The organism is Halomonas sp. YLGW01 (assembly GCF_014840935.1).
GTDB lineage: Bacteria > Pseudomonadota > Gammaproteobacteria > Pseudomonadales > Halomonadaceae > Onishia.
In genome coordinates, this window is the sequence record NZ_CP062005.1 from 1350844 (window position 1) to 1407060 (window position 56217).

Annotated in this window: 53 protein-coding genes, 2 tRNA genes and 1 pseudogene (2 of these 56 cut by a window edge); 37 read left to right on the plus strand and 19 right to left on the minus strand. The window is 63.7% G+C overall.

Annotation, left to right across the window (positions count from 1 at the left end):
* On the plus strand, window positions 1–135 hold the final stretch of the coding sequence (locus tag IEJ03_RS06310; protein WP_192036813.1) for a YchJ family protein. It extends 336 nt beyond the left edge of the window; the window shows 135 of its 471 coding nt (coding positions 337–471); its start codon lies off the left edge, out of view; the stop codon is at window positions 133–135.
* Between the two features lie 109 nt (window positions 136–244).
* Here IEJ03_RS06310 and IEJ03_RS06315 read toward each other — a convergent pair whose 3' ends face one another.
* Window positions 245–601, minus strand: a complete 357-nt coding sequence (locus IEJ03_RS06315) for a phasin family protein (RefSeq protein WP_192036814.1) — start codon at window positions 599–601, stop codon at window positions 245–247.
* Window positions 602–804: 203 nt separating this feature from the next.
* Here IEJ03_RS06315 and IEJ03_RS06320 point away from each other — a divergent pair.
* Window positions 805–1065, plus strand: a pseudogene (locus IEJ03_RS06320) (diguanylate cyclase); the annotation flags it as partial.
* 10 nt (window positions 1066–1075) lie between these two features.
* Window positions 1076–2458: a class II fumarate hydratase gene (locus IEJ03_RS06325; protein WP_192036815.1), complete on the plus strand. Its 1383-nt coding sequence runs from the start codon at window positions 1076–1078 to the stop codon at window positions 2456–2458.
* 163 nt (window positions 2459–2621) lie between these two features.
* Here IEJ03_RS06325 and glpD read toward each other — a convergent pair whose 3' ends face one another.
* Entirely contained in the window at window positions 2622–4127 is a 1506-nt protein-coding gene (gene glpD, locus IEJ03_RS06330; RefSeq protein ID WP_192036816.1) for a glycerol-3-phosphate dehydrogenase, read from the minus strand.
* Window positions 4128–4433: 306 nt separating this feature from the next.
* Window positions 4434–5210 (minus strand): DeoR/GlpR family transcriptional regulator, encoded by a 777-nt coding sequence (locus tag IEJ03_RS06335; RefSeq protein WP_192036817.1) that lies wholly within the window; start codon window positions 5208–5210, stop codon window positions 4434–4436.
* Window positions 5211–5767: 557 nt separating this feature from the next.
* Here IEJ03_RS06335 and IEJ03_RS06340 point away from each other — a divergent pair.
* Both IEJ03_RS06340 and IEJ03_RS06345 read left to right on the plus strand, forming a co-directional pair.
* A tRNA-Val gene (locus IEJ03_RS06340) sits at window positions 5768–5844 on the plus strand.
* A 24-nt stretch (window positions 5845–5868) separates the two neighbouring features.
* Window positions 5869–5945 (plus strand) — tRNA-Val (locus IEJ03_RS06345).
* A 249-nt stretch (window positions 5946–6194) separates the two neighbouring features.
* Here IEJ03_RS06345 and IEJ03_RS06350 read toward each other — a convergent pair.
* The 4 genes from IEJ03_RS06350 to IEJ03_RS06365 all read right to left on the minus strand — a co-directional run bounded on the left by IEJ03_RS06350 (window position 6195) and on the right by IEJ03_RS06365 (window position 9387).
* Window positions 6195–6683 carry a GAF domain-containing protein gene (locus tag IEJ03_RS06350; protein WP_192036818.1) on the minus strand — a complete coding sequence of 163 codons (489 nt, stop codon included), beginning with the start codon at window positions 6681–6683 and terminating at the stop codon, window positions 6195–6197.
* Window positions 6684–6782: 99 nt separating this feature from the next.
* Window positions 6783–7604: a MetQ/NlpA family ABC transporter substrate-binding protein gene (locus IEJ03_RS06355; RefSeq protein ID WP_192036819.1), complete on the minus strand. Its 822-nt coding sequence runs from the start codon at window positions 7602–7604 to the stop codon at window positions 6783–6785.
* Between the two features lie 105 nt (window positions 7605–7709).
* Entirely contained in the window at window positions 7710–8363 is a 654-nt protein-coding gene (locus IEJ03_RS06360; protein ID WP_192036820.1) for a methionine ABC transporter permease, read from the minus strand.
* Complete coding sequence (locus IEJ03_RS06365) at window positions 8344–9387, minus strand: methionine ABC transporter ATP-binding protein (protein WP_192036821.1); 1044 nt, start codon at window positions 9385–9387, stop codon at window positions 8344–8346. Before IEJ03_RS06365 ends, IEJ03_RS06360 begins: the two co-directional genes overlap by 20 nt.
* A 434-nt stretch (window positions 9388–9821) precedes the next feature.
* On the opposite strand from IEJ03_RS06365, the gene IEJ03_RS06370 reads away from it, so the two are divergent.
* The 7 genes from IEJ03_RS06370 (at window position 9822) to IEJ03_RS06400 (ending at window position 16010) form a co-directional block, all read left to right on the plus strand.
* Window positions 9822–10448 carry a riboflavin synthase subunit alpha gene (locus IEJ03_RS06370; RefSeq protein WP_192036822.1) on the plus strand — a complete coding sequence of 209 codons (627 nt, stop codon included), beginning with the start codon at window positions 9822–9824 and terminating at the stop codon, window positions 10446–10448.
* A 319-nt stretch (window positions 10449–10767) separates the two neighbouring features.
* Window positions 10768–12072, plus strand: a complete 1305-nt coding sequence (locus tag IEJ03_RS06375; protein WP_192036823.1) for an NCS2 family permease — start codon at window positions 10768–10770, stop codon at window positions 12070–12072.
* A 19-nt stretch (window positions 12073–12091) separates the two neighbouring features.
* Window positions 12092–12637, plus strand: coding sequence for an adenine phosphoribosyltransferase (locus IEJ03_RS06380; RefSeq protein WP_192036824.1), 546 nt, complete (start codon window positions 12092–12094; stop codon window positions 12635–12637).
* 36 nt (window positions 12638–12673) lie between these two features.
* Entirely contained in the window at window positions 12674–13177 is a 504-nt protein-coding gene (gene gpt / locus IEJ03_RS06385; protein ID WP_192036825.1) for a xanthine phosphoribosyltransferase, read from the plus strand.
* An 85-nt stretch (window positions 13178–13262) separates the two neighbouring features.
* The gene (gene ung / locus IEJ03_RS06390; RefSeq protein WP_192037214.1) at window positions 13263–13946 is read left to right on the plus strand and encodes a uracil-DNA glycosylase; all 684 of its coding nucleotides are present in this window, start codon (window positions 13263–13265) and stop codon (window positions 13944–13946) included.
* Window positions 13947–14048: 102 nt separating this feature from the next.
* Entirely contained in the window at window positions 14049–14678 is a 630-nt protein-coding gene (gene upp, locus IEJ03_RS06395; protein ID WP_192036826.1) for a uracil phosphoribosyltransferase, read from the plus strand.
* A gap of 90 nt (window positions 14679–14768) precedes the next feature.
* On the plus strand, window positions 14769–16010 hold the full coding sequence (locus IEJ03_RS06400) for a uracil-xanthine permease family protein (RefSeq protein WP_192036827.1): 1242 nt from the start codon (window positions 14769–14771) through the stop codon (window positions 16008–16010).
* Window positions 16011–16031: 21 nt separating this feature from the next.
* Here the strand turns inward: IEJ03_RS06400 and IEJ03_RS06405 are convergent, their stop codons facing one another.
* On the minus strand, window positions 16032–16613 hold the full coding sequence (locus tag IEJ03_RS06405) for a cupin domain-containing protein (protein WP_192036828.1): 582 nt from the start codon (window positions 16611–16613) through the stop codon (window positions 16032–16034).
* 209 nt (window positions 16614–16822) lie between these two features.
* Here IEJ03_RS06405 and mobA point away from each other — a divergent pair, with 209 nt between their 5' ends.
* From mobA to IEJ03_RS06440, 7 genes are all read left to right on the plus strand, one after another.
* Window positions 16823–17425, plus strand: a complete 603-nt coding sequence (mobA, locus tag IEJ03_RS06410) for a molybdenum cofactor guanylyltransferase MobA (RefSeq protein WP_192036829.1) — start codon at window positions 16823–16825, stop codon at window positions 17423–17425.
* Between the two features lie 55 nt (window positions 17426–17480).
* Window positions 17481–18083: a molybdopterin-guanine dinucleotide biosynthesis protein B gene (gene mobB / locus IEJ03_RS06415; RefSeq protein WP_242458068.1), complete on the plus strand. Its 603-nt coding sequence runs from the start codon at window positions 17481–17483 to the stop codon at window positions 18081–18083.
* Window positions 18080–19384 (plus strand): gephyrin-like molybdotransferase Glp, encoded by a 1305-nt coding sequence (glp, locus tag IEJ03_RS06420; protein WP_192036830.1) that lies wholly within the window; start codon window positions 18080–18082, stop codon window positions 19382–19384. The genes mobB and glp overlap by 4 nt, the downstream gene beginning before the upstream one ends.
* Before the next feature lie 71 nt (window positions 19385–19455).
* Complete coding sequence (moaC, locus tag IEJ03_RS06425) at window positions 19456–20253, plus strand: cyclic pyranopterin monophosphate synthase MoaC (RefSeq protein ID WP_192036831.1); 798 nt, start codon at window positions 19456–19458, stop codon at window positions 20251–20253.
* Between the two features lie 2 nt (window positions 20254–20255).
* Window positions 20256–20717: a molybdopterin synthase catalytic subunit MoaE gene (moaE, locus tag IEJ03_RS06430; RefSeq protein ID WP_192036832.1), complete on the plus strand. Its 462-nt coding sequence runs from the start codon at window positions 20256–20258 to the stop codon at window positions 20715–20717.
* Window positions 20705–21694 carry a GTP 3',8-cyclase MoaA gene (gene moaA, locus IEJ03_RS06435; RefSeq protein ID WP_192036833.1) on the plus strand — a complete coding sequence of 330 codons (990 nt, stop codon included), beginning with the start codon at window positions 20705–20707 and terminating at the stop codon, window positions 21692–21694. The genes moaE and moaA overlap by 13 nt, the downstream gene beginning before the upstream one ends.
* A gap of 166 nt (window positions 21695–21860) precedes the next feature.
* Window positions 21861–22151, plus strand: a complete 291-nt coding sequence (locus IEJ03_RS06440; protein WP_192036834.1) for an H-NS family nucleoid-associated regulatory protein — start codon at window positions 21861–21863, stop codon at window positions 22149–22151.
* A gap of 189 nt (window positions 22152–22340) precedes the next feature.
* Here the strand turns inward: IEJ03_RS06440 and IEJ03_RS06445 are convergent, their stop codons facing one another.
* Window positions 22341–23933, minus strand: coding sequence for a ribonuclease J (locus tag IEJ03_RS06445; protein ID WP_192036835.1), 1593 nt, complete (start codon window positions 23931–23933; stop codon window positions 22341–22343).
* A gap of 277 nt (window positions 23934–24210) precedes the next feature.
* Between IEJ03_RS06445 and purU the strand changes: the two genes are divergently transcribed.
* The 3 genes from purU (at window position 24211) to IEJ03_RS06460 (ending at window position 26728) form a co-directional block, all read left to right on the plus strand.
* Window positions 24211–25065 carry a formyltetrahydrofolate deformylase gene (gene purU, locus IEJ03_RS06450; RefSeq protein WP_192036836.1) on the plus strand — a complete coding sequence of 285 codons (855 nt, stop codon included), beginning with the start codon at window positions 24211–24213 and terminating at the stop codon, window positions 25063–25065.
* Window positions 25066–25138: 73 nt separating this feature from the next.
* Entirely contained in the window at window positions 25139–25810 is a 672-nt protein-coding gene (locus tag IEJ03_RS06455; RefSeq protein WP_192036837.1) for an energy-coupling factor ABC transporter permease, read from the plus strand.
* A 333-nt stretch (window positions 25811–26143) separates the two neighbouring features.
* The gene (locus IEJ03_RS06460) at window positions 26144–26728 is read left to right on the plus strand and encodes a TMEM165/GDT1 family protein (RefSeq protein ID WP_192036838.1); all 585 of its coding nucleotides are present in this window, start codon (window positions 26144–26146) and stop codon (window positions 26726–26728) included.
* 86 nt (window positions 26729–26814) lie between these two features.
* On the opposite strand, the gene dinB is transcribed toward IEJ03_RS06460, so the two are convergent.
* The gene (gene dinB, locus IEJ03_RS06465; RefSeq protein ID WP_192036839.1) at window positions 26815–28011 is read right to left on the minus strand and encodes a DNA polymerase IV; all 1197 of its coding nucleotides are present in this window, start codon (window positions 28009–28011) and stop codon (window positions 26815–26817) included.
* Between the two features lie 36 nt (window positions 28012–28047).
* Complete coding sequence (lexA, locus tag IEJ03_RS06470; RefSeq protein ID WP_192036840.1) at window positions 28048–28719, minus strand: transcriptional repressor LexA; 672 nt, start codon at window positions 28717–28719, stop codon at window positions 28048–28050.
* Between the two features lie 333 nt (window positions 28720–29052).
* Here lexA and IEJ03_RS06475 point away from each other — a divergent pair, with 333 nt between their 5' ends.
* The 5 genes from IEJ03_RS06475 (at window position 29053) to IEJ03_RS06495 (ending at window position 32757) form a co-directional block, all read left to right on the plus strand.
* Window positions 29053–29721, plus strand: a complete 669-nt coding sequence (locus IEJ03_RS06475) for a TetR/AcrR family transcriptional regulator (protein WP_192036841.1) — start codon at window positions 29053–29055, stop codon at window positions 29719–29721.
* 5 nt (window positions 29722–29726) lie between these two features.
* Entirely contained in the window at window positions 29727–30245 is a 519-nt protein-coding gene (locus IEJ03_RS06480) for a L,D-transpeptidase (RefSeq protein WP_192036842.1), read from the plus strand.
* A 67-nt stretch (window positions 30246–30312) separates the two neighbouring features.
* Window positions 30313–31356, plus strand: a complete 1044-nt coding sequence (nagZ, locus tag IEJ03_RS06485; protein WP_192036843.1) for a beta-N-acetylhexosaminidase — start codon at window positions 30313–30315, stop codon at window positions 31354–31356.
* 4 nt (window positions 31357–31360) lie between these two features.
* Complete coding sequence (locus tag IEJ03_RS06490) at window positions 31361–31939, plus strand: hypoxanthine-guanine phosphoribosyltransferase (protein WP_192036844.1); 579 nt, start codon at window positions 31361–31363, stop codon at window positions 31937–31939.
* Between the two features lie 83 nt (window positions 31940–32022).
* Window positions 32023–32757 carry an S-methyl-5'-thioinosine phosphorylase gene (locus tag IEJ03_RS06495; protein WP_192036845.1) on the plus strand — a complete coding sequence of 245 codons (735 nt, stop codon included), beginning with the start codon at window positions 32023–32025 and terminating at the stop codon, window positions 32755–32757.
* A 78-nt stretch (window positions 32758–32835) separates the two neighbouring features.
* Here the strand turns inward: IEJ03_RS06495 and IEJ03_RS06500 are convergent, their stop codons facing one another.
* The 6 genes from IEJ03_RS06500 to IEJ03_RS06525 form a co-directional block, all read right to left on the minus strand.
* Window positions 32836–34824, minus strand: coding sequence for a hypothetical protein (locus IEJ03_RS06500; protein ID WP_192036846.1), 1989 nt, complete (start codon window positions 34822–34824; stop codon window positions 32836–32838).
* Window positions 34824–35333, minus strand: a complete 510-nt coding sequence (locus IEJ03_RS06505) for an ABC-three component system middle component 4 (RefSeq protein ID WP_192036847.1) — start codon at window positions 35331–35333, stop codon at window positions 34824–34826. The genes IEJ03_RS06500 and IEJ03_RS06505 overlap by 1 nt, the downstream gene beginning before the upstream one ends.
* Window positions 35326–36558: an ABC-three component system protein gene (locus tag IEJ03_RS06510; protein WP_192036848.1), complete on the minus strand. Its 1233-nt coding sequence runs from the start codon at window positions 36556–36558 to the stop codon at window positions 35326–35328. The genes IEJ03_RS06505 and IEJ03_RS06510 overlap by 8 nt, the downstream gene beginning before the upstream one ends.
* Window positions 36559–36711: 153 nt before the next feature.
* A complete protein-coding gene (locus IEJ03_RS06515; protein ID WP_192036849.1) occupies window positions 36712–37149 on the minus strand; it encodes a hypothetical protein in 438 nt (145 codons plus the stop codon).
* A gap of 527 nt (window positions 37150–37676) precedes the next feature.
* The gene (locus IEJ03_RS06520; RefSeq protein ID WP_192036850.1) at window positions 37677–39392 is read right to left on the minus strand and encodes an AMP-binding protein; all 1716 of its coding nucleotides are present in this window, start codon (window positions 39390–39392) and stop codon (window positions 37677–37679) included.
* A gap of 237 nt (window positions 39393–39629) precedes the next feature.
* Window positions 39630–40079: a MerR family DNA-binding transcriptional regulator gene (locus tag IEJ03_RS06525; RefSeq protein ID WP_192036851.1), complete on the minus strand. Its 450-nt coding sequence runs from the start codon at window positions 40077–40079 to the stop codon at window positions 39630–39632.
* Between the two features lie 317 nt (window positions 40080–40396).
* Between IEJ03_RS06525 and IEJ03_RS06530 the strand changes: the two genes are divergently transcribed.
* The 6 genes from IEJ03_RS06530 (at window position 40397) to IEJ03_RS06555 (ending at window position 47860) form a co-directional block, all read left to right on the plus strand.
* Complete coding sequence (locus tag IEJ03_RS06530; protein WP_192036852.1) at window positions 40397–41563, plus strand: acyl-CoA dehydrogenase family protein; 1167 nt, start codon at window positions 40397–40399, stop codon at window positions 41561–41563.
* A 137-nt stretch (window positions 41564–41700) separates the two neighbouring features.
* Window positions 41701–42816 (plus strand): enoyl-CoA hydratase/isomerase family protein, encoded by a 1116-nt coding sequence (locus tag IEJ03_RS06535; protein WP_192036853.1) that lies wholly within the window; start codon window positions 41701–41703, stop codon window positions 42814–42816.
* Window positions 42817–42894: 78 nt separating this feature from the next.
* On the plus strand, window positions 42895–43809 hold the full coding sequence (mmsB, locus tag IEJ03_RS06540; RefSeq protein ID WP_347401008.1) for a 3-hydroxyisobutyrate dehydrogenase: 915 nt from the start codon (window positions 42895–42897) through the stop codon (window positions 43807–43809).
* A 123-nt stretch (window positions 43810–43932) separates the two neighbouring features.
* The gene (locus tag IEJ03_RS06545; protein ID WP_192036855.1) at window positions 43933–45321 is read left to right on the plus strand and encodes an MATE family efflux transporter; all 1389 of its coding nucleotides are present in this window, start codon (window positions 43933–43935) and stop codon (window positions 45319–45321) included.
* A gap of 126 nt (window positions 45322–45447) precedes the next feature.
* Window positions 45448–46632: an acyl-CoA dehydrogenase gene (locus IEJ03_RS06550; protein WP_192036856.1), complete on the plus strand. Its 1185-nt coding sequence runs from the start codon at window positions 45448–45450 to the stop codon at window positions 46630–46632.
* Between the two features lie 22 nt (window positions 46633–46654).
* Window positions 46655–47860: a CaiB/BaiF CoA-transferase family protein gene (locus tag IEJ03_RS06555; RefSeq protein ID WP_192036857.1), complete on the plus strand. Its 1206-nt coding sequence runs from the start codon at window positions 46655–46657 to the stop codon at window positions 47858–47860.
* A 46-nt stretch (window positions 47861–47906) separates the two neighbouring features.
* On the opposite strand, the gene IEJ03_RS06560 is transcribed toward IEJ03_RS06555, so the two are convergent.
* On the minus strand, window positions 47907–48740 hold the full coding sequence (locus IEJ03_RS06560) for a pyruvate, water dikinase regulatory protein (RefSeq protein WP_192036858.1): 834 nt from the start codon (window positions 48738–48740) through the stop codon (window positions 47907–47909).
* 318 nt (window positions 48741–49058) lie between these two features.
* On the opposite strand from IEJ03_RS06560, the gene ppsA reads away from it, so the two are divergent.
* From ppsA to IEJ03_RS06580, 4 genes are all read left to right on the plus strand, one after another.
* The gene (ppsA, locus tag IEJ03_RS06565) at window positions 49059–51431 is read left to right on the plus strand and encodes a phosphoenolpyruvate synthase (protein ID WP_192037216.1); all 2373 of its coding nucleotides are present in this window, start codon (window positions 49059–49061) and stop codon (window positions 51429–51431) included.
* Window positions 51432–51687: 256 nt separating this feature from the next.
* Window positions 51688–52215, plus strand: a complete 528-nt coding sequence (locus tag IEJ03_RS06570; RefSeq protein WP_192036859.1) for a (2Fe-2S)-binding protein — start codon at window positions 51688–51690, stop codon at window positions 52213–52215.
* The gene (locus IEJ03_RS06575) at window positions 52202–54526 is read left to right on the plus strand and encodes a molybdopterin cofactor-binding domain-containing protein (RefSeq protein WP_192036860.1); all 2325 of its coding nucleotides are present in this window, start codon (window positions 52202–52204) and stop codon (window positions 54524–54526) included. The genes IEJ03_RS06570 and IEJ03_RS06575 overlap by 14 nt, the downstream gene beginning before the upstream one ends.
* Window positions 54527–54599: 73 nt before the next feature.
* Complete coding sequence (locus IEJ03_RS06580; protein WP_192036861.1) at window positions 54600–55622, plus strand: XdhC family protein; 1023 nt, start codon at window positions 54600–54602, stop codon at window positions 55620–55622.
* 101 nt (window positions 55623–55723) lie between these two features.
* Here the strand turns inward: IEJ03_RS06580 and IEJ03_RS06585 are convergent, their stop codons facing one another.
* A protein-coding gene (locus IEJ03_RS06585) for a glycine betaine ABC transporter substrate-binding protein (protein WP_192036862.1) crosses the window boundary here: on the minus strand, window positions 55724–56217 show its 3' portion. 388 nt of this gene lie beyond the right edge of the window; 494 of the gene's 882 nt are visible here — the last part of the coding sequence; its start codon lies beyond the right edge, outside the window; its stop codon occupies window positions 55724–55726.

The window sequence follows — 56217 nt, forward strand, 5'->3', positions numbered from 1 at the left end:
TCCCGCTTCATTCGTCTGGACGGCAGGTGGGTGTATGTGGACGGCGATGCGCGGGTGACGGCGTTGAAACCCGGCCGCAACGATCCCTGTCCCTGCGACAGCGGACGCAAGCTCAAGAAATGCTGCGCCGTCTGAGGGGCTACCGCTCAAGGATCAGGGACAAAAAAAGGCCGCCGATCAGTGATCGGCGGCCTTCTCTTGAGGCGTTGGGGTGGCGGTCAGTGAACCGGCGCCCCTTGCCCTCTTACTTGGCGGCTTGAGAAGCGGTCTTGACGCTGCTCTCGACCAGCTGCTGGCTCTGCTGGGCGAAGTCCTGGTTCAGGGCCACGACCTTCTCGGCGTCGCCCTTGACGCGCTCGCCCAGATCTTTGGCGATCTTCTGCTGATCTTCGATGTAGCTGCGCAGGCCCTCGGCATCCTTGATGTCCATGGCGGCACGCGCCTGGCTCAGGCTGGTGTCGCTGTAGGCCTTGATGGCGTCGAACTGGGCGCTGACCAGCTTCTCGCTGTAGTCCAGGGTCAGTGCCGCATAGGCACGTGCCGGACCGAAGAAGAGGCTCTCGAGCTGCTCGGTGGTCTTGCCAAAGTTAATGCTGTTCATGAAGTCGTTCATTGCACACCTCCGTAGGATATCTGGATACGAAGGGTTTCGGCCTTCGTTGCAGTGCACAATAGCAGGCGTGTTGTTGCAGTGCAACATGAATCGCAACGACGGCGCATTGGCCACCGGCATGATCGGGTCGCTATCCCCCGGCGAGCTTGGCATGATGAGGACAGGAATGGTCCGGGGCCGGCGACGAGTTCGGTCTCTTCCTGCCCCATACCGACGAGAAGGGTGCGATGAAGATGCTCGAGCGGCTGCTCGAACGTGCGGAGATCGAGTTACCCCGCATCAGCGTGGGTGTGGCCTCGTACCCTCAGCATGGTGAGGTGCTTGAGACGCTGATGGAGCACGCCGATCAGGCCATGTACAGGAGCAAGGCGGCCGGGGGCACCGTGTCTCCCTGCCTGACGCATCGCCCGGCGAGCCTCCCCTGGCGAGACACTGATTTTCCCTTTGCATAAGGACAGCCCGATGAACGATACCCGCATTGAGCGCGACAGCATGGGCGAGCTCGAGGTGCCCGCCGATGCCCTCTACGGGGCCCAGACTCAGCGTGCCGTCAATAACTTCCCGGTCAGCGGCCAGCCCATGCCGACGGCCTTCATTCGTGCCATCGCGCGGATCAAGGGCGCGGCGGCCAAGGTCAACGCCGAGCTGGAGCTAATGGATGTGCCCCGCGCCGAGGCGATCCAGCGGGCGGCGGAGGCGATTATCGCGGGCGATCACGATGATCAGTTCCCCGTCGATGTCTATCAGACGGGCTCGGGTACCTCGAGCAACATGAACGTCAATGAGGTGATCGCGCACCTGGCCTCCCGGGAAGATCTCCCGGTCGGGCCCAATGATCACGTCAACATGGGGCAGTCGAGCAACGACGTGATTCCCACGGCGATTCACGTCTCGGCAGCCCTGGCGGTCAAGGATTCGCTGCTGCCGGCGCTTGCGCACCTGCAGGCGGCCATCGATGCCAAGGCCGATGAGCTCGACGGCGTGGTCAAGACGGGGCGCACCCACCTGATGGATGCCATGCCGGTGCGCATGAGTCAGGAGCTGGGGGGCTGGTCGAGCCAGATCTCTCAGGCCATCGAGCGCTTCGAGGACGGTCAGGCTCGGCTGGGGCGTCTGGCGCAGGGAGGGACGGCGGTCGGCACCGGCGTCAACGCCCATCCCGAGTTTGCCGAGCGCATGGCCACGGCCCTGAGCGACCAGACCGGCCTTGCGCTGATGCCCAACGACAGCGCCTTCGCCAGCCTCGCTGGGCAGGATGCCGCGGTCGAGCTATCGGGACACCTCAAGACCTATGCCTGTGCGGTGATGAAGATCGCCAACGACCTGCGCTGGATGAACTCCGGGCCGCTGGCCGGGCTCGGCGAGATCGAGCTGGAGGCCCTGCAGCCCGGTAGCTCGATCATGCCGGGCAAGGTCAACCCGGTGATTCCCGAATCGGCGGCCCAGGCGGCGGCCCAGGTAATCGGGCTGGACGCGGCGGTGACGGTGGCCGGGCAGAGCGGCAACTTCCAGCTCAACGTGATGCTGCCCCTGATCGCCCACAATCTGCACACCGCCATTACCCTGATGACCAATGTCAGCCGTCTGCTCGCCGATCGCGCCATTGCGACCTTCAGCGTGCGCGAGGACAACATCCGGGCTCCGCTGTCGCGCAATCCGATTCTGGTCACTGCCCTCAACTCGGTGATCGGCTACGATGCCGCGGCGGCCATCGCCAAGAAGGCCTACCAGGCCGGGCGGCCGATCCTCGAGGTGGCCGAAGAAGACACGGACCTGGGGCGCGATGAGCTGGAAAGGCTGCTGGATCCCGCGGCGCTGACTCGCGGCGGAATTCCCGGCAATTAAGCCAAAGCCCATCTCGAAAAGGCGAAGCCTCGGCCTGTCATGGCCAAGGGCACGTCGGCAGCAAAAACGCCGCGCTCAAGAGAGCGCGGCGTTTCTTGTCAGGGCCTGCGGTTGACGGCATCTATCGGTGGGAGAGGGCGCAGGGTGTGAACTGACCGGTCGGTCAGGCCGCCCTGGGTTCCCTGCGGGCATCGATATAGTGAGTCAGCTTTTTTACCTCATCCACCGAGAGACGCAGCCCCAGCTTGCTGCGCCGCCAGAGAATGTCCTCGGCGTCATGGGCCCATTCGCGCTCCAGCAGGTAGTCGACCTCGGCGGCCGTGAGCCCAGCGCCGAATGCCTCGCCAAGATCCTCCTCGCGTCGGGCTTGACCCAGGAAGTCCAGGCACAGGCTGCCATAGCTCGAGGCCAGGCGGCGGGCGCGGGATTCGCCCAGGAAGGGATAGTCACGCACCAGGCGCGCCATGAAGGCTTCCTGGCTGTCGATATCGCCCCCCGGTAGCGGTCGGTCGGCCGTCCAGCTTGGCCCCATACTCGGCAGCAGCGGCGCCAGCTTGTCCATGGCGGCCTCGGCCAGCCGGCGATAGGTGGTGATCTTGCCGCCGAAAATCGACAGCAGCGGCGCGCCCGCGTCATCCAGGTCCAGGGTGTAGTCGCGAGTCATGGCGGACGGGTCGGCGGACTCGTCGTCGCACAGGGGGCGAACGCCGGAGAAGGTGGTGACGATATCGTCCCGCGTGAGGGTGCGACGGAAATGGGCGTTGACCACCTCGAGGATGTAGTCAGTCTCTTCAATGCTGGCATTGACCTTGGCCGGGTCGCCCTCGAAGCGCCGGTCGGTGGTGCCGATCAGGCTGAAGTCCTGCTGATAGGGCAGCACGAAGACGATGCGGCCATCGTGGTTCTGCAGGATATAGGCGCGCTCATCGTTGTTGAGGCGAGGCACCACCAGGTGGCTGCCCTGGATCATGCGGATGCCATAGCGCGACCGGCGCGTCGTCTTGCCGCTGATGAAGGATTCCACCCAGGGGCCGGCGGCATTGACCAGCGCCTTGGCGCGACGGGTGATCTGCCGCCCTGAGTCACGCTCCTCGAGGGTGATGCGCCACTCACCGTCTTCCTCGCGGGCCTCGATACAGCGGGTGCGGGTCAGGATCTCGGCCCCCTGTTCCTGTGCCTGAAGGGCGTTGAGTACCACCAGGCGCGCGTCATCTACCCAGCAGTCGGAATACTCGAAGCCGCGGGTAATGGCGGGTTTCAGGGGGCTTTCGGCATCGAAGCGCAGGCCCTTGGAGCCGGGCAGGCTGGCGCGTTGACTCAGGTGATCGTAGAGGAAGAGGCCGGCACGGATCATCCAGGCCGGGCGCAGGTGTGGCTGGTGGGGCAGGATGAAGCGCAGCGGCCAGACGATATGCGGTGCCTTTCTGAGCAGTACCTCGCGCTCGTTAAGGGCCTCGCGCACCAGGCGAAACTCCCGGTGTTCCAAGTAGCGCAGCCCGCCATGAATCAGCTTGCTGCTGGCTGAGGACGTGGCGTTGGCCAGGTCTGCCTGTTCGCAGAGCCCGACCCTGAGGCCCCGACCCGCGGCGTCATTGGCGATACCTACGCCGTTGATGCCACCGCCGACGACGAAGAGGTCGAGAAGCTCCTGTTGCTCGGGTTCACGCATGACTCGCTCCGCGAAAGGGGGTCTCAGCGAGAGGCGCTGTGGGACCCATGATGTGTTCGATACAGAAAATAGAGTATAGGAAATCGAACATCAAGGCCGCAAACCGAAAACGTCGACAGTGTTGCTCGACGTATCGGCGAATGGGGCGGGCCTAGGGAGCGGGGAGAGTCGGATCACCTGGGAGTGCAAGCGGGCACGGCACGTCGACACGCCGGGTCGGACGTGCCTGATGCCCGGACTTCGAGGCCGGGATGGGAGAAATGGGGAGGCCGGGAGAGGAGGGCGGTTGCGAACGTGCCCGGAGGCTCAGGCCTCGGGTGCCATGGGGGCGATATGCAAGGCCACGTCGTGGCTATCCAGCAGGCGCCGGATCGCCTCGGGGGGCTCGCGATCCGTGAACAGGGCGTCGATCTGGGTGATGCGGCCCTGACGCACGACCGCATTGCGGTGAAACTTCGAGTGATCGGCGATCAGGAAGACCTGGCGGGAGTTCTGGATGATGGCCTGAGCGACCCGCACTTCCTGATAGTCGAACTCGAGCAGCGAGCCGTCCTCGTCGATGCCGCTGATGCCGATGATACCGACGTCGACCTTGAACTGGTTGATGAAGTCGATGGTGGCTTCGCCGATGATGCCGCCGTCGCGGGAGCGGACCTGGCCGCCGGCGACGATGACATTGAAGTCGTCCTTGTGCTGAAGGGTCGCCGCCACATTGAGGTTGTTGGTGATGACCTCCAGGCCGGCATGTTGCTGCAGGGCCTCGGCGACCAGCTCGTTGCTGGTGCCGATGTTGATGAACAGGGAAGCATGGTTGGGAATCTGCGCGGCCAGGTGCTCGGCGATGCGCCGCTTGGCCTCGACGTTCAGGGTCTTGCGGGTGTGGTAGGCGGTGTTGACGGTGCTCGATTCAAGGCCCGCGCCGCCATGCACGCGACGAATCAGCCCCTCGCCGGCCAGGGCGTTGAGATCGCGACGGATGGTCTGCGGGGTGACCCCGAAATCGCGAGTCAGTTGCTCGATGGAGGCGTACCCCTGGTGCTTGACCAGGGCGATGATGGCATCGTGGCGTTGCTGCTGAGTCATGGCGGGCCCGACCTGGCTTAGGATAATCGGATGAATTGGCTGGTCGCAATGCGTCTCATCTTAGCAAGAAACCCCGTCAGCTTGGGTGTTTCAGCACGACCTGGGTGTTAGTCCCGAAGACGTGTCGGGTGAGGGTCGGGGCGTACCGACCGGCCGGGTGGCGATGATGAAACGAAAACTACTTTACCCCTTTCTGATTCGAAAGCGAAAGCCGTGAGTATCCTGGCCCGGCTATTCCGTCCCGGGCGTCCGGACGAGCATGAGGCAGGCCGCTTCGTGTTCGCCGCTTTTCCGCTCAAGCCGCTGTCGAGCGTTCACCAAGGGCAGGCCCGCTCCGCGAGAGCAGCGCTGCCAGGGCCGACACGAGGCGGTGCGCCGGGTGAAGAGCGACATCCAGGCAGGCGACGACCGGGTGGTCGTGCCCTGAACACCGCTTACGCCAAGCGGTTGAGTTGCCGTCAGTTTTTTTTGGAAAGGGACTTGCATTCTGCGGGCCAATGCGTAGAATACGTCTCCGTTGCCAAGGCAAGCACAGCTCGCCACACAGCAAGTGATGCAGGACCGTAGCTCAGTTGGTTAGAGCGCCACGTTGACATCGTGGAGGTCAGCGGTTCAAATCCGCTCGGTCCTACCAAGCACCCTTGCCACGGCCAACAGCAGGACCGTAGCTCAGTTGGTTAGAGCGCCACGTTGACATCGTGGAGGTCAGCGGTTCAAATCCGCTCGGTCCTACCAGATTCCGAAAACCCCACAGCCCCAGGCTGCGGGGTTTTTTTGTTCTGGCGGTAACGCGCCAGGCGCGCTGCCTGAAGAAAGCCTCCCTCGCAGCAGTCTCCCGCTCTGCTTGCCCTTTCTTGCATGGTCCTTGCCGGGCTCTCTCTACCTCTCCACGGCGCGGCGCTTGTCGCTGGTGTTCTCAGGGAGGCATTCTCGGGCGGCATGCCCTCACGGCTCGAGCGAGGGGCCGAGCCGTGAGGGTCGGTCTCAGAGCGTCGAAAGATCGGTGTGCGCGGCGAAGATCGCCATCAGCGCCTCGATACCGGCCTGATCCTGGTCGTCGAAACGCCCGGGCAGGGGGCTGTCAAGATCCAGCACGCCCCACAGGCGATCACCGCTGAGGATGGGGATGACCAGTTCCGAGCGGGAATCCGCATCGCAGGCAATATGATCGGCGACGGCATGCACGTCGGCGACCCGCTGGGTCTCCCGGCTGCGGGCGGCGGCGCCACACACGCCCTTGCTGAAGGGGATGGGGTTGCAGGCGGGCTTGCCCTGGAAGGGGCCAAGCACCAGCGTTTCGGGCTGGCGGTGCAGGTAGAAGCCGGCCCAGTTGAGGCCGGGCACGCTCTGCATGATGAAGGCGCAGGTCTGGGCGCTGTTGGTCAGGGCGTCCGGCGTGTCGAGCAGGGCCTCGAGCTGGCGGGCCAGCAGGTCATAATCGGTAGTCGGCAGCTCGTTGCGGGCGTCGGTCATGAGCGGTCCTTGAGTCATGGAGAGGTGGTGTGCCGATGGCAAAACGCCAGCGCACGAGGCGCTGGCGTTTGCGGGTAGCGTAAGGGTGCGGCGTGGTGGTTACTTCCAGCCGGGAACGGCCGCGCCCTTGAACAGCTCCTCGGCCTTGGCGGCCACGGCGTCGCTCTGATAGGCCTTGACCAGCTGCTGGATCGCTTCGCGGTCCTCGTCACCCCCGCGCACCACGATCAGGTTGACGTAGGGAGACTCGGGGCCTTCCTTGATCAGGGCGTCGTCCAGGCTCAGGCCGGCCGGCTGGGCGAAGGTGTTGTTGATGAAGGCCAGGTCGACGTCCGGCAGCACGCGCGGCAGCTGCGCGGCCTCGATCTCGCGGAAGTCGAAGTCGTTCGGGTTATCGATGATGTCGATCGGCGTGGCTTCCAGGTCCTGCGGGTCCTCGAGCTCGATCAGGCCCTGGTTGTGCATCAGGATCAGCGAACGGCCTTCGTTGGACGGATCGTTGGGCAGGGCGATCACGGCCCCTTCCGGCAGGTCGTCGATGCTCGTGTGCTGCTCGGAGTAAGCGCCGATCGGGTAGACGAAGGTGCGGCCGGCGATGGCGAAGTCGTAGCCGCGGTCCTTGACCATGCTCTGCATGTACGGCTCGTGCTGGTAGGCGTTGGCATCCAGGCTGCCATCGGCCAGGGCGGCGTTGGGCGAGACGTAGTCGGTGAACTCGACGATCTCGGCGTCCAGGCCGTACTCGTCCTGGGCAATGCCCAGCGCTACCTGCATGACCTCGGTCTCGGGGCCGGCGACGGTACCGATCTTGAGGGTCTGGTCGTCGTCACTGCCGCAGCCGGCCAGCAGGCCAGCGCCGACGAGGGTGGCGGCCCCGAGCAGACGGGTGGGGCGAAGCAGGGTTGCCAGGGTGTTGGTCATCGTGATGCTCTCCCTTTTGGGCTGATACAGCCGCGGATGATGTCTCGCCGGTGGGCGAGGAATAGAAGTCTCGAGCCGGGGCCTGCCGTCTCGGCAGGCCCTGGCTTACTTGTGGTCGGCCTTGCGGACCAGGTGATCGCCGAGGCTCTGGAAGCCCTGGACCATGATCACCAGGATGGCCACGGTGATCAGCATGACCACCGGGTCGAAACGGTTGTAGCCGTAGCGGATGCCCAGGTCGCCGAGCCCGCCACCGCCCACGGCGCCGGCCATGGCCGAGTAACTGACCAGGGTCACCACGGTGATGGTCATGCCGTTGATGATGCCGCCCCTGGCCTCGGGCAGCAGCACCTTGGTGATGATCTGGTAGGGGGTGGCGCCCATCGACTGGGCGGCCTCGATCAGTCCCGGCGGCACCTCGTTGAGGGCGCCTTCCACCAGGCGGGCGACGAAGGGAATGGCGGCGATGGTCAGCGGCACGATGGCGGCATTGGTGCCGATCGAACTGCCGGCGATCAGTCGCGTGAAAGGGATGATGGCCACCATCAGGATGATGAAGGGAATCGAGCGCCCCACGTTGGTGATCACGGCCAGCACCTTCTGGGTCAGCGGGTGGGCCAGAATCTGCCCTGGCCGGGTGACGTAGAGCATCACACCCAGCGGAATGCCCGCCGCGGCCGAGATCAGACCGGCCACGCCGACCATATAGAGGGTGTCGAGGGTCGCCTCGAGAATCAGTTCAAGCATCGCGCTGGACATGGCCGAGCACCTCCACCTTCAGATCGTGGGTTTCCAGATAGTCCAGGGCCGCGCGGGTGTCGTCGGCATCGCCGATCAGCTCGGCGATCATCAGCCCCAGGGTACGGCCCTGGATCGACTCGACCTTGGCCTGCAGGATGCTGACATCCACGCCGCATTCCCGGGCCAGTCGCGATACCAAGGGGGTGGCCACGGCATCGCCGCTGAAGGCCAGGCGCACTACCGGGTGGCTGTTGGCGCCCGGCGTGTCCTCGAGTCGCTCGACCAGCGCCTGGGGCGGGTCGAGCTCCAGGAAGTCGTTGAGAAAGTCGCGGCCCAGCTGAGTCTGGGGCGCGGTGAAGAAGTCGCCGACGTCGGCCTCTTCCACCAGTTCGCCGTCGGAGATCAGGCCGACCCGGTGACAGATGGTCTTGACCACCTCCATCTCGTGGGTGATCAGCAGGATGGTCAGCCCCAGCTTGCGGTTGATGTCCTTGAGCAGCTCGAGGATCGAACCGGTGGTCTGGGGGTCCAGCGCCGAGGTGGCCTCGTCACACAGCAGCACCTTGGGGCGGCTGGCCAGCGCCCGGGCGATGGCCACCCGCTGCTTCTGACCGCCGGACAGCTCGGCCGGGTACTTGTCGGCCTTGTCGGTGAGCCCGGTCAGGTCGAGCAGCGGCCGCACTCGCTCCTGAATGGCGTCCTTGCTCATGCCCATCAGTTCAAGCGGCAGGGCGATGTTGTCGTAGACGCTGCGCGAGGCCAGCAGGTTGAAGTGCTGGAAGATCATGCCGATCTGATGGCGGGCCTGGTTGAGGCTCGGGCCGTCCAGTTGCGTGAGCTCCTCGCCACCTACCTGGACGCTGCCGGTGGTCGGGCGCTCGAGCAGGTTGACGCAGCGAATCAGCGTCGACTTGCCAGCACCGGACAGGCCGATGACGCCGTGGATGCTGCCCTTGGGGACATGCAGGTCGACGTGCTTCAAGGCCTGAATGGCATGAGCACCGCTGCCGTATGTCTTGGAGACGTTTTCGAGTCTGATCATGGGTCCGTCGAGTCGCTGGCCGATCTGGGGGCGGCGGAGCCTCGCGGCAGGGAAGGGCAGTTCAGAGGGCAAAAAAAAGGCCACCCTGACGGGTGGCCATCAACGCTGGACACACCCTTTTAGCTGCACTTCCCGCCAGGCTCGACGCATCGAGCCGGACGAGGGCGCCCGCAAGCCGGGTACAAATCGGCGCCTGAAAAAAGTGGGGTGAATCTTAGGGCGCCGGCCGGGGGGTGTCAACGATACCGGTACAAGTTTCGGCGTATGGCGTCGATAGCCAGTGGTTATCGCTATCGAGGGCATCATCCGGCGTAGGATGAAAGGCCATCGAGGGCGCCTGGCCAAGAGCCTGCGACGCGGAGGCCAGGGCTGGTAGACTTGAGCGCCTGGCGGGCGCCGTGTCGCCCGGATGATGTCGCACGCAGAGGATTGCCATGTTTACCGGTATTGTACAAGGCACCGCCATCCTGGTGTCGGTGGTCGACAAAGAGGGGTTTCGCACCTTCGAGATGGCCCTACCGCCCGAGCTTTGCGAGGGGCTCGCGACCGGGGCCTCGGTCTCGCACAACGGGGTCTGTCTGACGGTGACGGCCATCGAGGGCAGTCACATCTGGGTGGACCTGATGCGCGAGACGCTGCGCCTGACCAATCTTGGGGCAGTCGAGGTCGGAGAGCGCATCAACATCGAGCGGGCGGCGCGTTTCGGCGACGAGATCGGCGGTCATGCCATGTCGGGCCACGTGGTGTGCATGGCCGAGCTGGTCGAGATGGAAGAGGCGCCCAACAATCGCCGGCTGTGGTTCCGGGTGCCGGCCGACCAGGGGCGCTTCCTGTTCGACAAGGGCTATATCGGTGTCGACGGCATCAGCCTGACCATCGGTGAGGTGCGTCCGGCCGACACGGCCGGCGCGCCGCGCTTCTGCGTGAACCTGATTCCCGAGACCCTGGCGCGCACCACCCTTGGCGATCGTAGCCCTGGCGATCACGTCAACATCGAGATCGACCCGCAGACCCAGGCGATTGTCGAGACCGTCGAGCGGGTGATGGCCAGTCGCGGCTGATGTCACACGCGATACGTGTGTGACATCCGGCTGAGTTGACCATTCCGTCAAGTTTTCGTTGGTGGTCCGGCATGACGCTGGCCCGGCACTTGCTTATATATAGAGGGCGTCATCACGGGGCATGACCCATGTGATGAGGCAGGTAATGACGCCTGTGATGATGAACAGCAGCGGCCGGTGAGCCCAGGGGCGCTTGCCGGCCGCCGCGTATCCGGATGCCGCCTTATGTATCGCATCGGCCTTGGCCGATGGGGTAAGATGTGCGGCTTTTCTCGCACCCGGACCGTCAGGGTCCACGCGCCAGGGTAGGGTAATGCCGATGTTGAAACGACTGCTCGACAACCACTTCAAGCTCAGCGAACACGGGACCAGTGTTCGTACCGAGGTCATCGCCGGGATCACGACCTTCCTGACCATGGCCTACATCATCTTCGTCAACCCGAGCATCCTGTCGGAGGCCGGGGTCGACTACGGAGCGGTGTTCGTGGCCACCTGCCTGGCCGCCGCCATCGGCTGTCTGGTCATGGGGTTGTGGGCCAATTACCCGATCGCCCTGGCCCCGGGTATGGGCCTCAATGCCTTCTTCACCTATGGCGTGGTGCTGGGCATGGGCTACTCCTGGGAGACCGCCCTGGGTGCCGTCTTCCTGTCCGGCGTGAGCTTCTTCCTGCTCAGCATCTTCCGCATCCGCGAATGGATCATCAATTCGATCCCGATGGCCCTGCGGCTCGGCATCGCGGCGGGCATCGGGCTCTTCCTGGCCATGATCGCGCTGAAGAATGCCGGCATCGTGGTCGACAACCCGGCCACCCTGGTCTCGCTGGGTGACCTGAGCCAGCCCTCTGCGCTCTATGCCCTCGGCGGCTTCTTTGCCATCACCGCGCTCTCGCACCTGCGGGTCACCGGCGCGGTGATGATCGGCATCCTCGGCGTCACCGTGCTGGCGATTCTGCTCGGCCACAACGAGTATGGCGGCCTGATGTCCATGCCGCCTTCGGTCGCCCCGACCTTCATGGCCATGGATGTCGCCGGCGCCTTCGACGTGGCGATGTTCAGCGTGATCTTCGCCTTCCTGTTCGTCGATCTGTTCGATACCTCCGGCACCCTGGTCGGCGTCGCCCATCGCGGCGGCCTGCTCGACAAGGACGGCAAGCTGCCGCGCCTGGGACGCGCCATGATGGCCGACTCCACCGCCTCGATGGCGGGCGCGGCGCTGGGTACCTCCACCACCACCAGCTACATCGAGAGCGCCTCCGGCATCGCCGCGGGCGGCCGCACCGGTCTGACCGCCGTCGTCGTGGCCGCGCTGTTCCTGATCAGCCTGTTCTTCGCGCCGCTGGCAGGCTCGATTCCCGCCTACGCGACCGCCGGTGCGCTGCTCTATGTGGCCTCGCTGATGGCCGGCAGCCTGGCGCACGCCAACTGGGACGACGCCACCGAGGCCGCCCCGGTGCTGATCGCGGCGCTGGCCATGCCGCTGACCTTCTCGATCGCCGAGGGCATCGCGCTGGGCTTCATCAGCTACGCTGCGATCAAGGCGCTGTCGGGCCGCTTTAGCGACCTGAATCCCGCGGTGATCGTGCTGGCGATCGTCTTCGCCCTCAAATTCCTCTTCCTCGACTGACCACTGGAATCGACCATCGATGAGCATCTACGGCGACTACATCAAATCCGTGATCCGCACCGTCCCCGACTGGCCACAGCCGGGGGTCAACTTCCGTGACATCACGCCGCTGCTGCAGAACAGCGCCGCCTTTCGCAAGCTGATCGACAGCTTCGTGCACCGCTATCAGGAGATGGAGCTGGATGCGGTGGCGGCCATCGACGCCCGCGGCTTCATCATCGGCGCACCGCTGGCCTACGAGCTCGGCTGCAGCTTCGTGCCGGTCCGCAAGAAGGGCAAGCTGCCGTTCCGCACCATCAGCGAGACCTACACCCTCGAGTACGGTCAGTCCGAGGTCGAGCTGCACGCCGATGCCTTCAAGCACGGGGATCGGATCCTGATCGTCGACGACCTGATCGCCACCGGCGGCACCATGTGCGCCGCGGCCAAGCTGATCACCCGTTCCGGCGGTCATGTGGTCGAGACCGCGACCATCATCGACCTGCCGGAGCTGGGCGGTTCCGACAAGATCCGCGAGGCCGGGTTCAATGTCTTCGCCGTCTGCTCCTTCACCGAGGACGAGTGATTCTCGTCCCCCCGTTCCGTCTTTGGTAATGCATCCATGAGCGCCAACCGTTATCAGCAACACTTCATCGTTTCCTGGGACCAGCTGCATCGCGATGTGCGCGAGCTCTGCCATCAGCTGGTCGAGCGCGACTTCCAGGGCATCATCGCCATCACCCGTGGCGGCCTGATCCCGGCAGCCCTGATCGCCCGCGAGCTCAACCTGCGGCTGATCGATACCGTGTGCATCAAGAGCTACGACCACATGGAGCAGGGCGGCCTGGATGTCATGAAGGGCGTCGATCACGACGGCGACGGCTGGCTCCTGGTGGATGACCTGGTGGATACCGGCAAGACGGCCCGCAAGGTGCGCGAGATGCTGCCCAAGGCGCACTTCGCCACCGTCTACGCCAAGCCGGAAGGGCGTCCGCTGGTCGATCAGTTCCTCACCGAGGTCGGCCAGGACTGCTGGATCCAGTTCCCCTGGGACATGGGCGTGGCCTACGTGGAACCTCTGGCGGATCGGGTGCGCGGCGCCGCCTCCGGCCAGGGCGAGGGCTGAGCCGGCGATGCCGGACAGCCGCCCGAAGGAAGGCGTTGCGATGGAGGTCGTCGAGATGAAGGGTGTCGAGGAGGAGGAGTGCGCGATGGACAGCCCCCTGCCGGATAGTTGGGCGCAGCATCTGGGCGCCGAGTTCTCGGCCCCCTACATGCAGACGCTGCGTGACGCCCTGGCCAAGGACAAGGAAGAGCGGCGCATCATCTATCCGCACTCCGCGGACTGGTTTCGCGCCTTCCAGCTGACGCCGCTTGATCGCGTCAAGGTGGTGATCCTCGGCCAGGACCCCTACCACGGGCCGGGCCAGGCGCACGGGTTGTGCTTTTCCGTGCAGCCCGGCGTCAAGCTGCCGCCCTCGCTGCGCAACATCTACAAGGATCTGGCCACCGACGTGGGCTTCACGCCGGTCGAGCACGGCAACCTCGAGCACTGGGCGCGCCAGGGCGTGTTGCTGCTCAATGCGGTGCTGACCGTGGAGGCGGGGCAGGCGGCCTCGCACCGCGGCCGTGGTTGGGAAACCTTTACCGACAAGGCGATCACCACCGTCAGTGCCCACTGCCCGCCGACCGTCTTCCTGCTGTGGGGCAGCCATGCCCGTCAGAAGAAGTCGCTGATCGATACCCGGCGCCACCTGGTACTGGAGTCGCCGCATCCGTCGCCGCTCTCGGCGCACCGGGGGTTCTTCGGCAACCACCATTTCTCGCGCGCCAATGCCTTCCTCAGCGAGCACGGGCGCGACGCCATCGACTGGCAGCTGCCTCACCAGCCTTAACCTCGCCGAGCGATACGGGTAGAATGGCGCGCAATTTGCGCATGGTCTCCATGCGCAAAGTCGTCAATCGTCCCATCCCTGCGCCCGAAGAGGTCCGCCGCCATGAGCGTTCACGCCATCAATCATCCCCTGGTCAAGCACAAGCTCGGCCTGATGCGCGCCAATGACATCAGCACCAAGAGTTTTCGTGAATTGGCCGGGGAAGTGGCCAAGCTGCTGACCTACGAAGCCACCCAGGACCTGGAGCTCGAGTCCACCACCATCGAAGGCTGGAGCGACGAACCGATCCAGATCGAGCAGATCAAGGGCAAGAAGGTCACCATCGTGCCGATCCTGCGGGCGGGCCTCGGCATGCTCGACGGTGTCACCGACCTGATCCCCAGCGCCCGTATCAGCGTGGTGGGCCTTTACCGCGACGAGGAGACTCTCGAGGCGGTGCCCTATTTCGCCAAGTTCGCCAACGACCTGGAAGAGCGCCAGGCGATCGTCATCGACCCGATGCTGGCCACCGGCGGCACCATGGTCGCGACCCTGGACATGCTGCGCGAGCGGGGCTGTCAGCAGGTGAAGGTCATCGTGCTGGTCGCGGCCCCTGAGGGCATCAAGCGGGTCCAGGAATCCTACCCGGATATCGAGATCTATACCGCGGCGGTGGACGAGCGTCTCGACGAGAATGGCTACATCGTCCCCGGCCTCGGTGATGCCGGCGACAAGATCTTCGGGACTCGCTGAGTCCTGAGCTGATTGGCCTCGACGCCCCTGACGTGATCACGCAGGGGCGTTTTACTGTCATTCCCTTCCTTTCACTGCGGAGATCCTGACATGACCGATACGGTGGCCGGCGCCCAGCCGACACAATCCCTGCCCCGCACCCTGCTGACCGGGGTGCAGATGCTGTTCGTGGCCTTCGGCGCCCTGGTGCTGGTGCCGCTGCTGACCGGGCTCGACCCGAACGTGGCGTTGTTTACCGCCGGGGTGGGCACCCTGGTCTTTCACGGCGTCACCCGCCAGAGCGTGCCGGTGTTCCTGGCCTCGTCCTTTGCCTTCATCGCGCCCATCCAGGGCTCGATCCAGAGTTTCGGGATTCCCGCGACCATGGGTGGCCTCATGGCGGCCGGCCTGGTCTATGTGGTGATCTCCCAGATCGTGCGGCTCAAGGGCACCGCCTGGCTGCACCGCCTGCTGCCCGCCGTGGTGGTCGGGCCGGTGATCATGGTCATCGGTCTAGCCCTGGCCCCGGTGGCGGTTGACATGGCCACCGGCGAAACCAGTGACGCCATCGGCTACGGCCAGGCACTGGTGCTGTCGATGTCGAGCCTCTTGGTCACCCTGGTGCTGGCGGTCTTCGGGCGTGGCCTGGTCCGCCTGGTGCCGATCATGGGCGGCATCGTCACCGGCTACACCCTGGCGCTGCTGATGGGCGTGGTGGACTTCACGCCGGTGGAGAGTGCCGCCTGGCTGGCGCTGCCTTCCTTCACGGCGCCGACCTTTCACTGGGCCGCCATCCTGTTCATGATTCCAGTGGCCATTGCCCCGGCGGTCGAGCATATCGGCGACATGGTGGCCATCGGCTCGGTGACCAAGAAGAACTACCTCGAGAAGCCCGGCCTGCACCGCACCCTGCTGGGCGATGGCCTGGCCACCAGCGTGGCCTCGCTGTTCGGCGGCCCGCCCAATACCACCTATTCCGAGGTCACTGGCGCCGTGACCCTGACTCGGGCCTTCGATCCGCGCATCATGATGATCGCCGCCGTGACCGCCATCGTGCTGGCCTTCGTCGGCAAGCTCGGTTCGCTGCTGCAGACCATTCCGGGGCCGGTGATGGGTGGCATCATGACGCTGCTGTTCGGCTCGATCGCCGTGGTGGGCATGAACACCCTGGTGCGTGCCGGTCATTCCCTGACCGCGCCGCGCAACCTGGTGGTGGTGTCGCTGATCCTGGTCTTCGGCATCGGCGGCATGCAGGTCGGCGGCGGCCAGTTCACCCTTCAGGGGGTCAGCCTGGCGGCGCTGGTGGGCATCGTGCTCAATGCCGTCTTGCCGCCGGCCAAGGAAGGCGAATGAGCCAAGCGATCTAGGCCAGGCTCAGGAGTGGTGCTGATCGTCCCCGCCGTCGGAGAAGGACGGCGGGGTATTGGCACTGACGATCACGCACTCGCCGTCGCCGGCATTGCGAAAGCGGTGGGGCAGGCGTGAATCGAAATAGTAGGCATCGCCTGCCTGGAGCAGTCGCGTTTCGTCGGCGACCTGAAGCTCGATGGTGCCGGCTATCACCACCCCGCCTTCTTCCCCCTCGTGCTCCAGCATTTCCTGCCCGGTATCCGCGCCGGGAGGATAGTGTTCATGGATGATCGACATGCTGCGGTTGGGGCGCCTGGCGCCCACCAGTTTCCATGACAGGGTGCCATCCCCGATCTCGGTGAGCTCGTCCGAGCGATAGAAGACCTGTTCCTGCGACTCATTTTCGCCGGCGAAGAACTCGCTGATCGAGACCGGCATGGCATCGAGGATCTTCTTCAATGAGCTGACCGAGGGGCTGACGCTGTTCTGCTCGATCAATGAAATCGTGCTGTTGGTGACTCCGGCCCGTTTGGCCAGTTCTCGTTGAGACAGCTCGCGCGAAAGGCGCAACTGCCTGAGCCGGTTACCGACATCGAATCCACTCATTGACTGCCCTTGTTGAACATCTTTGACAGCATGATACCGACTCGGACCCGGGAACTTAAGTGCCTGGCGGTATTAGGGGTGAGCCCCTGGTGCTTCAACGCGTTCTCGGGGTTTGTCGCGGGGAGGAATGCGGTAGGCTGTGATCAAGGATACCCGTTTGTGGCAAGGGAAAGTGTGGCAAGGGAAAGTGCGCAAAGGGAGTACGCGAGGTGACGATGACGCATGACGAGGTAACGGGCCTGATCCTGGCCGGTGGGCAGGGCCGGCGCATGGGCGGGCGTGACAAGGGGCTCGAGCCCTTCGGCGCGGCCCGCCTGGTCGAGCATGCCAGGCGCTGTCTCGAGGGCCGGGTGGCCGAGGTGTTGATCAATGCCAATCGCCACCTGGAGGAGTATCGGGCGCTGGGCGATCGGGTGATATGTGATCGAGAAGGCGGTTATCAGGGGCCCCTGATGGGGATCTGGAGCGGCCTGGAGGCTTCAACGACGCCCTGGGTGCTGGTGGTGCCCTGCGACAGCCCGGCGCTGCCCGATGATCTGGTCGAGCGGTTGATGGCCGGCATCGGCGGGGCCGATATTGCCGTCGCCCATGACGGCGAGCGAGAGCATCCCGTGGTGGCCCTGATCCGCCGAGAACTCGCGCCGGATCTGGCCGTCGCCCTCCAGGAAGGCGAGCGCAAGATCGACCGCTGGTATGCGCGCCATGCCTGTAGGCGGGTCGACTTCAGCGACTGCCCCGCGGCCTTCGCCAACCTCAATACCGACGACGACAAGGCCCGGCTGGCGCAGCAATGGCCGGCCGGCAACGCCTGAGGAGCTAAACGTGCCGCAGGACAAGAGGCCGCAAGACGGACCGCAAGACCGCATTGTGTCGGACCAGCACCGACTGTCGCTTACCGATGAGTCCCTGCCGCTGCTCTGCCTCGCGGCCTGGAGCGGCACGGGCAAGACCACCCTGCTGGAGGCCTTGCTGCCCCGGCTGGCCGAGCGGGGCATCCGGGCGGCGGTCATCAAGCATGCGCACCATCGGTTCGATGTCGATCAGCCGGGCAAGGATAGCTATCGCCTGCGAGAAGCCGGCGCCGCCCCCATGCTGATCGCCTCCCGCTCGCGCACCGTGCTGATGATGAATACCCCGGAGCAGGACGAGCCGGACCTGGCTGCCCTGATCGAGCAGGTGAGGCCCCTCGAGCCGGACCTGGTGCTGGTCGAGGGCTTCAAGGCCTGGCCGCTGCCCAAGCTCGAACTGCATCGGCCTGACCTCGGCAAGCCCCTGCGCGCCTTCGAGGACCCCTGGATCATCGCCGTGGCCAGCAGTGCAGCACTGGAACTGCCGCAAGGGGTCGAGGCGCTGTCGCTGGATGATCTGGAGGCGCTCACCGACTGGGTGGCGACCTGGCCCGAGCGCTGGCTCCAGCAGCGGGAGAGAGGGGCGCGGCCGATGCCGGCGGGGCCGGAGGTGTCGACGTGAGCCTGTCCTGCTTTGATCTCGGGGAGCGCATGCTGTCGGTGGACGAGGCCCTGGCGGCGATTCTCGGCTTTGCTCCGACCCAAGCCCCGGCGCCGGCCATGCCCGAGCGGCTGCCTCTGGCGGCCGCCCTCGGGCGGGTGCTGGCCGAGGACATCGCCTCGCCGATCGATGTGCCCCAGAACACCAATGCCGCCATGGACGGCATCGCCCTGGCCTGGCCCGCGAGTGGAAAAGACGCCTTACCCGAGGCCTGGCCACTGGTCGGCGACGCCCTGGCCGGCCACGGCTATCGCGGCGAGGTGCCCGCGCGCACGGCGGTGCGCATCACCACCGGCGCGCCGCTGCCGCTAGGCACCGACACCGTGATCATGAGCGAGCAGCTCGAGGAAGGGGCGCCCGATGCCCCGGGCGCGCAAGACGCGCGAGAAAGGGTAAGGGTGACGCGCCCCGAGACGGTGAAGTTAGGCCAGCATGTGCGAAAGGCCGGGGAGGACGTGCCCCGTGGTGCGGTGGCCCTGACGTCCGGCACCCGGCTGGCCGCCGAGCACCTCGGCCTGCTGGCCTCGCTCGGTGTCGATCGCGTGTCGGTGTCGCGCCGGCTGCGGGTGGCGATCTTCTCCACCGGCGACGAGGTCACGGCGCCGGGCCGGCCGCTGCCCGCGGACGGCATCTTCGATGCCAATCGCTTCTCGCTGCATGGGTTGCTCGGGGCGCTCGGGGTCGAGGTCACCGATCTGGGGATTCTCGCCGATTCGTCTGAGGCCATGGTCGCGGCGCTGCGCGAGGCGGCCGTGAGTGCAGACATGGTCATCACCAGTGGCGGCGTCTCGGTGGGGCAGGCCGACTGGATCAAGCCGGCCCTTGCCGAGACCGGTGAGCTGGGCTTCTGGCGCATCGCCATGCGCCCCGGCCGCCCCCTGGCCTTCGGGCGTCTGGGCCACGAGCGGGTGCCCTTCTTCGGCCTGCCCGGCAATCCGGTGGCGGTCATGGTGACGTTTCTGCAGTTCGTCCAGCCGCTGATTCGCCGCCTGCAGGGCGAGGAGGGCTGGCAGCCGACGCGAATCACCGCGCGCGCCGAGGAGCCGCTCAAGAGTCGCGCCGGGCGCGTGGACTTTCTGCGTGGTGTCTATCACGCTGATGAAGAGGGCCAGCTGTGGGTGCGCAGCACCGGGCGCCAGGGGTCGGGCATCCTGTCGTCGATGGTGGCCGCCAACTGCCTGATCGAGATCGCCGCGCCCAGCGCCGGTATCGCGACCGGCGAGACGGTGACGCTGCAGCCCCTCATGCATCGATGCGGATAGTACGGTAGTGTGTTCTGTCAGCTTTAGTAGTGTGTCTTGTCCGATTTATCGTAAGGAGCGGGTAACCCAGTATGAGCCTGACCCATCTTAATGCCCGCGGCGAGGCCCACATGGTGGATGTGGCCGACAAGGACGAGAGCCGGCGGGAGGCCGTTGCCAGTGGCCGGATTCGCATGCATCCCGAGACCCTCGCGCTGCTGGCCGATGGCGACCTGCCCAAGGGCGATGTGCTCGCCACGGCCCGCATCGCCGGCATTCAGGCCGCCAAGCGTACCCATGAGCTGATTCCGCTCTGCCATGCCTTGCCGCTGTCCAAAGTGGCCATCGACTTTCGCCTGGACGAGTCCAGCTCTAGCGTTGAGGTCAGCGCCACCTGTCGCCTCAATGGCCGCACCGGCGTGGAGATGGAAGCGTTGACGGCCGTCTCGGTGGCCTGCCTGACCCTCTACGACATGTGCAAGGCCGTCGACAAGGACATGGAAATCGGCGAGATCCGCCTGGAAAGCAAGACCGGCGGCAAGTCCGGTGACTACCGGCGCCAGGCGATGTCCTCGCCCATCGTGACCGGCGCCTCACGCCACGCCGATCCGGGCCTGGCGCTGGATTCCTCGGCGCCCTGCATCCATATCAAGTGCCTCGCCGAGCTGCGCGAACGCCTCGGCGTCAGTGATGTCGATCTGCCCTTCGATGCCCTTAAGAGCGCCGACATCGCCGGGCTCAAGGCGGCGTTGGTGGCGCAGGACGCGCGCTTCGCCGGTCTCAATGAAGGGCGGGTGCTCTGTGCGGTCAATCAGGTGATGGGCGGCGAACAGACCCCGCTGACCGACGGCGACGAGGTGGCCTTCTTTCCGCCGGTCACAGGAGGGTGACGATGATTCGTGTGCAGCAGGACGCCTTCGATGCCGGTGCCGAGCAGCGGGAGTTGCTCAAGGGGCGCAGCGATATCGGTGCCGTGGTCAGCTTCACCGGTCTGGTGCGCGATTTCAATGAACGGCCCGATGTCAGCGCCCTGTCCCTCGAGCATTATCCCGGCATGACCGAGAAGGCCCTGGAAGCGATCGTCGAGGATGCCCATGGCCGCTGGCCCCTGCAGGGGGTGCGCCTGATTCACCGGGTAGGACAGCTGGCGCCGGGCGATCCCATCGTGCTGGTGGTGGTCGCCAGTGCCCATCGTCGGGCGGCCTTCGAGGCCTGCGATTTCATCATGGATTATCTCAAGACCCGCGCCCCCTTCTGGAAGAAGGAACATACGTCCAGCGGCAACTATTGGGTCGCCGAGCGCGAGAGCGACCATCAGGATGCCGCGCGCTGGGAGGAAGCATGCAAGAATTGATCGATGACTTCGGTCGCCGGGTCAGCTACGTGCGAATATCTGTCACGGATCGCTGTGATTTTCGCTGCGTCTATTGCATGAGCGAGGAAATGACCTTCCTGCCGCGGGCGCAGGTACTGACCCTCGAAGAGCTGGAAATGGTCGCCCGTGCCTTCGTCGAACTGGGCGTCGAGAAGATTCGCCTGACCGGCGGCGAACCCTTGGTGAGGCGTGGCATCGAGCAGCTGGTCGGCAACATCGGGGCGCTGCCGGGGCTGAAGGACTTTGCCATGACCACCAATGGTGCCAGTCTCGTCAAGCATGCCCAGGTGCTGCGGGAGGGCGGTCTCGAACGACTCAATATCAGCCTCGATTCACTGAACCCCGAGCGGTTTCGCCAGCTCACCCGAACCGGCGACCTCGATAAGGTGGTGGCCGGCCTTCGCGCGGCAAGGGCGGCCGGTTTTTCCCGTATCAAACTCAATGCCGTCATCCTCAAGGGGCGCAACGACGACGAGGTGCTCGATCTGGTCGAGTTCGCCCGCGACGAGGGCCTCGATATCAGCTTTATCGAGGAAATGCCGCTGGGGGACGTCTCCGATCATTCCCGGGCGGAAACCTTCTGCTCGAGTGATGAGGTGAAGGCGCTGATCGAGGCGCGCTATCCTCTCACCGCCTCGGACGAGTCCACCGCCGGGCCATCGCGCTATTTCCGCATGGCAGACAGCGAGACCCGCATTGGTTTTATCTCCCCGCATAGCCATAACTTCTGTTCCTCCTGCAATCGTGTCAGGGTCACGGTAGAAGGGCGCCTGCTGCTGTGTCTGGGCAATGAGCATTCCGTCGATCTGCGTGAGGTGCTAAGACGCTATCCCGGTGACATGGAGGCGCTGAAGGCCAGGATTATCGAGGCCATGCCGCTTAAACCCGAGCGTCATCATTTCACGACCGATGGCGATGTTCAGGTCGTTCGCTTCATGAACATGACCGGTGGCTGAACGCTTTCCGGCGACTTATCGGTGAGGTTATCTCGAGAAACCGGCCCCGTGGGCCGGTTTTTTTGTGAGTTAATGTGTGTCTATTTCTTGCCAAGTAATGGCTTGTGCATATACTTTTCACTCCAGTAGTTGGCGGTTTTTTAGCACTCAACAAGTGGAGAAGCCGATGTCATCGGAAACCCTCGAGCGTATTGCCCGTAACAAGAATGTCGCCCGCGCAGCAGCGCGTCAGCTGAGCATGGAACAGCTCCATAAGCTTGCCGAAGTCATCGGCGAGGTCATCGAGCAGAAGCAGGAAGAAGAGCGCGAACGTCAGCAGGAAGAGCGGATGAAGGAGCAGAAGCTCGCGGAGATTCGTGAGGCCATCAATGACGCCGGACTGTCCGTCGATGATCTGGTGCCGGAGCAGCCCAAGCGTCGTCGTGGCCGCCCGCCGAAGGATGCCAAGCAGTCCTGATCGTTCTCTCGGCGCCGCTTGTTAAGCCCCGGGCTCGGGGCGTCCTGGGGAAGGAGTGGCCCGGCGGCCTTCAGGCTCACGTTTCGGGTTCAAGTTTCAGATTCGGGGTACAGGCTTAAGCTCAGAAGCAGGCGGCCTCATGATCACTAAACGTTCGTGATGAATCGTTCGTGATCGAAAAGCGTCGCCTCATGCCTCCGAGTCGGGCGTCTCTGCAGCGAGAAGCTGAAGATGCACGGCCGGTAGATGGCGCAGGTGTTCGCCCAGGTAGTGCATCAGGCTCGGGTGGAGCTGGCGCCTGAGTTCGGCCAGGTTGTCGGCGCTCAGTTCGCCCAGCCGATCATCCAGCCAATCGGCGAAGGCGTCTTCATCCAGTGGCGTCGAGGTGGTGGCGTCGATCAGCAGGCGCCCGATGCGCGTCCAGCCCTCGTCTTGCGGCGTGACCGGCAGGGCGAGGAAGAGGTTGCCATGGCGATCGCGACGACCGGCCTTGGGGTCCTCGAGGTCGGGCACCGGGGTCACCGCCTCCTGGCTGATGACGCAAGGCGGCTGAGGATGCCGTGATTCCAGCGTCAGGCCGTCCTGATCCAGCCGAATCATGTCGCCGTTGACCGGCACCAGGGGGGCGGCGATGCCGCGGCCTTCGGCCAGCTCGCGGTGGGCCTGCTGATGGCGATGCTCGCCATGCACCGGCACCAGGTGGCGCGGTTTTACCCACTCATAGAGGGTATGCAGCTCCTCCTGAGCGGGATGCCCCGAGGCGTGCAGCTCGGGGTGCTCGCGCTCGTCGAAGAGGGTGACGCCGAGCTGGCGCAGGCCATGCTGCAGGCGCTCGATCAGTCGCTCGTTGCCCGGAATCGCCTTGGCCGAGAAGATCACGCTGTCGCCGGCGGTAAGCTCGAAATCCCCATGGCGCCCGCGTGCCAGGCGCGACAGAGCCGCCCGCGGTTCGCCCTGACTGCCCGTGGCGATCACCAGCACTTCCTCCGGCGGCAGATAGCCCAAGTCTCGGGCCGGCACCAGGGGGGGGAAGTCGTCGAGATAGCCAAGCCCTCGGGCGACGCCCACCATCCGCTCCATCGAGCGCCCCATCAGGCTGACGCGACGGCCACAGCGCTGGGCGGCGAGGCCGATGGCCAGCACTCGGTCCAGGTTGCTTGCGAAGCAGGACACGATCACTCGGCCGCTGCAGGCGGCGATGGTACGCTCCAGCGCCTCGGCGACCTCGCGCTCGCTGCGCGAGTGGCCGGGCAGGGGGGCATTGGTAGAGTCGCCGACCACCAGGTCGACCGGGGCAAGCGCCCGGTAGAGGGCCTCGTCGACCGGCTTGCCGATCATCGGCGCCGGGTCCAGTTTCCAGTCGCCGGTATGCAGCACCCGCTGTTCGGGGGTGCTGATCAGCAGCGAGCAGCTTTCCGGAATCGAGTGCGTCAGCGGCAGGAAGCGCAGCCCGAAGGGGCCGGTCTCCATGGCCTCGCCGGGGTCGATGACATGGATGGCATCGGTCGCCAGGCCGCGTTCGGCGAACTTGGCCCGCAACAGGCCCGCCGCCAGCGGCGTGGCGTGGATCGGGCAGCCCCATTGGGGCCAGAGCCAGGCCGCGGCGCCGATGTGATCCTCGTGGCCATGGGTGATGATCAAGGCCTTGGGCGCGATATCGAGGGTCGACAGGGTCGCCAGGTTGGGCACCTGCAGCGGGCTGTCCGGCAGGTCCTGACGGATCATCATGCCGCAATCCACGGCAATCCAGTGTCCGTCATAGCCGTAGAGGTTGAGGTTCATGCCGATCTCCCCACAGCCGCCAAGGGGCAGGAAGTGCAGAGGGGGGCGGCGGCGAGGGCGAATCTGGACACGAGGTCGGAACATGACAAGCACGATATAGCAAAGAGTCGTTTCATCATACGCATCTGGCGAGGTCAGCGACAACGCGAGGCGCGGGCCCGAGAGTGTTTCGGGGCAGTTGAATTCGTTACACTTGCCTGTCTGGCAAGCTGCCATCTCGCCATCCCTGTTTTACTCTCAGGTTATCAACTTCTGGTTATCAACTGACGGTCAACCCATGTCTCATTACTATCGCTTGGTGGTTTCCTGCCCCGATCGCGTCGGCATCGTCGCGCGCGTCTCGAATTTCATCGCCGGCCAGGGCGGCTCGATCACCGAAGCCAACCAGCACTCCGACCTGACCACGGGGCGCTTCTTCATGCGCTATGAGATCGTCGCCGATTCGCTGCCGCTGGATGCGGAGGGCTTTCGCGAGGCCTTCACGCCGATCGCCGATGACTTCGAGATGGACTGGAAGCTGACCGATACCCGCCGCCCGCAGCGGGTCGCCCTGATGGTCTCCCGGGACTCCCACTGCCTGGTCGATCTGCTGTATCGCTTCACGGCGGGCGAGCTGGACTGCGAGATTCCCTGCGTGATCTCCAATCATGACGACCTGCGCTCACTGGTGGAGTGGCATGGCATCCCGTTCCACCATGTGCCGGTGGATCCCAGCGACAAGGCCCCGGCCTTCGCCGAGGTGGAGCGCCTGGTCGAGGAAGCCCGTGCCGACACCGTGGTGCTGGCCCGTTACATGCAGATCCTGCCGCCGGCACTTTGTGAACGTTATGCCGGCCGGGTGATCAACATTCACCACAGCTTCCTGCCGTCCTTCGCCGGTGCCAGGCCCTACCATCAGGCCTTCGAGCGGGGCGTGAAGCTGATCGGCGCCACCTGCCACTACGTGACCGAGGAGCTGGATGCCGGCCCGATCATCGAGCAGGACATCCAGCGTGTCAGCCACTGCCATACCGCCACCGACCTGGTCCGCTTCGGCCGTGACGTGGAGAAGGCCGTGCTGGCCCGGGGCCTGCGCTGGCACCTGCAGGATCGCGTGCTGATTCACGGCAACAAGACCGTGGTCTTCGCCTGATCGAATCCCGCTGAGTGAGCTTGAGCCAGATGAGGCCGGCTCAAGCTCACTCTGGCGAGGGAGGCGCCGTCGCATGACCTTCGCCGAGAGCGTGCTCGCCCCCTGGATGCTGCTGCTGTGTGGCCTGCTGAGCCTTTGGGTGCTGGTCTACAGCGCCTGGCACTATCCCTGGCGCGACTTGCTCAGAGATCCCGGCCAGCAGCATCGTCTGCTGGCCGCGGCCGTGGCGGTGATGCTGCTCTGGCAGCTGCGGGCGCAGGCGGTCGACTGGCTGTCGCTGCATCTGGTGTTCACCGCACTGCTGACCCTGTTGTTTCGTGCCCCGCCGGCGCTGGCCGTCAATCTGGCGGTGAACCTCGCGATGGTCGCCATCGGCAAGGTGGCCTGGCCGCTTCTCGGCGTCAATGTGCTGATCAGCGGCGTGATTCCGGCGTTGGTCATGGGGCGGGTCTGGCGGCTGGTCGACCGCTCCCTGCCTGACAACCTGCCGGTCTTCCTGTTCGCCTGTGGCTTCTTCGGGGTGGCGCTGGCCACCCTCGCGGCGGGGCTTTCGACGGTCGGTATCGTCTGGCTCGGCAACGATGATCCTCAGTCCTGGTTCCTGGTGCGCGAGTATGCGCTCTTCCTGCCCTTGCTGATGCCCGCCGAGGCCTTCATCAGCGGCATGCTGCTGAGCCTGCTGCTGGTCTATCACCCCCACTGGGTCGCGACCTTCAACACCCACCGCTATATCGACACCAAGTAGCCAGGCTAGGAGCGCCGCCGGCGCAGACTGGCTTGGCCGTCGTGGCATAAGTCGTTATCATGACGACCGTTTTGGGGGAGTAGTTACTTTCCAACCGCCTTCCTTCGCGGTGGCGCAGCTGGCCTTGGCCACATGCGACACCCGCTCGAGAAGCGACCGAGAATGGTCGATGTCAACACAGTTGGTCGCAATGACCATGGCATCGACGGCCCGGAGGCTGTGTCCGAGGACACGGCGCTCGAGGCCAAACGAGACTCAGAACATGGTGTGCTTCCGGGGCCGGCGGCGCAGCATGTTCTGCATCGTCTTGTTGCCGGCCCGGGAGATCATTCATTGGACGCACTCATCACCTCCGGTCTGGCCATCGGATTGGCCGAAATCGGCGACAAGACTCAGTTGCTCGCCTTGCTGCTGATCGCACGCTTCGCCCGCCCCTGGCCGATCTTCTGGGCTATCGTGGCCGCCACCCTGATCAATCACGGCGTCTCTGCCTGGTTCGGTGCCACCTTGGTCGACCTGATCGATCCTCGCCTGATGACCGCTCTGGTGGGCCTGGCCTTCATCGGCATGGGCCTGTGGTTGCTCAAGCCCGACGATGACGACGGCCTTGAGGCCGGCTCGCCCGGGCATGGGGTCTTCATCACCAGTTTCGTGTTGTTCTTTCTTGCCGAGATCGGCGACAAGACCCAGATCGCGACCGTGCTGCTGGCCGCGCGTTTCGAGGACGTGTTGCTGGTGACGCTCGGCACCACCCTTGGCATGCTCGCCGCCAATGCACCGGTGCTGTGGCTGGGCGCACGATTCTGCGAACGCCTGCCGATGCGTGCCATCCATTTGCTGGCGTGCCTGGTGTTTATCCTGCTCGGGCTCTGGGTGGTGATGGTCGAGGCCAAGGCCTGGCAATGGCTGTTGGGCTAGGCACCGCGTGATGGCCAGGAGCTGGTCAGGAGGTGGCCAGGAGTTGGAGCTGGTCAGGAGGTGGTGAGGAATCGCCACGGAGCGGTTCACTGCCGTTCAGGCTTGTCCTCGCAGGCAGGGGCGGCAAGCGCCTCTGCGGCATCGTCAGAAGCGTCGTCAGGTTCCTCGTAAGACGCCTCATCAGGCTCCTCGTCAGAATGTTTATCAGGCGCTTCGTAAGAGAAGGCCTCGAACAGCGAGAGCTGGCGCCGGGCATCGGCCGATACTAGTCGCATTCCCACGCCCAACAGGCGCACCGGTTGTGCCGCCCGCGACCAGGCCTGTTGGAGCAGGCGGTTGAAGAGCTCGGCACTGGGTGTCGCCCCCTGGCACTCGAGGCTGGTGAGGGTGAAGTCGCTGAAGCGCACCTTCAGGAACAGCTTGTCCAGCGGTGGCTGGCCGTGGCGTTCAATGCGGCCGGCTAGGCGTTCGATCAGCGGGAGAAGGGCGGCCTTGCAGGACGCCAGGTCGGGCAGGTCGTGGTGGAAAGTGGTCTCGACGCTGATCGACTTGCGCTCGCGGTGGGTGCGGACTTCCCGTTCGTCGATGCCCCGGGCGAGCTCGAATAGGCGTTTGCCGAACTTGCCGAAGCGCTCCAGCAGGGTCTCCAGGGGCCAGGCGCGCAGGTCCTCGCAGGTCGCGATGCCCATCGCCTCAAGCTTGGCCGCCGTGGCGGGGCCGACGCCATGCAGGCAGGTCACCGGCAGGGCGGTGATGAAGGCATCGACGTGATCGGGCGTGATGACGGTCAGGCCGTCCGGCTTTTCCCAGTCGCTTGCGATCTTGGCCAGAAACTTCGAGGGCGCCACGCCCACCGAGATGGTGATGCCGGTGCGCTTCAGGGCCTCGGCCTTCAGCCACTGGGCCATCCAGGTGGCGCTGCCCTGGAAGTGATCCACCTCGCTGACGTCGAGGAAGGCCTCATCGAGGGAGAGGGGTTCTACCAGCGGGGTGAGTTCGTGGAAGATCGCCTGAATCTGGCGGGAGACCTCGCGATAGCGCTCGTAGTCGCCGCGTACCAGCACGAGATCGGGGCACAGGCGCAGGGCGCGCGCGGTGGGCATGGCCGAGCGGACGCCGAAGGCGCGGGCGGGGTAATTGCAGGTGGCAATCACCCCGCGCTGGTCGACTCCGCCCCCGACGGCGATCGGCACGTCGCGCAGGGCAGGGTTGTCGCGCATCTCGACCGCGGCAAAGAAACAGTCGCAGTCGGCATGCAGGATCTTTCTTGGCGTGCCGGCCATGTCTGTCGTTCCGTCAGTGGCATAAAAGCGTGCGTATCAGTGCAGCGCCTGACCGTTGCCGCCGCGGATCACGCCCACCCCGACGCCCTCGATTTCCAGGTCCTGGTGGCGCAGGTCGATCTCGATAGGCGCAAACTCTTCGTTCTCGGCCAGCAGCCAGACCGTATGCCCTTGGCGCTTGAAGCGCTTCACCGTGACCTCTTCCTCGATGCGTGCCACCACGATCTGTCCGTCGCGGATGCGCTCGGTGCGATGCACGGCCAGCAGGTCGCCCTCGAGAATGCCGATGTCCTTCATCGACAGCCCGCGAACCCGAAGCAGGTAATCCGCACGCGGCGTGAAGTAGTCGGCCGGCAGCGGGCAGTAGCGATCGATGTGGGCGGTGGCGAGGATCGGGCTGCCCGCCGCCACCTCTCCGATGATCGGCAGGCCCTGAGAGCTGGTCTCTGCACCGTTGGCGGCCTTGCTCTCGGCATCCGCCGTCTCGGCTTCCATCGCCGGCAGACGAATGCCGCGCGAGGTGCCCGGAACCATGCGGATGGCGCCCTTCTTGTCCAGGGCGCGCAGGTGTTCCTCGGCGGCATTGGGGGAGCGGAAGCCCAGGGCGCGGGCAATTTCGGCGCGGGTCGGGGGGTAGCCCATCTCGCTCATGGTCTTGACGATGAAGTCATAGACGTTCTGCTGGCGCGGTGTCAGGGGGCGTGTCATGCGGCCTCCGCCGGTGGTCACTGGGGGGGTGTTTGGTCAAGTATACAGTATGTGATTGCATCCAGTAATGCGTTGAAGGCTTTCGATACCTTCGGCATTTTCAACAACGACGACGCCGGGATTGAGCAAGAGGGGACTGATGCGCCTCGTCACTTTTCCACCTTGTCTCCTTTCCTCCTTCCCGCCTTGGCGCGTTTGCATCACGGTACGTTTTGACACCTCGTCAGCCTGAAGAGTGGATTTTCCGCGGCATTGTGACATCCTGACCCCCGGCATAGAATCAGACCTTGTTTAAAACATTCGTTTATTGGCGACAGCTGGAGAGGCATGAGCATGGCCCAGACCGATACTGTGACGCGGATTCTCGATACCGCAGAGGTGCTGTTCGCCGAGCGCGGCTTTGCCGAGACCTCGCTGCGGACGATCACCGGCAAGGCCAAGGTCAACCTGGCGGCGGTGAACTACCACTTCGGCTCCAAGAAATCGCTGATCCAGGCGGTCTTCGCGCGCTATCTCGATCCCTTCACCGAGCGCTTCCACACGGCCCTCGATGCCCTGGAGCATGACTATCAGGGCCACACCATTCCCCTCGAGGTGCTGCTCGAGACCATGGCGCGCACGGTGCTGGAGGTACCTGCCGAGCGTAACAGCCTGAAGGTCTTCATGAAGCTCTTGGGGCTCGCCTACAGTCAGGCTCAGGGCCATCTGCGCCGCTACATTCAGGAGCACTACGGCAGCGTCTTTACCCGCTTCACCGACCTGGTGCGCAAGGCCACCCCCGAACTGCCGGATGCCGAACGCTTCTGGCGCCTTCACTTCGTGCTCGGCACGGTGATCTTTACCCTGTCCGGCCTGGATGCCCTGCGCGACATCGCCGAGAAGGATTTCGACGAGCATGTCAGCGTGCGCGACCTGATTCGTCGTCTGCGCCCGGTGGTGGTGGCCGCCCTTCAGGCGCCATTGCCCGAGGATGGCGCCGAACCCGCTCAGGCAGTGGGGTAGAAGCCATGCGCACGCCACGACTCACGACACTGCCACCGGCCGATGGCCCCTGGCTCGAGATCGATGTGATGACGCAGCGCCTTGTCGTCTGGCAGGGCAGCGAGCGCCGGAGCGAGTATGCGATCTCCAGTGGCCTGGCCGGCCATGGGCAAGAAGAGGGCAGCGGCCAGACGCCGCTCGGCTGGCACTATGTGCGCGCCGCCATCGGCGAGGGGCAGCCCTTGGGCTGCGTCTTCCGTGGCCGCCGGCCCACCGGCGAGGTCTATTCGGCCGAGCTTGCCGCCGCGCATCCCAAGCGTGACTGGATCCTCACCCGCATCCTCTGGCTGTGCGGCCTCGAGGCCGGTCATAACCGCGGCGGTGACGTCGACTCCCAGCGCCGCTACATTTACCTGCATGGCACGCCGCCCACCGAGCCCATGGGCGTGGCCGCCTCCCATGGCTGCATTCGCCTGCGCGACGAGGCCCTGCTTGAGGTCTTCGCCGCTTCCGTACCCGGAACGCCGGTCTGGCTGCATGACTGAGCCGCGTCTGTCGTCCGGAAAGACATTGCTCTAGAATCCTCCCCCTTCATCGCCAAGGAAGACCACCATGACGCAACCGCTGGGTTCAGTGATGCTGGATCTCGAGGGTCCCCGCTTGACGTCGGAAGAGGCCGAGCTGCTCCTTCGCTCCGAAGTGGGCGGGGTGATCCTGTTCGGCCGCAACATCGAGGATGCCGCCCAGGTGCAGGCCCTGTGCGCCGCGATTCGCGCCGTGCGGGCGGATCTCTTGCTGGCCATCGATCAGGAAGGCGGGCGCGTGCAGCGCCTGCGTGAAGGTGTCACACGGCTGCCGGCCATGGCACGCCTGGCCGAGGGGCTCGAGGCCGCGCCCCAGGCGGTACTGCAGCACTGCCAGGATGCCGGCTGGCTCTTGGGCATGGAGATGGCCGCCTGCGGGCTGGATATCACCTTCGCCCCGGTGCTCGATGTCGACGGCGGTGAATCCACCGTGATCGGCGATCGCAGCTTCTCGAGCGACCCGGAGACGGTCAGCCGCCTGGGTGGCGCCTTCATCGCCGGCCTCAACGAGGCCGGCATGGCCGCCGTCGGCAAGCATTTCCCCGGCCATGGCAGCGTGGCCGCCGACTCGCACCACGAGCTGCCCGTCGACCCGCGCCCGCTGTCTGCGCTGCGTGAGCATGATCTGATACCCTTCGCCGCCCAGTCGGCGAGGCTCGGCGGCGTGATGCCGGCGCATGTGGTCTACTCCGACTTCGACGCCCGGCCGGCCTGCTTCTCCCGCAGCTGGCTTGGGCTCCTGCGCGAGGAGCTCGGCTTCAAGGGCGCGATCTTCTCCGATGATCTGTCGATGGCGGGCGCCCGGGTCGCCGGTGGCCCCGGGGAGCGGGCCCTGGCGGCACTGGATGCCGGCTGCGACATGGTGCTGGTGTGCAACGACCGGGCCGCCGCGCTTGAAGCCCTCGACGCCTGCGCCGGTCGGGCCAGCAAGCGCCCGGCCAAGCTGCGCTATGGCCGGGCCCGGCCGAGCCTCGAGGCCCTGCCGGCGCTGTCGCGCTGGCGCCGCGTCCATGCCCGGCTGGAAGCCCTGGCCAATGGCGATACCCCTTCTTCACTCTCAACCGATTCGTGACCCCATGACTCAACAAGCTTCTTCCTCCGATGCGTCCCTGGCCGCCATGCGCGACATCATGGATAACGCCGACTGCCTGATTTCCCAGGAGGAAGTCGAGCGTGCGCTGGACCAGATGGCTGAGCGGATCACCGCCGATCTCGGCGACAAGCTGCCGGTCTTCTACTGCGTGATGAACGGTGGCCTGATCACCACCGGGCACCTGCTGACCCGGCTGGGCTTCCCGTTGGAGGTCGATTACCTGCATGCCACCCGCTATCGCGGCGGCACCCGGGGCGGCGAGCTGTTCTGGCGCGTATCGCCGGAGGTACCCATGGCGGGGCGCCATGTGGTGATCGTCGATGACATCCTCGATGAGGGCTCGACCCTGGCCGCCATCCTCGACTATTGCCGGGAGGCCGGCGCGGCCAGCATCTCCACCGCGGTGCTGGTCGACAAGACCCACGACCGCAAGGCGATGCCGGACCTCAAGGCCGACTACTGCAGCCTGGAGGTCGAGGATCGCTACGTGTTCGGCTTCGGCATGGACTACAAGGGCTACTGGCGCAACGCGCCGGGAATCTTCGCGCCCCAGGGGATGTGATGTGAGCCCGGCTCGTCAGGGCCGCCATCTCGTCGCATCACTGATCGTTGCGCCACGGTAACTGTTAAAGAGGAACGTCATTCATGCTGGCAATCATCGGAGGCACCGGCCTCACCCAGATGCAGGGGCTGGAAGTCACCAAGCGGCATAGCGCGGAGACGCCGCTGGGAACGGCCTCCGGTGCCGTGCTGCAAGGGCAGCTTGGCGAGCATGAAGTGCTGTTCCTGGCCCGCCACGGGCACCCGCATAAGCTGCCGCCGCATCGGGTCAACTATCGTGCCAACCTCTGGGCGCTGAAGCAGGCCGGGGCCACGCGGATCGTCGGCGTCAATGCCGTGGGCGGCATCGACCCCGCTCATGCGCCCGAGGCGCTGGTGGTGCCCGACCAGTTGATCGACTACACCAGCGGCCGGGAGTCGACCTATTTCGATGGTCGCTTCAAGGCCTTGAAGCACATCGACTTCTCCTGGCCCTACGACGACGCCCTACGCCGTGCAGTGCTGGAGGCGGGCAGGGCGGCCGGCGAGGCCCTGCATGATGGCGGCACCTATGGCTGCACCCAGGGGCCGCGGCTCGAGACCGCCGCCGAGATCGCCCGCATGGCACGCGACGGCTGCAGCCTCGTCGGCATGACCGGCATGCCCGAGGCGACCCTGGCCCGAGAGCTGGAAATCCCCTACGCCAGCCTTGCGCTGGTGGTGAACCCAGCCCCCGGCGTGGTCGAGCGCGAGATCACCATGGCCGAGATCGAGGCCGCGCTGGTCGGCGGCATCGAGCGGGTCAAGCGGGTGCTGCGGGCGCTGCTAGAGGCGGGGTAGCCATCGACTAACTATTCAAGAATGGGGTGAAATTCAACTGCTACGGGGGTACGCGGACTTGATGCAAACGTGAGATTCTCATTTTCTTTCGGTCGAATCCCAGTCATCGATTAGGCCAATTGGAAGCCCATTGATACCATTAGATCTATAATGTGCTATTTCAAGGCCCTTGTTTTCATACGCAACATCTTGGGGCATGTCATTGTCTACTAATATTATTTGGCAAAGTTTGCCTTTTTTGTCGAACTCTTCGGCAACCCCAACCAATGCATTGAATAGATTCCTGTACTTCTCTGGGTCTGCAACACCGTCAGCATCATTTTCTTTTCCAATTTGAGTGTCATCGGAGTTTTCAGGAGTTTTCCCTAAAAATTTCCCTACTGTGTCGATCATTAGCAATCCTGGAATATTTGTCTCTTTACGCAATTTTTGCAGCAAGATAGATGCCAGGTATCCGATAGAAACAATTGTTCTGAGCCCGCCTGAATTTATTTTCCTGTATTCAATGTCCCTGACTTTTGGGAAAAAAGTTTTATTATCTATCCCTACGCCATGGTGGTTGTTGATCCTTATCTGCTGAATGAACTTGTTAATGTCTGTCCCTAGGTCCTTCAATACATTGTCAAGTGATGGCGCGTCTTTCTGCAGTTCGCCCAATCTATTTTTTAGCTTCTCGATTGTCCCCTCTAGCCGGCCGATATAATCGGCGAGGGCGGCTTGCTTATTCCTTACTCTCAGAGAGTGGGTTACCTTTTCTCTACGTTCGTCAAGTTGTGCTAATTCTTTGACTATTGAGTCTCTTTCGGCTAAGTAGGGCGTTATTGAGCTCGCGAGCTCTTCATCCAGTATTTGTCTAGCTTTGTTTTTCTCTAGGTAAAGTTCTTCAAGGATGGAGTTGGCGGAATCTAAATCTGATCTGTTATCAGATATCAGTTTTTCAAGATCTTTCGATCTTCTTTTTATCGATGTTAATTCACTTTTTAAGCGTGTATCGCTTGAGATGTCAAAATTGTCCGATATTTTCCCAATGTCGATAAGAGTTTCGCAAACAGGGCAGTTTGTTTGTTCATTTATATCAATGCCTATAAGCTCTTTGGCAGATAGGCTTGATTCTATTCTGCCAACATCATTCTGGTAATCGTTGAGGAGTCGGCTAAACCTTTCAATATTCTGCAGAGATTTTGTTTGTGCTTCTTGCTTCTGCTTGATATTTAAATTGATTGTGTTTAGGGCGTCTTTAAGACCTTCGTATAGTTCGTTGTCGCTCGTCATCCTTTTATTTAAATCTGAAAGCCTATCTTCGAGTTCGGTTTTAATATTGTCTATGTTGTTTATTTCTTTATCTAGGTCCTCTGAGTTTTTAAATTCAGTCTGAGAAAGAAAGTTGCTTATGGTAGAGTATTGCTTTGAAGTTTGAGCCTTCTCTTGTGATTTGCTTGCTATATCTGATTCTATTTCAGAAATCCCAGAGTCAAGTACATTGAATATATATTTAAACACTTCCCTGTTTTTTGTTTCAAGTACATGGTTCCCGATGTTTAGTAAGTGAGTGCTTCCAACATCGTCTTGATCCAAGTAAATAAACTTAAATAAGTCTAAGAAGCTAAGCCTGGCAGTATCTGATGAATCTTTTGTCGGGGACTGCTTTAATCGAACAGCGGGGAGTTCTAAGGCCTCAAGAAGAAATTCAGAAAGGCTTTTATTCTGATCATCTCCTTTTGTGACACTGGGCTTGTACTTGTCGGGGAAGGAGTTGGATATTTTAGAGTATGCACAAGTATATACGTCAACATCTCTGGCAGGATTGAAAATATCTCTACTGATGCAGTAGGGGGTTCCATTTATCGTTATTTCAAGTACGGCATACTTTACAGATGAAGAGATTTCTTCGTCAATCTTGATTTGCTTTCCACCAAGAAGGTAGTAAACAAACCTGAGTATGCTTGACTTTCCTGTGTCAGCATCTCCATAAATTACATTTATTCCAGGGTGAAATGTGACTCGATAATTTTTTCTATGCCCGTGAAGTATTAGGTTCTTTAAGAGTAAGCCTTGTGAAGTGTCCATTATACACCCTGTTTTAATGCTGTATTTATATAGCCGTTAAGTTTGCTAGGGCTATGCGACTGCAGTAATGAAAGCTGTTCGATAAACAGTGTTATTTTACGGAAGTGCCCATCTTTTAATTTCCTTGAGATGGATTTTCCGGTGTCTGTTAGATCAAATAAAAACCCTTCCGATTTGGAGTATTCGGCCGCTAAGTATTCTTTAGATGAAAGTATTTTTATCATGGCCAGAAGCCTCTCTCGATCAAATAGTTCGTCGACGTTCACGGAAAGTGTATCCACGGTGTAATAGTCGACGTCATCAATTGCGATTTGCCGCTTGTTTGCCAACATTAGAACCTTGTTTAAGAAGGCTGGCCTAGTAACTAGGAAATGGAAAGTTTGTATCTTGTCGATTGTTAACACTTTCTTTTTCCGAGAAGTCTGTGCAAGTTTTTCGAGTATCAGAAGAAGTGTGCCTAAGTTATAATGTATCTCACGCTCGGGCTGAATGTATGGAAGTTTATTCACTTTTATCCTCCGTTAAGAGGTGTCTCAATGAGGCAATTGATCCGTCTTTCACCCACCAAATATTCTCACCTTCCGAGTTGGCGAGTTGGTGGAGCATTCCTTGTTTATGGATAGCGTTTATAAAAATAATAAACGTACCTAAAAAATTGTTATCTTCTTTAATGATCGTGTCATGGACATCTGATAGCAATAATCCAGAATTTGGGATGCCATCGTGCATATATTTCGTATAACTATTCTGATATACCTTGCGTATTTTCGTGTATAGCTCACTTAGTCGCTTTTGATCCGAAGAGCTACTGAAAAGTTTTCTTATATACTCTGCGTTTAAAAAAGCTTCTTTGGCTTCTCTTATTGCCGTGTTATGGATATCAGCAGAAATTAGTTTTAAGACAAACAGTTCGTCGTCAAAGTCTGTTTCGTCTTCAAGTTGTTTAAATTCGAGAGTTGACATGCCCGGATCGTTATTTCCAAAACATAATATTATTTGTTTAACGGCGATAATGGTCGTGCTATCCAGGTTGTTGGGCTTTGTGATGCTGGTGTGATCTTCATCTACTGATATTGCATCCGATTTTTCCTTGTCTATTGGAACGGCGCTTGTTTTTTTTACAACCGAATCGTGCACGCCATAGAAATACTTTGTTGTTGGTCTTAAGCTGGTCTTTTGCCATTCATCATTTATTTTATGAATGTACTCGTTGAGTGGTGAAAGTCCCTCTATTTGAAGGTTGTCACTCATCAATTTCCCAAAAGTTGCTGCCTCTGCTCCCTGATGCGGTACAGCCAAAGATATAAATAGCTTGATCTTTGATGGTGTCCTCTCTTCAATATCTTTAATAATAGAACTTTTGGTTACCAATCCACCCATACTATGAGCAATGACGATAATGTTATCGTATTTCTGTAGTTTGAAACGGATTTCAGTTCTAAGTAAGTTTCCGATTTCCTCAATGCTTATATTGTTGGCCAGTTTTCCATGTGATGTCCCAAACATACGCTTAACCAAACTTGAAATGTTACTGGCTTTAGCGAAAAGATTTAGTAGCTTGGTGAAGTAAGAAAAGTGAGCTATGTCATAATTTTCTGATATTTCAAAGTCGTCGGATAATAACTCAGGGAACGAGCGAGATTTTCCATTTTGCCAGGTCGCTTCGCCACCACAAAATCCGTGAACAAATAGTATTAGATTTTTTTTACCTTCCTGAGAGACGAACTCAATCATTTGGCTGGCCTATAGGTGCATTTTTAAAGTTTTTCACTCGTTTCTCCACTAAATAAATTAGCTTGGAACTGCCATAAAGAGTAACGTTCGCCATAATCGGCACGTAAAGAACAGGGCGAAAAGGCGCTTTTGCGTGTTCGAGTTGATGACGTTTTAGGCATTTTCTAGGTGTTCAAGAATTTTGTTGATGGGCAGGTTGCGTTCAAAGTATCGCTTGAAGGGTGCATTCAGGCAGCGAGCCCACTCCCCGTTATCCAGCTCAAGAAATCCCAGCAGCTTGGCGGAGAATGGGTTTTCCTGGTAGTGGAACATTGCATTGCGAAATCGCCGTAGTGCCTGCGTATATTCCTCATCAGCCAAGTACGAATCCATTGCTGGGTCAGAAATCCCGAGTTCATTGTAGCCCTCCACGACCACCTGTAGTAGTGCATACCATACCGAGAGCCGCATGAAACTGGAGTGTGCTTGTACAAGCGCCAGCTCGTCCGGAGGAAGTGCTGATTCACCCGAACCCGGAACTGTCGCCCCGGCGAATTGCTTGACGCTGTCGGCAATGCACCAGTGCTTATAGAGGGCTGCGAGATCACTCATAATTGATGCCTAGCAGTGATTAGATTAAACGTTCGTTTATTGACATGAACACGCGGGTGCGTTCAAGAATATTATTTGGCGCGCCATCTTTGATGTAAGTAGTTGATGTACTTGGTTTTGGCAAAAGTCCTGCAGCCTAAGCAGAATTCGCGTGCCTGCGCGTTTTGCCGGCATCAATATCGGCACGCTACCGCCCCTACCTGGGCATGGCGTGATGGCGTCCTGCCATCCATGCAGTAGTCCGTTCCTTGGCGCGATGCTGTCGGTCATTCTGGCTTTGTACAGACCGTGACTGGTCAGCCTATTCATTAGAGGCTCTGGATGCAAAAGGCGGCAGGCCACAAGCATGGCTCGACTCCGCTGCGCGAAGGGGCATGGCACTTTCTGGACTCATGAAGAAAAACACCCCGCAGGCTGGAGGGGCTCCAGCCTGCGGGGTGTCGTTTGAATGCTGAATGGCGGGCGTTGTTGCCGAGGTCAGGTCTTGCCGGCGATCAGCGCGCTAGGTTCCAGCAAGAGGATGGGCGTTAGAGCCCCAGCTCGTGGGTGGCTTCCTCACGCATCTTGAACTTCTGCACCTTGCCGGTAACGGTCATCGGGAAGGCGTCGACGAACTTCACGTAGCGGGGAATCTTGAAGTGGGCGATCTTGCCCTGGCAGAAGCCTCTCAGGCCTTCTTCATCCAACTCTTCACCCTCGACCAGCTTGACCCAGGCCATCACTTCTTCGCCGTACTTGGCATCGGGTACGCCGATCACCTGCACGTCCGAGATGGCGGGGTGGGTGTAGAGGAAGTCCTCGATCTCGCGGGGATAGATGTTCTCGCCGCCGCGGATGATCATGTCCTTGATCCGCCCGACAATCGCCACGTAGCCGTCTTCGTCCATGGTGGCGAGGTCGCCGGTGTGCATCCAGCGGCTGGCGTCGATGGATTTGGCGGTGGCATCCGGGTTGTCCCAGTAGCCGAGCATCACGCTATAGCCGCGGGTACACAGTTCGCCGCGCTCGCCGCGTGGCACCACGGCGCCGGTGGACGGGTCGACCAGCTTGACCTCCAGGTGCGGGTGAATGGTGCCCACGGTGGTGACGCGTTTCTCGAGCGGGGCATCGGTGAGGGTCTGGAAGCTGACCGGGCTGGTCTCGGTCATGCCGTAGCAGATGGTCACGCCTTCCATGTGCATCTTGTCGATCACCTGGCGCATCACCTCGATGGGGCAGATAGAGCCGGCCATGATGCCGGTGCGCAGTGTCGAAAGGTCGAACTCGGCAAAGCGCGGATGTTCCAGTTCGGCGATGAACATGGTCGGCACCCCGAAGAGGGCGGTGGCGCGTTCGTTTTCCACGGCCGTAAGCGTCGCCTCTGCATCGAAGCCGTCGCTTGGGTAGATCATGGCCGCGCCGTGGGTCATGCAGCCCAGGTTGCCCATCACCATGCCGAAGCAGTGATAGAGCGGCACCGGGATTACCAGCCGGTCGCGCTCCGAGAAGCCCATGGTGCGGGCCACGAAGAAGCCGTTGTTGAGGATGTTGTGGTGCGAAAGGGTCGCGCCCTTGGGCGAGCCGGTGGTGCCGGAGGTGTACTGGATGTTGATCGGCTCGTCGAACTGAAGCGCCCCCTGAACCTCGGCGAGACGCGCCGCGCTGACTGCCTCGGCACCTTCCAGCAGCCCCTTCCAGGTCAGCATGCCGGGCAGGGCATCGGCGGCATCCAGGCAGACCACGCGCTTGAGGGCCGGCAGGCGAGGGCAGTCCAGGCCGCCTTCCTGCGGCGATGCCAGTTCCGGGGCCAGTTCACTGATCATCTCGACGTAGTTCGAGGCCTTGAAGCGACCCTGCAGGATCAGGGTCGCGGTGCCGGACTGGGTGAGGGCGTACTCCAGTTCGTGGGTGCGATAGCTCGGGTTGAGGTTGACCAGGATGGCGCCGATCTTGGCGGTGGCGAACTGGGTGATGGCCCACTCGGCCCGGTTGGGGGCCCAGATGCCGACCCGCTCGCCCGGCACGACGCCGGCCGCCAGCATGGCGCGGGCGGCCTCGTCGACGGCGACCTTGAGCTCTTGCCAGCTGTAGCGCAGGCCCTGGTGCAGGCTGAGCAGGGCATCGCGCTCGGGAACACGCGCGACGGTGGCATCGAAGCAGTCACCGATGGTCTGGCCCTTGAGGGGCGTGTCGCTGGTGCCGCTGACATAGCTGAGTGCAGGCGGGGAAGTGGGCGAATCCGAGGCGGGGCTTTGGCGTGTCATGCTGGCTCCTGTGTTTATTGTACTTGTAGGCCCTGTCTGAAAGCTGCCTGCGCTCGACCATACAGCGTTAAAAATCAGCTCAAAATGCTCATTTACAGTACGTAAACTCCGCTTTTTCTCTGATTTTTGCCTTGTCTGATCTTCGCTCGCCGACTTTTCGGACAGAGCCTTGAACCGGAGCGCTGCGCCCGTCGCGAGGGGCGCGACTTTTCTGGTGACCCAGGCGAGGGATCCTGCCTAGGGATCCAGGCGCTCCAGCACTGCCCGGCAACGGGTCTCGACGTCGTCGAGCTCGCGTTGCATCAGGCGAATATCCTCGAGGCGCTGCTCCATGTCGGCACGCTTCTCGGCGAGGATCTCGAGAATGCGGTGAAGCTGGCGGGCGTTGCCATCGGGCATGGCATCGTAGAGCTCGATGACCTCGCGAATCTCGGCCAGCGTGAAGCCGAGTCGCTTGCCGCGCAGGGTCAGCTTCAGCCGTACCCGGTCCTTGTCGTGATAGATGCGTCGCTGCCCCCGGCGCTCCGGCGACAGCAGCCCCTCCTGCTCGTAGAAGCGGATGGTGCGAGGCGTAACCTCGAACATCTCGGCCAGCTCACCGATCGCGAAGGTTCGCCTGTGGACCACGGCCCCCGGGGCGGAGTCGGTCGGCGAGGCCTGTGACGCGGTCTGGCTGGGCTTGGGCATGGTGGCGTTCCTTGGCTTTAGCGATGCTTGAGCGATGCATTGGTGAGTGAAGGAATGATCGCATGAACGCCGTAGCGCTTCGACTCCCCCAGACTAGATCTGCTTGACGTTAACGTAAAGGGAATATATTGCTGTTGGCCTTAGACCAAGGGGTGGCTTGCGCCCGACCGGGCGGATGCTAGCGTGGTGGCATCGCGCGGCGAGGGCGTGCCCCCCTTAATTCTTGTCATTCTTGATAAGGCCGACGCGATTGCCGACAGCCCGAGTGATGGGTACGTCGAGATGCCTGCCGGCCGGTGACGTCAGAGGAGATCACCATGGATTTTGCACTGACCGAGGACCAGCGGGCCCTCCAGCAGGCGGCGGAAGACTTCTGCCGCGCCGAGCTCGCCGCCCATGCTGCGGACTGGGATGCCCGTTCTCACTTTCCGGTGGATGTGATCAAGCGTGCCGGGGAGGCCGGCTTCCTCGGCATCTATATCGATGAGGACCGCGGGGGGCTTGGTCTGTCGCGCCTGGAGGCCTCACTGATCTTCGAGCAGCTCGCTCAGGGCTGCATCTCGACCACCGCCTACCTGACCATTCACAACATGGCCAGCTGGATGATCGCCAACTGGGGCGATGAGGCGCTGCGCGAGACCTGGCTCGACCGGCTGATCAGCGGCGAGCTGCTGGCCTCCTACTGCCTGACCGAGCCGGGGGCCGGCTCGGATGCGGCCAGCCTGCGCACCAAGGCGGTCCGCGACGGCGATGCGTACCGGATCAGTGGCTCGAAGATGTTCATCTCCGGCGCCGGCGAGACCGATGTGCTGGTGGTGATGGCCCGCACCGGGGGGCCGGATTCCGGCGCCGGCGGCATCTCCGCCTTTCTGGTGCCCGCCGATAGTGCCGGCATCGAGTACGGCAAGAACGAGGAGAAGATGGGCTGGAAGAGCCAGCCGACGCGGCTGGTCAGCTTCGACGACGTGCGGGTGCCGGTGGGGAATCGCCTCGGTGAGGAGGGCGAGGGGTTCCGCCTCGCCATGAAGGGCCTCGACGGCGGGCGGCTGAACATCGCCAGCTGTTCGCTGGGCGCCGCCCAGCAGGCGCTGACCCTCTCCCGCGACTACCTTGGCCAGCGCAAGCAGTTCGGCCGCGAGCTCTCAAGCTTCCAAGCCCTGCAATTCAAGCTCGCCGACATGGCAAGCGAGCTGGTGGCAGCAAGGCTGATGGTGCGTCATGCGGCCTGGCGTCTCGACCAGGGGGACCCGGAAGCCACCGCTCACTGCGCCATGGCCAAGCGGGTCGCCACCGACATGGGCTTCACCGTCTGCAACGAGGCCCTGCAGCTGCATGGCGGCTATGGCTACATCAAGGAATACCCGCTGGAGCGCCTGGTGCGCGACACCCGCGTCCACCAGATCCTCGAGGGCACCAACGAGATCATGCGCGTGATCAGCGCCCGTCGTCTGCTCGCCGATGGCGTGATCGAGTCGCTGCAGTGAGCTGTTGCAGTGAGCTTTTGCAGTGAGCTTTTGCAGTGAGCTTTTGTAGTGAGCTTTTGTAGTGAGCCGCGCCCCGTCCGCCATGAATCAAAGAGACCAATGACTCTGCCCTCTCACGAAAACAAGGAGCCCGATCGATGACCGATGCACCCGTGCTGTTCGAGGAGCGCCCGACCCGCGAGGGGCGCCTGATCGGAGTGGCGACCCTCAATGCCCCCCGGGCGCTGAACGCCCTGTCGCTTGCCATGATCGAGCAGCTTTCGGCTCGGCTGACGCAGTGGGCCCAGGACGAGCGGGTGGTCGCCGTCTGGCTGGAGGGCGCCGGCGAGAAGGCGTTCTGCGCCGGCGGTGACATCGTCGCGCTCTACAAGTCGATTCAGGCCGGCGAGGGCGGCGCCTTCGCCGAGACCTACTTCACCGGCGAATACGGCCTCGATCACCAGATCCATTGCTATCAAAAGCCGCTGCTGGTGTGGGGCGACGGCATCGTGATGGGGGGCGGCATGGGGCTGATGGCCGGTGCCGGCCATCGCCTGGTCACCGAGAGCTCGCTGCTGGCGATGCCCGAGATCAGCATCGGCCTCTACCCGGATATCGGTGCCAGCTGGTTCCTCAACCGCATGCCGCCGGGCATCGGCGCCTACCTGGGCCTGACCGGCGCTCAGCTCAATGCGCGGGACGCCCTGGACCTGGGCATGGCCGACCGCCTGGTGCCTCGGGGAAGCCGCGAGGCACTGCTCGATGCGCTGGTGGCCGCCGACTTCGGCGAGGCCGAGGAGGCAAGCAAGCTGCACGCAGTGGTGGGGCAGGTGCTCGACCGCTTCGAGGATCGAGAGCAGGCGCCGGCGGCTCAGCTGTGGCCGCAGCGCGATCACCTGCAACGCCTCACCGCCTGTGCATCGGCAGAGGATGCCGTCGCGCGCATTCTCGAGGATGCCGATGAGGATACCTGGCTTGCCGCCAACCGGGCGCGACTCGCCGCGGGCTGTCCGCTCAGCGCGCAGCTGGTCTGGCAGATGATCCGGCGTCATGCCCGCTCGAGCCTCGCCGACGCCTTCCGTGAGGAGCTCAATCTTTCGGTGCAGTGCTGCCTTAGCGGCGATCTCGCCGAGGGCGTGCGAGCCCTGCTGATCGACAAGGACAAGAATCCCCGCTGGTCGCATGCCAGTGCGGGCGAGGTGCCCCGCGCGGATGTCGAGGCCCTGATGCGCCCGCTGTGGAATAGCGAGACGCATCCGCTGCGCGAGCTTTAGCGAATCTGAAAGCGGGCCGCGCGCCTTGGCGCCGCGACACATGGCGAAATTTAAGAACAACAACACCAATCAAAGAACATAAGGAGCCACACCATGCGTATTGCCTTCATTGGCCTAGGGAACATGGGGGCGCCCATGGCCACCAATCTCGTCAAGGCCGGCCATGACGTCTGCGTCTTCGACCTCTCGGATCAGGCCATGAAAACCCTCGAGGACGCCGGTGCCAGCCGCGCCGCTAGCGCCGAGGCGGCGACCCGGGAGGCGGAGGTCGTGGTCTCGATGCTGCCGGCAGGCGCCCATGTGAAGGGCCTCTACCTGGGCAACGACGACACCCCGGGGCTGCTGGCGACCCTCACCGGCGGCCCGCTGATCATCGATGCCTCGACCATCGCCCCGGATGATGCCCGCACCGTCGGCGCCGCCGCCGCCGAGCGGGGGCTGGCCTTCGTCGACGCGCCCGTGTCGGGCGGGGTGGGTGGCGCGGTTGCCGGCACCCTGTCCTTCATCGTCGGGGGCAGCGACGAAGGGTTCGAGCGCGCCAAGCCGATTCTCGAGGCCATGGGCAAGAACATCTTCCATGCCGGCGAGACCGGGGCGGGGCAGGTGGCCAAGATCTGCAACAACATGCTGCTCGGTATCCTCATGAGCGGCACCGCGGAGGCCCTGGCGCTGGGCGTCGAGAATGGCCTCGACCCGGCGGTACTCTCGGAGATCATGAAGCAGAGCAGCGGCGGCAACTGGGCACTCAATGGCTACAACCCTTGGCCGGGCGTAATGGAAAAGGCGCCGGCCTCGAACGACTATAAAGGCGGCTTCCTCACCGATCTGATGGCCAAGGATCTGGGGCTCGCCTGGGAGCTGGCGCTGGGCTCAAAGTCGACGGTGCCGATGGGCTCCCAGGCGCGCAACCTCTTCGCCCTGCATTCGGCCCAGGGTAACGGCGGGCTCGATTTCTCGAGCATCCAGCGCCTCTATCGCCGAGACGAGGAGTGAGCCGCCGAGACGAGGACTGAGAGGCGGCGGGGCCCGGCGCGTTAAACGGTGCCGTCCCGTCGCTCGCATTGGGGCCTCGGCCGGAGTGGGGCACAATGACGCCCCCTTCCGACCGAGGTTGCCATGACGTCGACACCTTCTTCCGAGTCGTCCGCCCGGCGCGGCTCAATGCTCGATGCCCCCATCGCCCGCACTCTGGTGCAAAAGACCCTGCCGGTCATCGGCGGGATGTTGGCGATGATGACCTTCAATCTGGTCGATGCCTGGTACATCGCGAGGCTCGGCACCGTGCCGCTGGCGGCGGTGTCCTTTACCTTCCCGGTGGTCTTCGCGGTGATCAGCCTGGCGATCGGGCTCGGCATCGGCACCTCGGCGGTGGTGGGGCGTTTGCTCGGCCGGGGCGATCACGACCTGGTGTCGCGACGAGCCACGGATGCGGTGCTGCTGTCGCTGCTGGTCGGCGCTCTGGTCACCCTTGCCGGCTTGCCGAGCATCGAGGCGCTGTTCTCGCTGCTCGGTGCCGACGCCACCCTGATGCCCTATCTCCAGGCGTACATGGGCGTGTGGTACTGGGGAGCCGCCCTGGTGATCGCGCCACGCATCATCACCAGCGTGCTGCGGGCTCACGGCAACACCCTGGCGGCGGGGCTGTCGATGGCCGTGGCGGCGCTTTTGAACCTGGTGCTCGACCCGCTGCTGATCTTCGGTGCCGGGCCGGTGCCGGCGATGGGCGTGGCCGGTGCGGCCCTGGCCACGGTGCTCAGCTGGGGACTCATGACCCTTGGATTGATCGTCCAGCCACGGCTGCGCGGCCTGATTGCCCTGCGGGGCCTCACCCTGGGGGCGCTGGCGGACTCCTGGCGGGTGCTTGGTCGCATCGCGCTGCCGGCGGCGGTGACCAGCCTGTTCACCCCGGTGGCCATGGCACTGGTGACGCGCATCGTCGCCGACCATGGCCACGCCGCGGTGGCGGCGTTCGGGGTCGGCTCGCGGCTGGACGCCATCGCCCAGATCGTGGTGCTGGCGCTGTCGATGACGCTGTCGCCGCTGGTCAGCCAGAACCTGGGCGCCGGTCAGCTCGATCGGGTGCGCCGGGCCATCGGCGGCTGCCTGGCCTTCGTGCTGGTCTGGCAGCTTTTGATTTGGGCGGGCCTGCAGGGCCTGGCCCCCTGGCTGACCGCCCGCTATGCCGAAGGCCCCGAGGTGGGCGAGGTGCTGCGCGCCTTCATCTGGCTGGTGCCGTTGGGGCTTGGCGCCCAGGGGGTGGTGATCCTCTCGGTGTCCTCGCTCAATGCCCTGCATCGGCCTCGGGATGCCATGGCGCTATCCGTGGTGCGTCTCTTCGTGCTGTTCGTGCCGCTGGCCTGGCTTGGCAGTCAGCTGGCCGGGCCGAGCGGCATCTTCGCCGGCATGCTGACTGCTAACCTGATCATGGCAGGCATTGCCTGGTGGCGGCTGCGGGCGGTGCTGGTGCGCCAGCGCCCGTCACCGCAACAGTCGCCGCGCTCCTAAGCGTCCCCGCCCTGTGTCTATTGGCCCTGTGTCTATTGGCATACGGGCGAGACCAAGGTCGGCTTGGCAGGGCAGGGCGCCTGATCTAGGTTGCATCGAAATGTCGACATTATCGAGGACCTCTGCATGAGCCAGATTACCCCCGTCACCTGGGACGATCCCTTCCGCCTCATCGACCAGCTCGATGAGGACGAGCGCATGGTGCAGCGCACCGCCCATGACTACTGTCAGGACAAGCTGCTGCCCCGGGTGCTCGAGGCCAACCGTCACGAGCACTTCGATCGCGAGATCCTGAACGAGATGGGTGAGCTCGGCCTGCTCGGTGCGACCCTCGAGGGCTACGGCGGGGCCGGGCTCAACTACGTCAGCTATGGCCTGATCGCCCGGGAAGTGGAGCGGGTGGATTCCGGCTATCGCAGCGCGATGAGCGTGCAGTCGAGCCTGGTCATGTACCCGATCCATGCCTTCGGCAGCGAGGCGCAGCGCCAGAAATATCTGCCCAAGCTCGCCAGCGGCGAGTGGGTCGGCTGCTTCGGCCTCACCGAGCCGGATCACGGCTCCGACCCCGGCGGCATGAGCACCCGGGCGGTACGCACCGACGGCGGCTGGCGCCTCAACGGCAGCAAGACCTGGATCACCAATTCGCCGATTGCCGATGTCTTCGTGGTGTGGGCCATGGACGAGGAGGGCATCCTGCGCGGCTTCATCCTCGAGAAGGGCATGCCCGGCCTCACCGCGCCCAAGATCGAGGGCAAGTTCAGCCTGCGCGCCTCGATCACCGGCCAGATCATGCTGAGCGACGTCGAGGTCGGCGACGAGCAGCGCCTGCCCAACGTCACCGGCCTTAAGGGGCCCTTCTCGTGTCTCAACCGGGCCCGCTACGGGATCGCCTGGGGCACCATGGGCGCCGCCGAGGCCTGCTGGCATGCGGCGCGCCAGTACACCCTGGACCGCAAGCAGTTCGGCCGCCCGCTGGCCGCCAACCAGCTGATCCAGAAGAAGCTCGCCGACATGCAGACCGAGATCGCTCTCGGCTTACAGGCGGCCCTGAGGGTCGGGCGGATGATCGATGACGGTCAGCTGGTGCCGGAGGCGATCTCGCTGATCAAGCGCAATAACGCCGGCAAGGCGCTGGATATCGCCCGCGTGGCCCGGGACATGCACGGCGGCAACGGCATCAGCGACGAGTATCACGTCATTCGCCACGTGATGAACCTCGAGGCGGTCAACACCTACGAGGGCACCCACGACATTCACGCCCTGATCCTCGGCCGCGCCCAGACCGGCCTGCAGGCCTTCGCCGCCGAGTGACCCCAGCCGGGAGGTGATGCGTATGGCGGGACCGCTCGAGGGGCGCGTGGTGCTGGACATGTCGCGGGTGCTGGCCGGCCCCTGGGCCGGGCAGCTTCTCGCCGACCTGGGGGCGAGGGTGATCAAGATAGAGCACCCGACGCGCGGCGACGACACCCGCGCCTGGGGGCCACCCTGGCTCGAGGACGCGGCCGGCGGCCCCCTCGATGCGGCCTATTATCTGTGCGCCAACCGCGGCAAGCAGTCGCTGGCCGTGGACATCGCACGGCCCGAGGGCCAGGCGCTGATCCGCGCTTTGGCAGCCCGGGCCGATATCCTGATCGAGAACTTCAAGGTCGGCGGGCTTGCCCGCTACGGCCTCGATCACGCGAGCCTCAAGGCCGAGAATCCGGGGCTGATCGGCTGTTCGATCACCGGCTTCGGCCAGGATGGCCCCTACGCCGGTCGCCCAGGCTACGACTTCATGATCCAGGCCATGGGCGGCCTGATGAGCCTCACCGGTGAGCCCGACGGCATGCCGATGAAGACCGGGGTGGCGATCACCGACGTGATGACCGGGCTCTATGCGGCGGTGGGTATCCTGGCGGCGCTGGACGAACGTGCCCGCACCGGGCGGGGCCGCTCCATCGACGTGGCTCTGCTCGACGTCCAGCTCGCTACTCTGGCCAATCAGGCCCTGAATACCCTGGTCGGCGGCCAGGCACCCGAGCGTCACGGCAACGCCCATCCCAACATCGTGCCCTATCAGGCCTTCGCCTGTACCGATGGCCACCTGGTGCTGACGGTGGGCAACGATAGCCAGTTCGCGCGACTAGCCTCGCTACTGGGGCACCCGGAATGGGCGACGGACCCGGCCTTCGCCACCAATGCCGCCCGGGTCGCCCATCGCGAGCCTTTGGTTGAGAAGATCGCGGCCTGCCTCGCCGCCCATTCCCGTGATGACTGGCTGGCCGCCTTCGACACTCATGGCATTCCGGCGGGGCCGATCCACAGCGTCGCCGAGGCCTTGGAGAATGTGCAGGTGCGCCATCGCGACCTGGTCAGAACCCTAGAGCGCGATGGCCAGCCGGTGCCCCAGGTAGCGAATCCGCTGCGCTTCGACGGGACCACCTGCACCAGCGAGGTGGCGCCGCCGGCGCTGGGGGCGGACAGCGATGCGGTGCTTGCCGAGATGGGCCTGTCCGCTGACGACATCGCCCGGCTGCGCGCGCTCGGCGTGGTGCGCTGATTTCCCGATCCGGGGAATCAAGACCTCGACGCAAAGCACCTGGACCTCAGCGCGGGCTGAAGCGGCGGTGCAGCCCGGCCTCGGCGATCATGCGTGTCGAGATCTCCTCGATCGAGAAGCGGGTGGTGTCGATGTAGGGGATGTGCATCTGGCGGTAGAGCCCCTCGGCCTGGGCGACTTCCTGCATGCACTGATCCATCGAGCAGTAGCGGCTATTGGGCCGGCGCTCGCTACGGATTGCCGCCAGGCGGGGCGGGGCGATGGTCAGGCCGAACAGCTTGTGGCGATAGGGCGCCAGGGCGCGGGGCAGCTTGAGGCTGCCGTCCTCGTCGTAGTCGTCCTCGGTCAGCGGGTAGTTGGCGGCACGGATGCCGAACTGCAGCGCCAGGTACAGCGAGGTGGGCGTCTTGCCGCAACGCGAGACACCGATCAGGATGACATCGGCCTTGTCGTACTGGTTGAGCCGCGCGCCGTCGTCGTTGTCCAGGGCGAAGTGCACCGAGTCGATGCGGTTCATGTAGACATCGTCGCGGCCGATCGAGTGGGTGCGCCCCACGGTGTAGGTGGAGTGGGTGGAGAGCTCTTCCTCCAGCGGCTTCAAGAAGGTCGAGAAGATGTCGACCTTGAAGCCCGAGGCCTGGGAGACGATGCGCCGCACGTCTTCGTCGACGATGGTGTCGATGATGATCGGCTGTTCGCCGTCCCTGGCCGCGGTGGCGTTGATGCTATCCACCAGCGCCTGTGCCTTGTCGGTGTCATCGATGTAGGGCTTGGTGATCATGCGGATCTCGACGCTCTCGAACTGAGCCAGCAGGCTGCGGCCCAGAGTCTCGGCGGTGATGCCGGTGCCGTCGGAGATGAAAAAGGCGGTGCGGGACATGAGGAACCCTTGGCAATGGTCGCGGCGCCGGGAATGGCGGTGAGGGCTCGATTGTCTCGGCTGATGGCCGGCACGGCAAGCGCTAGGGCGGCCCGGCTCGCCTCGGCAGGGTGGTCCGCGCGGGCCTCACTACAAGAATGCCGCTTTTGGCCGCAGTGTTGTAAAAATCCTCCAATGACTTCGCGGTTAGACCAATGGCGAATGCCTCGGGCACTTGGTAATGTTCCTGGCATCTAGCCCGGGTGGTCGTCGATCGCGACGCGGCGCCCGTTGGCAGCGAACGTCACCAGTCGACAAGGGGGTCGCGTGAAAGAGTCCGTGAACGAGTACATCGAGTGGTTCGACCAGCTCGGCATGAATGACGTCGAGCGCGTGGGCGGCAAGAACGCCTCCCTCGGCGAGATGATCTCCAACCTGGCCAACGCAGGGGTCAGCGTGCCCGGCGGCTTCGCCACCACCGCTCATGCCTATCGCGAATTCCTCGCTCACGACGGCCTCAATGAGCGCATCAACGACGCCCTCACGCGTCTCGACGTGGATGATGTCGAGGCCCTGGCCAAGACCGGCGCCGAGATTCGCCAGTGGGTGATCGACACTCCGCTGCCGCCGGCCTTCGAGGCCGCCCTGGCCGAGGCCTACGAGGTCATGGTGGCCCGTCATCCCAGCCTCAAGGTGGCGGTGAGAAGCTCCGCCACCGCCGAGGACCTGCCGGATGCCTCCTTCGCCGGCCAGCAGGAGACCTTCCTCAACATCGAGGGCTTCGCCAACATCAAGCGTGCCGTGCACGAGGTCTTCGCCTCGCTGTTCAACGACCGGGCGATCTCCTACCGGGTACACCGCGGCTACGCCCACGAGAATGTGGCGCTGTCCGCCGGCATCCAGAAGATGGTGCGCTCCGAAACCGGCGCCTCCGGCGTGATGTTCACCCTGGACACCGAATCCGGCTTCCGCGATGCGGTCTTCGTCACCGCCTCCTGGGGCCTCGGCGAGACGGTGGTGCAGGGCGCGGTCAACCCCGACGAATTCTACGTTCACAAGCCGACCCTGGAGGCCGGTCGACCCGCGGTGCTGCGCAGAAGCCTGGGCTCCAAGCTGATCAAGATGATCTATACCGAGGACGCCAGCGCCGGCAAGTCGGTGGAGACCGTGGACGTACCGCTCAGGGATCGCGGCCGCTTCTGCATCAATGACGAGCAGGTCACCGAGCTTGCACGTCAGGCGATGATCATCGAGGGCCACTACCAGCGCCCGATGGACATCGAGTGGGCCCTGGATGGCGACGACGGCCGGGTCTACATCGTCCAGGCCCGCCCCGAGACGGTGGTCTCCCAGACCGAGGGCGGCAAGCTCGAGCGCTTCCATCTGCGCGAGAAGGGCCGCAACCTGATCGCCGGTCGTGCCATCGGCCAGCGCATCGGCAGCGGCGAGGTCAAGGTGATCATGACCCCGGACGAGATGGGCAAGATCAACGAGGGCGACGTCCTGGTCACCGACATGACCGACCCGGACTGGGAGCCGATCATGAAGCGTGCCTCGGCGGTGGTCACCAACCGCGGCGGACGCACCTGCCATGCGGCGATCATCGCTCGCGAGCTGGGCATCCCGGCGGTGGTCGGTTCCGGCGATGCCACCAGCGTGCTGCGCGACGGCCAGGAGGTCACGGTGTCCTGCGCCGAGGGCGACACCGGTCACGTCTACGAGGGGCTCCTGGACTTCGAGTGCAAGACCACCAGCGTCGACAGCATGCCCGAGCTGCCGTTCAAGATCATGATGAACGTCGGCAACCCGGATCGTGCCTTCAACTTCGCCGCCCTGCCCAACGCCGGCGTCGGCTTGGCGCGCCTCGAGTTCATCATCAATCGCATGATCGGCGTGCACCCCAAGGCGCTGCTGGACTTCGATACCCTGCCGGCGGAGCTGCAGCAGACCATCGAGCTGCGCACCGCGGGCTACGACGACCCGGTCAGCTTCTACGTCGATAAGCTGGTCGAGGGCATCTCGACCCTGGCCGCCGCCTTCTACCCGCAGCGGGTCATCGTGCGCCTGTCGGACTTCAAGTCCAACGAGTACGAGAACCTGATCGGCGGCAAGCACTACGAGCCAGGCGAAGAGAACCCGATGCTCGGCTTCCGCGGCGCGGCGCGCTACCTGTCGGAATCCTTCCGTCCCTGTTTCGATCTGGAGTGCCAGGCGCTCAAGCGGGTGCGCGACGTGATGGGCTTCGACAACGTCGAGATCATGGTGCCCTTCGTGCGTACGCCTGACGAGGCCCGTGGGGTAGTCGAGCTGCTGGCCGAGAACGGCCTCAAGCGCGGCGAGAATGGCCTCAAGGTGATCATGATGTGCGAGCTGCCGGCCAATGCGCTGCTCGCCGATGAGTTCCTCGAGTACTTCGACGGCTTCTCGATCGGTTCCAACGATCTCACCCAGCTGACCCTGGGGCTGGATCGCGACTCCGGCGTGATCGCTCATCTGTTCGACGAGCGCAACCCGGCGGTGCTCAAGCTGTTGTCGATGGCCATCCAGGCCTGCAAGGCCCAGGGCAAGTACGTGGGCATCTGCGGCCAGGGGCCCTCGGATCATCCGGATCTCGCCAAGTGGCTGATGGAGCAGGGCATAGACTCGGTGTCCCTGAACCCGGACGCGGTTCTCGAGACCTGGTTCATGCTGGCCGGGGAAACCATCGGTTAACGCCTGAATCGCCCCTGCCTGCTCGACCCCGCCCCTCGTGGCGGGGTTTTTTGTGGGCACGAGCCGGCCGTGTCGTGGTTGTTTGTGAATGTTCGGCACCAGGTCGCGAAGCGTTCTCGCTGGCAATGTTGTACAGGACTTGATCAGGTTTCTTCTGTTAGCTTGTACATCCTGCGATAATGCTGTTCACCGCTGGTTCACGTCGCATGGCGATGGCGACAGTGTGTCCGCAACCATTTCCTGAAGGAGAATCCCCTTGGCCAGTTTTACCCTGAACGGCAAGCCGGTCAGCGTCGAGGTGTCCCCGCAGACTCCACTGCTGTGGGTGCTGCGGGATCACCTTGGCATGACCGGCACCAAGTTTGGCTGTGGCATCGCCCAGTGTGGCGCCTGCACCGTCCATCTTAATGGCTCCGCCGCCCGCACCTGCGTGCTGCCGGTCTCCGCCGCCGAAGGTGCCGACGTGGTCACCATCGAGGGGCTGTCGGAGAATGACGATCACCCGCTGCAGCAGGCCTGGCGCGAGCATCAGGTGCCACAGTGCGGCTACTGCCAGTCGGGCCAGATCATGCAGGCGGCGGATTTCCTGAGCCGCAACCCTGACCCCAGCGATGAGGAGGTCACTCAGGCCATGGCCGGCAACCTGTGCCGCTGCATGGCCTATGTGCGCATTCATCGGGCGGTCAAGCGCGCCGCCGAGATCGGCCAGGCTAGCCAGGCGTCCACCGCCGGCGTCGGCCACTTCGACCCGACCCGCGAGGAGGTGACCCATGGCCAGGTTTGAGGATCAGCTGGCGGCCGTCGAGGCCAACGGCAGCGACGCTCAGGGCATCACGCGTCGCGGCTTTTTGATCGGCACCATGGCCGGCTCGGCGATGCTAGCCTTCGGCCTGTCCGGTGTTGCCAGTGCCGCAAGCGGCGGCTCCGCCAGCGAGTCGCTGGCTGCCGGGCGTTATGAGCCGACGATCTGGTATGCCATCGCCCCGGACGGCACCGTGACCGTGCATATCACCAAGGCCGAGATGGGCCAGCATGTCGCCACCAGCCTGGCACGCCTGGTCGCCGAGGAGCTCGAGGCGGACTGGTCCTCCATCGAGGTGGTCTACGTCGATAGTGATCCGAAGTGGGGTTACATGGTCACCGGCGGCAGCTGGTCGGTGCACCACAGCTACCTGCCGCTGTCCCGGGCCGGTGCGGCCGGCCGTATCGCCCTGATCGAGGCCGGCGCCAAGCTGCTGGGCGTCGATCCGGCCGACTGTCATGCCCGTCAGGGCCAGGTCATCAGCGGTGACCGGGCGATCGGCTATGGCGAGATCGTGTCTCAAGCAGGGCTCGAGCGCACCTTCACCGAGGAAGAGCTTAAGCAGATCACCCTGAAGCCGGTCGGTGAGCGCCGGGTGCTGGGCACCAAGGGCGGCGCCCTGGACGTGCCGGCCAAGGTCAACGGCGAGGCGATCTACGGCATCGATGTCACCGTCGACAAGATGCTCTATGCCCGCCCGGTCCTGCCGCCGACCCGTTTCGGCTCCCGGCCGACCTCGGTGGACGACAGCGCCGCCCGGCAGATCGAGGGCTATCGCCAGACCATTGCCCTCGATGACCCCTCCGGCGTCTGCCAGGGCTGGCTCGCCGTGATCGCCGATGATTACTCCGCGGCGATGCGCGCGACCGATGCCCTCAAGGTCGAGTGGCAGCGCGGCGATAGCTTCGAGATCACCGAGGCCGACATCCAGGCGCAGGGCCAGGCCCTGGTCGAGGCGCCGAGCCGCGACAATGGCTCGCTGTTCGTCGATATCGGTGATGCCCCCTCGGCTCTCGAGGGCGCCAGCCAGGTGGTCGAGTCCACCTACACCACCTCGAGCGTGCTGCACTTCCAGCTCGAGCCGGTCAACGCCACCGTGGTCGAGGAAGACGGCCACTGGCACATCCACTGCGGCAACCAGCAGCAGTCGCTGGCGGTGCCGATGCTGGCCAAGGCCCTCGAGGTCGATGCCAGCAAGATCACCCTGCATCAGTACTACCTGGGCGGCGGCTTCGGGCGGCGCCTCTACGGCGACTACACCATTCCGGCGGCCCTGGCGGCCAAGGCTCTGGGGCGCCCGGTGAAGATGTTGTTCACTCGCCCCGACGATACGCGGCTTGACTGCGTGCGCTCGCCCTCGGTGCAGCGAATGCGCTCGGGGCTCGACGGCAACGGCAAGGTGGTGGCCTCCGAGCATGCCGCCGCCGCCGGCTGGCCCTCAGCCGCCATGGCGCCGGCCTTCCTCGCCGAGCCGGTCGAGAACGGCGGCAAGGTCGATTCCTTCGCCATCAGCGGGGCCGATCACTGGTACGACGTGGGCGCCCAGCGCGTCTGGGCCCAGCAGAACCACAAGGCGCATGAGGTCTTCGTGCCGGGTTACCTGCGCTCGGTGGGACCGGGCTGGACCACCTGGGCCGTGGAGCAGCATATCGACGAGCTGGCGCTGGCCGCCGGCGAGGATCCGGCACGTTTCCGGCTCGACCTGCTCAAGGCCGAGGGCCGCAATTCGGGCCAGGCGCCGCACAGCGTTGGCGGTGCCGAGCGCCTCAAGGCCGTGCTCGAGCGGGCCATGGCCAAGGCCGACTGGGACAGCCGCGATAGCCTGCCCGAGGACGTGGGCATGGGCGTGGCCCTGACCTTCGGTCAGGAGCGCAACATGCCGACCTGGGTCGCCTGTATCGCCCGGGTCAAGGTCGATCGCGGCGATGGGTCGGTCAAGGTGGAGCGGCTGACCACGGTGGCCGATGCGGGCACCCTGGCGCATCCCGACGGCGCCATGGCGCAGCTCGAGGGTTCTCTGTTGTGGGGGCTCTCGATGGCCCTGCACGAGGGCACCGAGTACCAGAAGGGCAAGCCCAAGGCGCTTAACCTGGGGGCCTACACGCCGCTGCGCATGCACCAGGTGCCGGAGCTGGATCTCGAGTTCGTCGACAGCGATGCCATGCCGGTGGGGCTGGGGGAGCCGGGCACCACGGTAGTGGCGCCCGCCGTCGCCAATGCCATCCAGCATGCGGTCGGCGTTCGCCTGCGCGACATGCCGATGCGCGCCGAGGCGCTCAAGGCCGCCCTCTAGGTAAGCCATTGATCCTGTCCCAGAAGCCCCGTCCCGGCATGTCCGGGCGGGGCCTTCCTGAGTGAGACCTATCATGCAACACCTTGATCTGACGGTGATCCGCCAGGCGCTTTCGTGGGCGCGGGAGGGGGAGACGCTGTGGCTGTGCACGGTGCTCTCGACCTTCGGTTCTTCGCCAAGGGAGCCCGGCGCCTGGCTGGTGGCGCGGCGCGACGGTCGCCATGCGGGCTCGCTGTCCGGCGGCTGTGTCGAGGAGGATTTTCTCGAGCGTCTCGTCGACGGCGCCTTCGAGGCGCCGGTGCAGCGGGTGCGCTATGGCGATGGTGCGGGCGAAGGTAAGAGTGAGGAAGAGAAGGGGCTGGATGGGCCAAGCGTTAGCCTGCCCTGTGGCGGCATCCTGGAAGTGCTGGTCGAGCGCCTGCCACCCGGCGAGGCGACCCTCGCGCATCTCTCGGGTCTCGAGGCGGCGCTGACCGGCCAGCGACCGCGCCTTCGGCATGTCGACCTGGCCAGTGGCCAGACTCATCTCGAAGATGATTCCGGCCTCGGTGAGCGGGTGATCTGGCCGGAGGCGGAAGAAGACGAGTCCCCGGGCGCCGTCCGGCTGCGGGTTGGCCCGGCGGCGCGGCTGGTGCTGGCGGGGATGTCACCGGTGGCTGAGGCCTGCGCCGAGTTCGCGCAGCGGCTGGGCTTCGAGGTGATCCTCTGTGACCCTCGCCCCGAGGTGCTCGATGGCGTCACATTGCCTGGCGTCGAGCGGGTCGAGACGCTGCCTTCGGCCTTCATCGCCGGCGGTGGCTGCCACGGGGCCACCGCGGTGGTGGCCCTGACCCATGATCCGCGCATCGACGATCTGGCGATGATCGAGGCGGTCAGGACCGAGGCCTTCTATATGGGCGTGATGGGCTCACGGAAGACCTCCGCGGCTCGCGCCGAGCGGCTCCGGCGCAGCGGTGGCCTCACCGAGGCCGAGCTTGCGCGCATCCAGATGCCGATCGGGCTTCAGCTCGGCAGCAAGACGCCGGCGGAGATCGCCCTGGCGGTGATGGCCGATATCGTGCGGGTGCGACGGGGTCGCGAGCGGACCACCCTGTAAGCAGGACGGGGCATAAAAGAAAAGCGCCCGGCCACCGATGTGGCCGGGCGCTTTTCGTTCTTCGCTTTTCTTTTTCTCTAGGTCACGCGGCAAGGGGGCCGTCAGTCGACCGTATCGACGCCCTTGTCCATGCCCTCATCGGCATGCTGGCCGAGCCAGCTGGAGACCAGGTCGGGGTGCGAGTTGACCCAGGCCCGGGCATTGACCTCATACTCGCCGTTGGCCTGATTGGCGGCCATCAGGTCCTGCATGTCCTCGAGGGTCCACTGGAAGCGATCGAGAATGGCGGTGATCGCCGGCTTCTCCTCGGCGAGCCCCTGGCGGGTCACGGTGTGGATCTGCTCGTCGCGGGAATAGATGCCCTGCGGATCGTCGAGGTAGCGCAATGCGCGATCAGAGAAGACCGGGTGCGGCGCCCAGGCCGTGACGACGATCGGCTCTTTCCGGGACATGGCGGTCTTGAGCGTCTGGCTCATGGCCGCATCGCTGCCCGCGACCAGCTGCCAGTCCGCGATGCCGTAGGCCTCCATGGCCTGCTCGGTCAGCGCCATGATGCCGGCGCCCGGGTCGATGCCGTGGATGCGCTGGCCGAAGG

Coding starts and splice junctions, on each gene's coding strand:
- gpt (WP_192036825.1), top strand. CDS start 12,674: ATGAGCGCCAACCGTTATCAGCAACACTTCATCGTTTCCTGGGACCAG.
- IEJ03_RS06510 (WP_192036848.1), bottom strand. CDS start 36,558: ATGATTGAGTTCGTCTCTCAGGAAGGTAAAAAAAATCTAATACTATTT.
- IEJ03_RS06350 (WP_192036818.1), bottom strand. CDS start 6,683: ATGACCGACGCCCGCAACGAGCTGCCGACTACCGATTATGACCTGCTG.
- nagZ (WP_192036843.1), top strand. CDS start 30,313: ATGACGCAACCGCTGGGTTCAGTGATGCTGGATCTCGAGGGTCCCCGC.
- IEJ03_RS06535 (WP_192036853.1), top strand. CDS start 41,701: ATGACCGATGCACCCGTGCTGTTCGAGGAGCGCCCGACCCGCGAGGGG.
- IEJ03_RS06365 (WP_192036821.1), bottom strand. CDS start 9,387: ATGATCAGACTCGAAAACGTCTCCAAGACATACGGCAGCGGTGCTCAT.
- IEJ03_RS06475 (WP_192036841.1), top strand. CDS start 29,053: ATGGCCCAGACCGATACTGTGACGCGGATTCTCGATACCGCAGAGGTG.
- IEJ03_RS06455 (WP_192036837.1), top strand. CDS start 25,139: ATGACCTTCGCCGAGAGCGTGCTCGCCCCCTGGATGCTGCTGCTGTGT.
- IEJ03_RS06500 (WP_192036846.1), bottom strand. CDS start 34,824: ATGGACACTTCACAAGGCTTACTCTTAAAGAACCTAATACTTCACGGG.
- IEJ03_RS06515 (WP_192036849.1), bottom strand. CDS start 37,149: ATGAGTGATCTCGCAGCCCTCTATAAGCACTGGTGCATTGCCGACAGC.
- IEJ03_RS06355 (WP_192036819.1), bottom strand. CDS start 7,604: ATGACCAACACCCTGGCAACCCTGCTTCGCCCCACCCGTCTGCTCGGG.
- IEJ03_RS06380 (WP_192036824.1), top strand. CDS start 12,092: ATGAGCATCTACGGCGACTACATCAAATCCGTGATCCGCACCGTCCCC.
- IEJ03_RS06490 (WP_192036844.1), top strand. CDS start 31,361: ATGACTCAACAAGCTTCTTCCTCCGATGCGTCCCTGGCCGCCATGCGC.
- IEJ03_RS06400 (WP_192036827.1), top strand. CDS start 14,769: ATGACCGATACGGTGGCCGGCGCCCAGCCGACACAATCCCTGCCCCGC.
- IEJ03_RS06545 (WP_192036855.1), top strand. CDS start 43,933: ATGACGTCGACACCTTCTTCCGAGTCGTCCGCCCGGCGCGGCTCAATG.
- IEJ03_RS06360 (WP_192036820.1), bottom strand. CDS start 8,363: ATGTCCAGCGCGATGCTTGAACTGATTCTCGAGGCGACCCTCGACACC.
- IEJ03_RS06530 (WP_192036852.1), top strand. CDS start 40,397: ATGGATTTTGCACTGACCGAGGACCAGCGGGCCCTCCAGCAGGCGGCG.
- IEJ03_RS06370 (WP_192036822.1), top strand. CDS start 9,822: ATGTTTACCGGTATTGTACAAGGCACCGCCATCCTGGTGTCGGTGGTC.
- IEJ03_RS06315 (WP_192036814.1), bottom strand. CDS start 601: ATGAACAGCATTAACTTTGGCAAGACCACCGAGCAGCTCGAGAGCCTC.
- moaA (WP_192036833.1), top strand. CDS start 20,705: ATGCAAGAATTGATCGATGACTTCGGTCGCCGGGTCAGCTACGTGCGA.
- IEJ03_RS06575 (WP_192036860.1), top strand. CDS start 52,202: ATGGCCAGGTTTGAGGATCAGCTGGCGGCCGTCGAGGCCAACGGCAGC.
- IEJ03_RS06440 (WP_192036834.1), top strand. CDS start 21,861: ATGTCATCGGAAACCCTCGAGCGTATTGCCCGTAACAAGAATGTCGCC.
- IEJ03_RS06555 (WP_192036857.1), top strand. CDS start 46,655: ATGGCGGGACCGCTCGAGGGGCGCGTGGTGCTGGACATGTCGCGGGTG.
- moaC (WP_192036831.1), top strand. CDS start 19,456: ATGAGCCTGACCCATCTTAATGCCCGCGGCGAGGCCCACATGGTGGAT.
- upp (WP_192036826.1), top strand. CDS start 14,049: ATGAGCGTTCACGCCATCAATCATCCCCTGGTCAAGCACAAGCTCGGC.
- IEJ03_RS06560 (WP_192036858.1), bottom strand. CDS start 48,740: ATGTCCCGCACCGCCTTTTTCATCTCCGACGGCACCGGCATCACCGCC.
- IEJ03_RS06495 (WP_192036845.1), top strand. CDS start 32,023: ATGCTGGCAATCATCGGAGGCACCGGCCTCACCCAGATGCAGGGGCTG.
- IEJ03_RS06405 (WP_192036828.1), bottom strand. CDS start 16,613: ATGAGTGGATTCGATGTCGGTAACCGGCTCAGGCAGTTGCGCCTTTCG.
- moaE (WP_192036832.1), top strand. CDS start 20,256: ATGATTCGTGTGCAGCAGGACGCCTTCGATGCCGGTGCCGAGCAGCGG.
- glpD (WP_192036816.1), bottom strand. CDS start 4,127: ATGCGTGAACCCGAGCAACAGGAGCTTCTCGACCTCTTCGTCGTCGGC.
- dinB (WP_192036839.1), bottom strand. CDS start 28,011: ATGGCCGGCACGCCAAGAAAGATCCTGCATGCCGACTGCGACTGTTTC.
- IEJ03_RS06520 (WP_192036850.1), bottom strand. CDS start 39,392: ATGACACGCCAAAGCCCCGCCTCGGATTCGCCCACTTCCCCGCCTGCA.
- IEJ03_RS06445 (WP_192036835.1), bottom strand. CDS start 23,933: ATGAACCTCAACCTCTACGGCTATGACGGACACTGGATTGCCGTGGAT.
- IEJ03_RS06335 (WP_192036817.1), bottom strand. CDS start 5,210: ATGACTCAGCAGCAACGCCACGATGCCATCATCGCCCTGGTCAAGCAC.
- IEJ03_RS06550 (WP_192036856.1), top strand. CDS start 45,448: ATGAGCCAGATTACCCCCGTCACCTGGGACGATCCCTTCCGCCTCATC.
- ung (WP_192037214.1), top strand. CDS start 13,263: ATGGACAGCCCCCTGCCGGATAGTTGGGCGCAGCATCTGGGCGCCGAG.
- IEJ03_RS06375 (WP_192036823.1), top strand. CDS start 10,768: ATGTTGAAACGACTGCTCGACAACCACTTCAAGCTCAGCGAACACGGG.
- IEJ03_RS06525 (WP_192036851.1), bottom strand. CDS start 40,079: ATGCCCAAGCCCAGCCAGACCGCGTCACAGGCCTCGCCGACCGACTCC.
- purU (WP_192036836.1), top strand. CDS start 24,211: ATGTCTCATTACTATCGCTTGGTGGTTTCCTGCCCCGATCGCGTCGGC.
- lexA (WP_192036840.1), bottom strand. CDS start 28,719: ATGACACGCCCCCTGACACCGCGCCAGCAGAACGTCTATGACTTCATC.
- IEJ03_RS06580 (WP_192036861.1), top strand. CDS start 54,600: ATGCAACACCTTGATCTGACGGTGATCCGCCAGGCGCTTTCGTGGGCG.
- IEJ03_RS06480 (WP_192036842.1), top strand. CDS start 29,727: ATGCGCACGCCACGACTCACGACACTGCCACCGGCCGATGGCCCCTGG.
- IEJ03_RS06325 (WP_192036815.1), top strand. CDS start 1,076: ATGAACGATACCCGCATTGAGCGCGACAGCATGGGCGAGCTCGAGGTG.